Genomic DNA, 57,184 nt, shown 5'->3' with positions numbered 1-57,184 from the left:
TTCGATCTGGTAGATGCCCATGGCGATGTCCAGTTCTTCGGGCTGCACGTCGTGGGGTTCCACCGGATCGGCGTTGGCCGGCGAGCCGAGGAACATCCCGGCGTCGGGTTTCATGTAGAAGGATTCGTCGAGGCTGACCAGCATCGGCCAATGGTGGATGTCCACGCCTTCGGGGCCGGCGAAGATGAACGCGGCACGGCGTTTGGGTTGCAGGCCCAGGGGCTTGGCGCCAGCCAGTTCGCCGATCTTGTCGGCCCAGGCGCCGGCGGCGTTGATGATGATCGGCGCGCTGAAGGTCTGGCTGCCGGTCTGGACCTGCCATGTACCCAGGTCGTCGCGGCTCAGGCTGACGACTTCGCTGTCGGTATGCACTTCGCCCTGGTTGCGGCGGATACCGCGCAAATAGCCCTGGTGCAGGGCATCGGTGTCGATGTCGCTGGCGGTCGGGTCGTAGATGGCGCCGTGGACCTTTTCCCGGCGCAAGATCGGCACCAGCGCGCAGGCCTCGTCGACGCCGAGCAATTGCATCTCCGGCACCGTGGTTTTTGCGCTCTGGTATTGCCTGTTCAGTTCGTCCGGGTCACCGGTCAGGTCCACGGTCATTTCGCCCCGCGGGGTCAGCAGCGGGTGTTCGCAGAAACCGTTGGGCGGGTTGTCGAAAAAGTCCCGGCTGGCCAGGGTCAGCGCCCGCACTTGTGGGGTGCCGTAGGCCGCGGTGTACAGTGCCGCCGAACGGCCGGTGGAGTGATAGGCCGGATGGGATTCGCGTTCGAGCACGATCACGCGGCCGTGCTGCGACAGCCAGAAACCCGTGGAAGCACCGGCAATCCCGCCGCCGATGATGATGAAATCTGCCTGGCTCATGAACGTCTCCAGTGAAGTGCGATGCCGGAATTATGGTGATCCCCTGTAGGGGCCGAGGTGTCAGCGGGACAGGCGATAGATCGCATTGGCCAGCGCAATGTCTTCCAGGCCCAGGCCGATGGAGCGGAAAAACACATGGCGATCGTAATCGGGGCGCAGGACTTTTTCGCTGAGCAGGTCGGCCAGGTCGCCGACAATCGCGCCCTTGTCCCAGCCGTGCTGCTCTGCGGCGATCAGCATTTCACCGGCCGAGCCCGGGGTCGTCAGGCGATAGTCACAGAACACCTGCATGTCGTTGAGGCTTTGCGGCGGCACTTCATGGGCACGCGGTGCGTTGGTGCTGATGGAGGTGATCAGCGCCGGTTTGCGCAAGCTCGATGGATCGATCACCGGACCGGCGGACGAGGTGCAAAGCATGATCACGTCGGCGTCCTGAACGGCAGCTTCGCGACTGTCGACGATGTTCAGGCGTGGCTCGATGTTTTTCAGCCGGCTCACGGTTTCGGCGTCTTCGCTCAGGCTCGGCGAGTACAGGCTGATGCTCTGCCAGTCGCGCAGGCCTTTCACATAGTGCAGGTGCGCCTGGGCCACTTTGCCGCTGCCGATAATGGCCAGGCGATTGGCTGTGAGTGGCGCGAGGGCATCGACCGCCACGGCGGTGGTGGCCGCAGTGCGCGCGGTGGTCAGTTCGCCTGCATCGCACAGCAACAGCGGCTGGCCGGTCTGCATCGACATCAGCAGCGTCCACGCCGTCACCAGTGGCCCTTGTTCGCGCACGATGTATGGCGACGTCTTGATCCCGTACACGCCATCCTCGGCCAGCACGCCCAGGTAGTTGATGAAATCGCCGGCGCCCTGTGGAAACTCCACCAGTTGCTGCGCCGGTTGTACGGCCTGCCCGGCGGCCAGGTCGCGGAACAGTTTGCGCAGGATCTGCGGCACATCGACCTGCGTCAGTAGCTCGCGAGCCTGGGCTTGGGGGATCACTTGGGGCGTACTGGACATGGTCGGCTCCGGAGTTGGAAGTAAACTAATTTGTCTATTATGGACTTTTAGATATCTCTAGCAAGCTCCTGTTGAAAAAAGCCGGGCGAAAAAAAAGCGCAGTCCGTTGCCGGCTGCGCTTGTCTTTTCAGCGTCGCTTAATGCGGGCGCTTGCGTTCAACGGCCCGCAACAGATGCGTCGGTGGTGTTTCACAGCTGATCTTGCGCCCCAGCTTTTCCTCGATGGACGGTAGCTGGTAGGAGTCGTCTTCACCCGCAAAGCTGATGGACACGCCGTCGGCGCCAGCACGACCGGTACGACCGATGCGGTGCACGTAGTCGTCCGGCACTTCCGGCAAGGTGAAGTTGATCACGTGGCTGATGCCGTCGATGTGGATGCCGCGACCGGCCACGTCGGTGGCGACCAATACGCGGATCTTGCCTTCGCGGAAGCCTTCGAGGGTCTTGATGCGCTTGTGCTGCGGCACGTCGCCGGACAGTTGCGCGGCGTTGATGCCGTCACGCACCAGGCGTTCTTCGATGCGTCGCACTTCATCCTTGCGGTTGGCGAAGACGATGACACGCTCCCAACCATTGTCGTTGACCAGGTTGTAGAGCAGTTTGTACTTGTCGGCACCGGCCACCGCGTAGATGTGCTGCTCGACGTTTTCGTTGGCCACGTTCTGCGACTCGATCTCGACGATCGACGGGTCGGTGGTCCATTGCTTGGCCAGGTTCATCACGTCTTCGGTGAAGGTCGCGGAGAACAGCAGCGTCTGGCGCTCGGACTTCGGAGGCGTCTGGCGAATGATCTGGCGCACTTGCGGGATGAAGCCCATGTCGAGCATGCGGTCGGCTTCGTCGAGCACCATCACTTCGACCATGTCCAGATGCACGTCGCCGCGCTGGTTGAAGTCCAGCAGGCGGCCCGGTGTGGCCACGAGGATGTCGCAGTGGCGGGCTTCGAGGTGCTTGAGCTGCTTGTCGAAGTCCATGCCACCGACGAACGTCATGACGTTGAGGCCGGTGTACTTGGTCAGGTCGGCGGCGTCCTTGGCGATCTGCACCACCAGTTCGCGGGTTGGCGCGATGATCAGTGCCCGTGGCTCACCCATGTAGCGCTCTTTCGGCGGTGGGGTTTGCAGCAACTGGGTGATGATCGAGACCAGGAACGCAGCGGTTTTGCCGGTACCGGTCTGGGCACGGCCGATGGCGTCTTTGCCCGCGAGGGTGAAGCCCAGCACCTGGGCCTGGATCGGCGTGCAATACGGGAAGCCCAGGTCCTGGATGGCGTGCATCAGTTCCGGGGCGAGTTTGAAATCGTGGAAGCGGGTTTTGCCTTCCTGGGGTTCGACGACGAAGTCTTCGAGTTTCCATGGGATGACCGGCGCCTTGGGCTTGGGTTCGCGACGCGGTTTGGCGGGTTTCGGCGTTTCGCTGAGCGGCTGCTCCGGGGCTGTTATCGCCGCAGGCTGGGCAACTTTTGCGGTCTTTGGCTCATGCTTGGGTGCCGCGGCGGTGGCGGCTCGTTCAGACTGATTACCGTCGGTGCGGTGGCCGGGAGCGTGAGACGCAGGGCTGGGAACTGGCGCGAGTTGCTCAGTCTCGCTTTTACCGAACATTTTCTTGAGTGCTTTGAGCACGGTCATCTCATCAATTGATTAAGGAATGTACGCCGGCCAGTGTAATGCAAGAATCGGGCGCGGCGTAGTAGGATGGATCAAAGGGCACTTTTAAACAGGAATGCTTAACGCAACCGCTCGGCGAGCCAGACGCCGATGTCGCGAATTTCTTCGGGTAACACTTCGTGACCCATTGGGTATTCCTGCCATGTCACGGTGACACCACGCAGCTTCAAATGCTCGTAGGCGCTGCGCCCCATCGAGTTTTGCACCACGTCGTCGTACTGGCCGTGCATCGACAGCACCGGAATCCGCTGCTGGCTGGCGGACAGTTGCAGTTCGTCGCTGAAGGTCGGTGCATAAGTAGAAAGGGCAACTACGCCACCCAGTGGTCCCTGCCATTTCAGAAACGCGGTGTGGAAAACCACGGCGCCGCCCTGGGAAAAACCTGCCAGGAAGATCCGCGAGGCGTCTATTCCGCTGGCTCGCTGCACTTCGATCAATTCAATGACGCGATCTGCCGACACTTCCAGTTGCTCGCGGTTGATCGCGCGCGCCGGGCTCATGGCCAGGATGTCGTACCAGCTCGGCATCTCGTAGCCGCCGTTGATAGTGACAGGGCGGTGCGGTGCCTGCGGGAGAACGAAGCGGGTACTCAGCAAGGTTTCCTGCAGCGCTTCGGCCACCGGCAGGAAGTCGTAGCGATCGGCGCCCAGGCCGTGCAGCCATATAACGCAGGCGTCTGCGGTCTTTACGGGCTGAAGAATCAAGGGCTCGGTCATGTCTGCTCCAATGTTGTGCGTGCGCGCACATATAAGTGCGTGATCAAAGTGCGCGTCAGGTTGATCCGTTAAGAAAGTGTCGCAAGCGTACAAGTTTTGCTATTGACCTGCAGCTGAACCGCTTCGGTGAGCGGTGTGGTACGGGCTTTGCTATGGAGAAACGGTGCAACACATCTCGCGCCCGGCGGTAACACTATCAGTGTACTGCCGACTGTGGGATAGCAATGAATCCGGTGATGGATGTTCGCCAAGGGCCGCTACGGGGCTTCGCGAACGTGAAAGGGCTACAGCCCGTTCGGCCGACTGGTGAGAGTGAGTTTTCCATGACGTGGATTTTCTCCTACTAGACTCATAGCTAACGTCTTACGTCGGTTGATCCCAAAACAAGCCAACACGGGTCGACTACGCCTCAAAAGGGTGCGACAGGACTCACGCTCCGACACAACAAGAGCAAAACTGGAGGTTTGAATGAAGATGTTGAAATCCACCCTGGCTATCGTGACTGCAGCCGCGGTACTCGGTGTCAGCGGGTTTGCCCAGGCGGGCGCAACCCTGGATGCAGTGATGAAGAAAGGTTTCGTGCAGTGTGGCGTCAGCGATGGCCTGCCAGGCTTTTCGGTTCCGGATTCCACCGGCAAGATCGTGGGTATCGATGCTGACTACTGCCGTGCAGTAGCGGCTGCTGTCTTCGGCGACGCGACCAAGGTCAAGTTCAGCCAGTTGAACGCCAAGGAGCGCTTCACCGCGCTGCAATCCGGCGAAATCGACATTCTGTCGCGCAACACCACCATGACCAGCTCCCGTGACGCGGGCATGGGCCTGAAATTCCCGGGCTTCATTACCTACTACGACGGTATCGGCTTCCTGGTAAACAACAAGCTGGGCGTCAAGAGCGCCAAGGAACTGGACGGTGCAACCATCTGCATCCAGGCCGGTACCACCACCGAACTGAACGTTTCCGACTACTTCCGCGGCAACGGCCTGAAATACACCCCGATCACCTTCGACACCTCCGACGAAAGCGCCAAGTCGCTGGAATCCGGTCGTTGCGACGTACTGACCTCCGACAAATCCCAGCTGTTCGCCCAGCGCAGCAAGCTGGCTTCGCCGAAGGACTACGTGGTTCTGCCGGAAACCATTTCCAAGGAGCCTTTGGGCCCGGTCGTGCGTAATGGCGACGACGAGTGGCTGGCCATCGTGCGCTGGACTGGCTACGCCATGCTCAACGCTGAAGAAGCCGGCATCACTTCGAAGAACGTCGAAGCCGAAGCCAAGGGCACCAAGAACCCTGACGTTGCCCGTCTGCTGGGTACCGACGGTGAATACGGCAAAGACCTGAAAGTGAAGAAAGACTGGGTCGTGCAGATCATCAAGCAAGTCGGTAACTACGGCGAAGTGTTCGAGAAAAACCTCGGCAAGGGCACTCCGCTGGAAATCGACCGCGGGCTGAACGCTCTGTGGAACGCTGGCGGCATTCAATACGCACCACCAGTGCGCTGATGGTTCTATCACCCGGTGGGCCAACCACCGGGTGATGTTCTGTTCCATTATTTCCGGGGCACTTCATGCAAAATTCAATCGGCGCACCAAAGCAGAGGCTCAGCCTCAGCGATCCGAAAGTGCGTGCGTGGCTATTCCAGATCATCACCATTGTGGCGGTGGTCTCGATGGGCTGGTATCTGTTCGATAACACGCAGACCAACCTTCAGCACCGGGGCATTACCTCGGGCTTCAGTTTTCTGGAGCGCAGTGCCGGTTTCGGCATCGCTCAACACCTGATCGACTACACCGAATCGGACACCTATGCCCGAGTGTTTGTCATCGGCCTGCTCAACACGCTGCTGGTGACCTTCATCGGCGTCATCCTGGCGACGATCCTCGGGTTCATCGTCGGCGTGTCACGGCTGTCGAAGAACTGGATCATTGCCAAGCTGGCGACGGTGTACGTGGAGGTTTTCCGTAACATCCCGCCGCTGCTGCAGATCCTGTTCTGGTACTTCGCGGTGTTCCTGACCATGCCGGGGCCGCGCAACAGCCATAACTTCGGCGACACCTTCTTTGTCAGCGCCCGTGGCCTGAACATGCCGGCGGCGCTGATGGCGGACGGCTTCTGGCCGTTTGTGGCCAGCGTTGTAGTCGCCATCATCGCCATCGTGCTGATGAGCCGCTGGGCCACCAAGCGCTTTGAAGCCACCGGTGTGCCGTTCCACAAGTTCTGGATTGGCCTGGCGTTGTTCCTGGTGATCCCGACACTGGGCGCACTGATCTTCGGCGCGCCGCTGCACTGGGAAATGCCGAAGCTGCAGGGCTTCAACTTCGTCGGTGGCTGGGTGCTGATCCCGGAACTGCTGGCGCTGACGCTGGCCCTCACCGTGTACACCGCGGCGTTCATCGCCGAGATCGTACGTTCGGGCATCAAGTCGGTCAGCCACGGCCAGACCGAAGCGGCGCATTCCCTCGGCCTGCGCAACGGTCCGACCCTGCGCAAGGTGATCATCCCGCAAGCCCTGCGCGTGATCATCCCGCCGCTGACCAGCCAATACCTGAACCTGGCGAAGAACTCCTCGCTGGCGGCCGGCATCGGTTATCCGGAAATGGTCTCGCTGTTTGCCGGTACGGTGTTGAACCAGACCGGTCAGGCGATCGAGGTGATTGCCATCACCATGAGCGTGTACCTGGCGATCAGTATCAGCATTTCCCTGCTGATGAACTGGTACAACAAGCGCATTGCGCTGATCGAGCGGTAAGGAATAGCGCATGAGTACTCATACTTTCAAACCTGACATGCCTCCACCGGGCCGCAGCATCGGTGTGGTGGCGTGGATGCGCGCGAACATGTTCTCCAGCTGGCTCAACACCCTGCTGACCCTGTTTGCCTTCTACCTCATCTACCTGGTGGTGCCGCCGATCCTGCAGTGGGCCATCCTCGACGCCAACTGGGTCGGCACGACCCGCGCCGACTGCACCAAGGAAGGCGCCTGCTGGGTGTTCATCCAACAGCGTTTCGGCCAGTTCATGTATGGCTATTACCCGCCGGAACTGCGCTGGCGTGTGGACCTGACGGTGTGGCTGGCGATCGTCGGCGTGGCGCCGTTGTTCATCTCCCGCTTTCACCATAAAGCGGTGTACGGGCTGAGCTTCCTGGTGCTGTACCCGATCTTTGCCTACTTCCTGTTGCACGGTGGCATCTTCGGCCTGACCAACGTGGCGACCAGCCAGTGGGGCGGCCTGATGCTGACCCTGGTGATCGCCACCGTCGGCATCGCCGGTGCGCTGCCGCTGGGGATTGTCCTGGCTCTGGGCCGTCGTTCGAACATGCCGGCGATTCGCGTGGTCTGCGTGACCTTCATCGAGTTCTGGCGCGGCGTGCCGTTGATCACGGTGCTGTTCATGTCCTCGGTGATGCTGCCGTTGTTCCTGCCTGAAGGCATGAACTTCGACAAGCTGCTGCGGGCGCTGATCGGCGTGATCCTGTTCCAGTCGGCCTACGTGGCCGAGGTGGTGCGTGGCGGTCTGCAAGCGATTCCAAAAGGTCAGTACGAAGCAGCGGCGGCGATGGGCCTGGGTTACTGGCGCAGCATGGGTCTGGTGATTCTGCCGCAAGCCCTGAAGCTGGTGATCCCCGGCATCGTCAACACCTTCATTGCGCTGTTCAAGGACACGAGCCTGGTGATCATCATCGGCCTGTTCGACCTGCTCAACAGCGTCAAGCAAGCCGCCGCCGACCCGAAATGGCTGGGCATGGCCACCGAAGGCTATGTGTTCGCCGCCCTGGTGTTCTGGATTTTCTGTTTTGGTATGTCGCGCTATTCCATGCATCTGGAACGCAAGCTCGACACTGGCCACAAGCGCTAAGTCGCTACCTAATTTAGGAAGTTTTGTGATGAGCGAAGCAATCAAACAGCCTGTGAGCCCTGAAGGCATTATTCAGATGCAGGGCGTGAACAAGTGGTACGGTCAGTTTCACGTACTCAAGGACATCAATCTCAACGTCAAGCAGGGCGAGCGTATCGTCTTGTGCGGCCCGTCGGGTTCCGGCAAATCCACCACCATCCGCTGCCTCAACCGTCTGGAAGAGCACCAGCAGGGCCGTATCGTGGTCGATGGCGTGGAACTGACCAACGACCTCAAGCAGATCGAAGCGATCCGCCGCGAAGTCGGCATGGTGTTCCAGCACTTCAACCTGTTCCCGCACCTGACCATCCTGCAGAACTGCACCCTGGCGCCGATGTGGGTGCGCAAGATGCCTAAGCGCAAGGCCGAGGAAATTGCCATGCACTACCTGGAACGCGTACGCATTCCGGAGCAGGCGCATAAATTCCCGGGGCAACTGTCCGGCGGTCAGCAACAGCGTGTGGCCATTGCCCGCGCACTGTGCATGAAACCGAAAATCATGCTGTTCGACGAGCCGACCTCGGCACTCGACCCGGAGATGGTGAAAGAGGTACTGGACACCATGATCGGCCTGGCCGAAGACGGCATGACCATGCTCTGCGTGACCCACGAAATGGGCTTCGCCCGCACCGTGGCCAACCGCGTGATCTTCATGGACAAGGGCGAAATCGTCGAGCAGGCGGCGCCGAACGACTTCTTCGACAAGCCGCAGAATGAACGCACCAAGCTGTTCCTGAGCCAGATCCTGCATTGATCGAACCCAGGCACTGAAATAAACCCGGACCGAGTGCCGGGTTTATTTTTGCCTGGAATTCAAGCTTTTCTGTGGCGAGGGAGCTTGCTCCCGTTGGGCTGCGTAGCGGCCCTAAGGTCTTCAAGATCATGGACAATTGTGAGTGCTGCGCACTCAAGCGGGAGCAAGCTCCCTCGCCACAATTGTCTTATTCGTTGCGACTTTGTAGTTGCCCAGCGGAAAGATGCTGACTAACATGTCAGAAAATTCATCCTATGATTGGATGAAAGGGCGAATTCCATGTCAGACATCTCTCCATTAGTAAAACGATCCCTGGTTGATCAAGCCCTGGACCAACTGCGCTTGCGCATCAACCAAGGCGTTTGGGTCGTGGGCCAGCGTTTGCCTACCGAGCCTGAGTTGTCCGCCGAGCTGGGCATCAGCCGCAACACCGTGCGCGAAGCCATGCGGGTGTTGGCATTTTCCGGGTTGATCGAAATCCGTCAGGGTGACGGCAGTTACCTGCGGGCAGTGGTCGATCCGCTCGATACCTTGAAGGCGCTGTCCCGTTGCTCCCTTGAGCAGGCCCGGGAAACCCGGCACATCCTAGAAGTCGAGGCCATTGGCCTGGCGGCAGTGCGCCGTACCGACGAAGACCTGGTGGCATTGCGCGAGGCGCTGGGTGTCAGTGGCAGCCACTATCACGGCGATCTTGATACCTACATCGCCTGCGATCTGGTGTTTCACCGCCGTCTGGTGGACGCCGCGCACAACCCGACCCTCAGCGAGTTGTATCGCTATTTCTCCAGCATCGTCGGCGCGCAATTGCGCCAGACCCTGAACATCGTCCCGCGCCGCCAGGAAGTGTTCGACCTGCACATCGAGTTGCTCGATGCCGTCGAACAACGCGACCCGGAACGGGCCAAAGCCCTGTCGAGGCAGTTGATCAATGAACCTTGAAACCGAGAAGTCCATACACCGCAGTGATTTATCCACAGCCCTAAAACGCTCGGCAGAGCTGGAAGAGCTGCTGATCGACGCCGAGGCTGATGACGAACAGGTCCAGCAAGCCCACCCGGTTCTGCGCCGGCCGTGGCTGTTGCTGCTGGGCCTGATTCTGGTGGCGCTGAACCTGCGCCCGGCGCTGTCGAGCATGGCGCCGATGCTCAGCGAGGTGTCGAAGTCCCTTGGCTTGTCGGCGTCCGCGGCGGGATTGCTGACCACGTTGCCGGTGCTTTGCCTGGGTCTGTTTGCGCCGTTGGCACCCGTGCTGGCGCGGCGATTTGGTGCGGAGCGGGTGGTGCTGGGCATTCTTCTGACTCTGGCGGGCGGGATCATCCTGCGCAGTTCGCTCGGTGAAATCGGCCTGTTTGCCGGCAGCGTGCTGGCCGGTGCCAGCATTGGCGTGATCGGCGTGTTGCTGCCAGGCATCGTCAAGCGCGATTTCCCGAAACAGGCCGGGACCATGACCGGGGTCTACACCATGGCCCTGTGTCTGGGCGCGGCGATGGCGGCGGGTGCGACCGTGCCGCTGAGCGAGCATTTCGACAAGAGCTGGGCGATGGGCCTCGGCTTCTGGGTCATTCCGGCATTGGCGGCCGCGCTGTTCTGGTTGCCGCAAGTCGGCCAGAAACACGGTGCGCACAACGTTGCCTATCGCGTTCGGGGATTGCTGCGCGATCCGCTGGCCTGGCAAGTGACCTTGTACATGGGCTTGCAATCGTCTCTGGCCTACATCGTGTTCGGCTGGTTGCCGTCGATCCTGATCGGGCGCGGCCTGACCCCGACCCAGGCTGGGCTGGTGCTGTCGGGTTCTGTGATCGTGCAACTGGTCAGCTCCCTCGCCGCGCCATGGCTGGCGACGCGTGGCAAGGACCAGCGGCTGGCGATTGTGATCGTGATGGTGCTGACCCTCGGTGGCTTGTTCGGTTGCCTGTATGCACCGATCGAAGGCTTATGGGGCTGGGCGATCGTGCTGGGGTTGGGACAGGGCGCCACGTTCAGCTTGGCATTGACGCTGATCGTGCTGCGCTCGCGGGACTCCCACGTCGCGGCGAATCTGTCGAGCATGGCCCAGGGCTTCGGTTACACCCTGGCGTCCATGGGGCCGTTCGCGGTCGGTATCGTGCATGACTGGACCGGCGGCTGGACGGCCGTGGGCTGGATTTTTGGCGTCATTGGCCTCGGTGCGATCATCGCCGGGCTCGGTGCCGGGCGGGCGCTGTATGTGCAGGTCAGCAGTGAGAAAATTTAATCGCGATGCACGCCTATAAATAGAGAACCTCCAGGGTCGCCGAGCCATCGAGTGTTGCATCGTCACTCAAGTCCAGGGTTGAGGTGGCGGCAATGACCGTGACGAGAGTAACCCGACTGCTCAGGTTCAGAATCGCGACAGGACCCGCAGTGCTGCCCGCCACATCGGTGAAGCCCAGATAACTTTTGGCGCTGATCGGTATGGGGCTGGACCTGGATGTACTCCACGCCCGCCCATTGGTGGTGGAATCGGTTCGATACACTTGAGGCAGAGCGTCCACTACGGTGTTGGCGGGATCGAAGTGCAGTGAATACAGACCGATCCTGTTGCCGCTGCGGTCGAACTCCAGGCCATAGTAGATCCCACTGTCGACGATGGCCGAGCCTTCCCGGTTGTCCTGCATGAGCAATGCGAAACGGGCAGGTGTCGTGCAGCTGATGTTGAGGTCGAGGGATTCGTCACGCAGTTGCGTCCTTTTGTCGACGTTCAGGTCTTGCCGGGAGATTATTCCGTAGTCGACAACGCCGTTGTTGGAAAAAATCGGGGTGCAGGCGACCGGGGTGATGATGCCGTTGACAGTCAAATCAGCGGTAGACGCCGCCAGGGCGCAAGTCACCGTACTCATCAACAGCGCTGCGGTCAGGGTTAAAGGCATACGCTTCATCGGTAAATTCCTTTTTGAGAAGAAGGTATAGGTGCTGAACCGCTTGTTCATACAGGCAACGAACGGTTCAGCGTCTTGGTCCTTAGAGGTACTTCACTTCGAACGTCGCGGAGCCGTCAATGTCGAGGTCGCCGTTCAGCGTCAGCTGGTCAGCACGGATGATGTAGGTTTCGACCTTAAAGTCCACGGTGACAAGCTTTGCATCGATCGGTGTAGTACCGCCACTAGTGGCGGCAGCGGACAACCAGTATCCCGGTTTAGCAGCGTCTGTTGTCGCCCAAGTGACTCCGCTGTCGTTTGACTCGATAGGATAAACCGTGTCTGCATCTGCAGTGACTGTCTGAATTAGTGGGATAAAGTATCCCACCGGTTCTCCGTCGTTCAGGCCAAGGCCAAACCCGTCACCAATTCCTGAACCGCTTCTATTGTCGATTGCAATGATGGCGAAGCCGGTAGATCCATCGCAGTCCATGGTCAATGTAATATCATGATCGTCAAGCTTGGTGTTCTCGTCCTTTTTAAGCTCATGATACGAGATCGATCCCAAGTCAATGACACCTCCACTGGAGAGTGTCGGCGTGCAAGCGGCTGGCGTGATGACGCCGCTGACCGTCAGGTCAGTGCTCGGCCCTGCGAGAGCAAAAGGAGCGACGCTGATCAGTGCCGTTGTGGTGAGTGCTGCGAAGTACTTTTTCATAGATGAAACTTCCTTTCTGTTATTGACCTTGAATGGCCCAGGGCGCGTGATTGCACTTCGGGTTCAACAAGGCAGGGTGGGTGTTACGGGTAAAATATTTCAATCGTCCCTGAGCCATCGAGGTGAACGGCGGTGCTCATGTCCAGGCTCGCGGTGGGGGCGATGACGGCATCGACCGTAACCGTCGTTGTGAGGTTTTGGACCGAGGCCGGCCCTGCGGTACTGGCGGCGCTGTCGGTAAAACCCAGGTAGCTTTTCTGGGCGATCGGTATGGGGTTTGAACTGGAGGTACTCCAGGCCATGCCTTGGGTGGTGGAGTCGGTTCGATACACGCGGGCAAAGCTGTCCGCGCTGGCGTTGGCGGGATCGAGATTCAGTGAGTACAGGCCAATCCTGTTGCTGCGCTTATCCAGACCCAGTCCGTAGTAAATCCCGCTGTTGACCGTCGCCGTACCTGGGCGGTTGTCATGCATGACAAGGGCAAATTGCGTCGGTGCGTCGCAGCCAACCTGCAGGGTCAATTCCTTGGGTGGCAGTCGGGTACTTTTGTCGGGGTTCAGGTCGTTTATCGATAACCGACCGAAATCCACCAGGCCGCCATTGGACAGTTCCACCTTGCACGCGGCAGGGGCGAAACTGGCGCGCAGGGTTAGCTCCCTGGAGCGGCCCGTAGCGACCGCGTCGAACAGGCCGGTGGTTTCCCAGACAACGGTGTCACGTACCTGCAATGCTTTTGCCGGCGCCCAGGCTGTCAGTTCCAGTTGCGCCGACAGGCTTTGCCCTTGTACCGCCACCCCACCCCGAACCGGAACGATCGCCTGTTGCGGTCGCCAAAGCAGACTTGAAGCGGCTTCTTCGGGTACCTGGCCGACGGCGGAAATCTGGCCCAGGTCCACCGGTTGCCCATCGAGTACGGCGTCCCCCATGCGCACGGCATAGCTGCCGTGCTCGGTAAAGCGAAAGCGCTCGGCGGTCGCTGCCATGGCGCGGTAGAACAGGGTCATGTCGGTGGGTTGTGAGCAGTTCAGGTTCAGGCTCAGGCGGCGCTCGCCCAGTGGCTGTTCTGCGGGGGCATTGGCGCGTATTGCCCGATTCATCAAGCCGTAATCGAGTACCGGCTGACTCAAGGTGAGCTGGCATTCATCGGCGAGCGCCCAGGCCTGTGGCGTGAGTCCGCTCAACATCAGCGTGCCGAGTGTTAACAGCAAAGGGCGGGACAGTTTCATAGGGTCATCCTTAAAGAGCCCGACACTGGGCGGTGGCGGTCTCGTAATACACCTGGGCATTGGCCTTGGCGGGCAGCTCGAAACGCAGTTCGCAGCGTTCCAGCCCCGGTGCGGTTATCCACAGGTCGCGGGTGTCCAGGACGTTGGGCAGAAACACCAATCCCCCTTCTTGAGCGAGCGTGACGAACTCACCGTTTGCGGTGCTTACCGTCGCGCCACGGGGCAGGGGGGCACCGTTGTCGGTGGTGACTTTGAGCAAGGCACGACGGGTCAACGTGACACCGAACTCGACTTTGTCGACGGCTCCGCGCCCGGCGGAAACCACGGCCAGTCCGTTGTTGATATCGAGGTTGCGTGGCAGCGAGCGGGTGTCGACTTCTACCGGGCTGCGGCCATAGGCGCTCACGTGAGGAACCACGGCGTGACCTTGCCAATCGGTCCAGACCGGACCGCTGGGGGTCGAGACTTTGATGGCGCTCGTATCGCCTACCGAAAGCAGCGCGAAGGTGTCCCGTACGGGGTATGGCGATAACGTCAAGCCGTCGCCGTGCAGCACAGCGCCGCCACGCGCGCCAATCTGGTAGCTGGAGTGTTCGGCATCGGAGCGGGTGTAGCTCAAGTCCAATTGGCTGTAGCGCGGCAGCAGGGAAACCCCTGCTGAGGACTGCACTTGTTTGTCTCGGGTGTCGTGTTCAACGCCGACCCGGTAACTCAACTGGTCGTTGATCTGTTCGTTCAAGCCGACACCGCTGCGGTATTCGCCAGCGGAACTGCGTAACCAGGTGCGGGCTCGACGGCTTTCACCCAGTGGAATACTCAGGCTCAGGTAAACACTGTCGTCGCTACGTTGGGTGCCGCTGACTTGCCATAGCGCCGTGGCCGACAGCGACACGCCGCCGATCTGGGTGCCCCAGGACGCCAGGGCGCGGCTACTGTTTTGTCCGTCGAAAGTCGTTGAACGATTGAAGCCGCTGCTGAACGCGCCAAGCCCGGGGCGAGACCAGGCCAGCGACAGGCTCTGCTGATCGCGGTAACGCGTCTGGCTGCGCTCCGAGTGAGTATCGAACACTGCCTCCGACAGTTCGCGAAAGCCGAAGGTCCGGTGCGAAGTTCCGGCATTGATCGACCACTGCTCCCCCATGCGTTGCGAAACATTCAGGTCGGCCTGAAGCCCTCTGTTGGCCTGGTGGGTGCTGGTGTCGGTCGCTTGCAGGGTGGCCTGGATCTGTGTGTCGGGCCCTGGCAGCAGGCTCAGGCCTGCGCCCGCAGCACGGTAGTCGGCGGCGCCCGTAGCGCCGGTGCTGAGCAGGACATTCGGGTTGAGTGCTCCGCTCCAGCTGCCGCTGATTACCCAGGGGTCGCCGCTCTGTGCAGTGCCGAGACTGCGTACCTGGCCGGCGGCCAACGAAAAGCCGGGAGCCGGCAGGCCAACGCCGAGCATGGCGACGGGGACCGTGAAGCGTTGCTCGCTACCATCCGCTTCCTTGACGGTGACCTCGACATCGGAGCGACTGTCGAGCCGACGCACGTTACTAAGGGAAAACGGCCCGGCCGGCACCACTGTCGAGTGGATCAGCGAACCGTTCTGCCGGATTTCCACCTGAGCCTGGCTGTGAGCAATCCCTTCGATGGGATTGCTTTGGCCTTCGACCTGGAGCGCCTGCTCGGTCATGACCTGGACGCCGGTGATCTGCGCGCCGGCCAGTACCGGGTTGTAGAGATTGACCTGACCTGCTTGAAGCACCGTCTCATGGCTGGCAATGGTGCGCTGGGCGTAAGCCGCCAGGTGAGTGGTGCTGGACACATCGTTCTGCCAGGTCTGCACCTGACGACTGCGCACAATCCAGTCGCCGGCATTGAAACCGACTTCGGTATTGGCCGAGAGGTAGCGGTTCGATTGACTGCCGTATTGGCTGTGAAGGCTGTTGACGTCGTAGTTGAGTAACCCGGCGATACCGCCGGTTTGAAAAGCAGAGATATCGCGGACAGCCGGACGTATCGCCTGGGTGGGCACTATCAATGAAAGGCCGAGGTTGGCCGGGTCCTGTTCGATTCGGGCTTGCGGCCAGGTGGCGAGCGTATCGAAACAGCCTTTGTCGTTGGCTGGAGTTGGGGGGGCGGTCAGGTTTGCCGCATCGAGCAGGGCACGGTCAAAGCACAAGTCGCCTTCGCGGTTGAATGTGACGTCCACCCGGCCACTACGCATTCCATTGACCGTGAGGGTGATCGGATGTCGGCCAGGGGTGAAGTTCGGAGCGGCCAGCAGCAGGGTTGCGAGACTGGGGTCGATACCGCGTTGACTCAGCATTTTCTGGTCGAACGAAGTCAGCATCGAAGCATCATTGAGATCTTCGGCATAGGCGTTGGTCCCCATCACTACATTGCTTAGCAGCAACACCATGCCGGTACGAAGTCGCGACAGATGAGGGAGTTTGCGGATCGCCCGAATCGCAGGCATGGCTTCGCCATCACGGTATTTCAATACGGTGTTCATGAGGTTCACTTGGGTTATGTCTGGGTGCCGACTTGATCCGCTACGGCTTCCGTCACGCATGCAGCGAAAGCAAAACCGGCCGTCACGTTGAAATGTCGACGCCTGCCTTTCCCTGTACGGCGCTATCGGTGGCGTCAGTTCCAGGGGGCGAGCGGCGCCTCATAGGGCGGCACAGAAAAGCCATAGACGGTCGCTGGGAAAATTCGAACCTGGGTGGCAGCCTTTGCACGGACCGAAACGCTGATGTGGTCACCAGGCAGCACATAGGTTCGCGGTAGCAGTGCAGCGCTCCCGGAAGGCAGCAGTTGTACTTCCTGAGCCAGGCGAACGACATAAGGTGTTTCGTTGCGTACGGTCAGTTGACCATCCTGCAGCGACCATTTCAGATCGGTCCATGGTGTGCGGTTGCGCGCCAAGCCAGCGGGGTGAAGGATGATTGGCAGGTTCTGGCGCACCGTCACCCCCACACGGGCACGCCCGGCTTCCAGAGCGGATTTGTCTTGGGGGATGCCTTCAAAAATCACCCGTTTCAAACGCTGGGTGAGCAGGGGTTTTTCTGATTGCAGGATGAAGCGCACCAATTGTGACTTGGAGGCTTCAACGCGTGCCAATGGAGGGGTCACGAACACCAATGGCTCGGTGTCTTCGGGAATGTCTTCGATGGTGATATGTAGCAGCGCCAGGTTGGCGTCGGTATTGGTCACGGATACAGCGGTTTCCCCATTGGCTTCATTGACGATCACCACTGAGGTATCGGGCACCATGCCGTCGGCGTGAGCCTGCGCGGTCAATAGCAGAGCGCATGCACCGATGCCCGTATGGGTCAAGCGGCGCATCTGCTTCAAAAATATTGTCTTGATGTCTCTCATTGAAATTCCCGGATAAAAGACCGTTGGCATGGCTCGCAGTACAGGTAATGCAGGGATTCTGTGAGTAAGCGTGGATTGCGCAGGGTCATTGGCGTCTTGTTCATGTTTTCGATAGTCAGGCGAGAGTGAGCGCAGTTCTGTGCAGGTACGGCCGGACTGCTTGGTAGACCGCAATTTAGCGAGCAGGCGGAGCGGGAGGAATGCAACTAGTACGAAAAGAGAGGGGGGTATGTATGAAAGAGTGTTGCGGACTACGTAACGTTTTCTAACGAGGAATCCTTTGGTAATAGCCCTCCTGAGTAGTCTTCAGCGCGCTGCAATGTAGGAACCATCTATTTTAGCCCATTGAATACATTGAGGATGTGACGTTAGAGGTTTTTTCGGGGCGTTGTGGAGGGGGGAAGAACGGCGCTATTTTTCGCGCCATTGCGCCACAAGCAGGAGGTATCCCACAATGCGAGTCGTAATTGCTGACGACCATTCCGTCGTTCGAGTCGGACTACGCATACTCATCAACGCCAGCCGACGATGCGTGATCGTCGGCGAGGCCGACAGTGCCGACAGCCTGATGCATCTGCTTTCAAGCACGTCCTGCGACCTGCTGATCACTGACTTCTCCATGCCGGGAGGGCAGCAGGCCGATGGCTTGAAAATGTTGAGTACGATTCAACGCCTTTACCCGGCCTTGCCGATCATTCTGGTAACGATGTTTACCAGTGTGGCGACGGCAAGGGCTGCGTTGGCTCAAGGCGTGATGGCCATCGTCGCCAAAACCGCATCGGCGACTGAGCTGCCTCTTGCAATCAATGCGGTGCAGGAAGGGCGCCGTTACCTCAGCGAGTCCCTGCGCACACTGCTGGCCAACGCCCGCAATCAGCTGCACGAATCGCCACTGTCAGCCAAGGAGCACGAAGTGGTCCGAATGCTCGCCAGTGGCATGACCGTCAGCGAAATCGCCATTCATTTCAAACGCAGCGTGTCGACCATCAGTAAACAAAAGAACATGGCCATGCACCGGCTGGGTATTTCCACGGACGTTGATCTTTTTTCCTACGCCCGGGACAACGGAATGTCGTACTGAAATGAAGTGAATAATCATCGCGTTATTTTCGTCATGAATGCCGATAGTGTTCGATGCATTTGCAGATTATCGTGCAGGCAATCTTTCGAAGCCATTATGCAAATCCAGGGGAACCCGCAAATGAGTGAAGCCCATAGCGCCTTGATCACCCGTTTCTACCAGGCTTTCCAGCGCTTGGATGCCGAAGCCATGGCGGCCTGCTACACCGATGATGTGGTGTTCAGTGACCCTGCGTTCGGCGAGCTTCGCGGTCGCGATGCCGGTGACATGTGGCGCATGCTGACCACGCGGGCCAAGGACTTTTCCCTGACCTTCGATCATGTTCGCGCCGACGAGCGAACCGGTGGTGTTCATTGGGTCGCGACCTATCTGTTCAGTCAGACCGGCAACACCGTGGTCAACGATATCCAGGCGCGTTTCATCTTCCGTGATGGCAAGATTTGCGAACATCACGACAGTTTCGATCTATGGACCTGGTCGCGTCAGGCGTTGGGTTTCAAAGGCCTGTTGCTGGGCTGGACGCCGCTGGTGAGAAACGCCGTTCGCGCACAGGCATTGAAGGGCCTGAAGGCATTCCAGGCCAGTCGCTGATAAGATCGCGGCTTGTTTTCCTTCAAGCCCTGATCGTTACGTGACCACCCTCAGCGAAAGCCCTGTCGACGCCGACACCCCCGCGAGCAAAACCTGGTTCGTCTACCTTGTTCGTGCGGCCAACGGTTCGCTCTATTGCGGGATCAGCGATGATCCCGTGCGTCGCTTCGCCAAGCATCAAAGCGGCAAGGGCGCGCGATTCTTTCTTTCCAGCCCTGCCATGGCCCTGGTCTACACCGAACGCTGTCGCGATAAAGGCGATGCTTTACGTCAGGAACGGCTGATCAAAAAACTCAAAAAGAGCGCCAAGGAATGCCTGGTGGCGAGCGCCGTCTCTGGCTTATCACTCTGACTGATCAGTTCCCATCAGGCAGATCTGTAGGCTGCCAGGTGATTGCGCGCTAAGCTGCGGACTCCTGATCCTTGCGGCGGAGCCGAGCATGTCCGAGTTGATTCTGCATCATTACCCGACGTCCCCCTTTGCCGAGAAGGCCCGCCTGCTGCTGGGCTTCAAGGGCTTGTCCTGGCGTTCGGTGAAGATCTCGCCAGTGATGCCGAAACCGGATCTCACGGCGTTGACCGGTGGCTACCGCAAGACTCCGGTGTTGCAGGTCGGTGCCGATATCTATTGCGACACGGCATTGATTGCTCGGCGACTGGAACAGGAAAAAGCCTTGCCTGCGTTCTTCCCGGAAGGTCAGGAAATGATCACCGCGTCGTTTGCAGCCTGGGCCGACTCAGTGGTGTTCCAGCATGCGGTGAGCCTGGTGTTCCAGCCGGAATCGATAGCGGTGCGCTTTGGCAATTTGTCGCCGGAAGCGATCAAGGCGTTTCTGGCCGACCGTGCCGGTTTGTTCAGTGGAGGTAGCGCGACAAAACTGTCCACCGAACAGGCCAAACATCAGTGGCCAACGATCATGTCGCGCCTGGAGTTGCAGTTGCAGCGCGAAGAGGGTGATTTCCTGTTTGGTGAACCGTCGATTGCCGACTTTGCACTGGCCCATTGCCTCTGGTTCCTCAAAGCCACACCGGTCACGGCACCACTGGTGGAGGCTTACCTGGCGGTGGCCGCGTGGCATGCTCGGGTATTGGGCTTCGGTCATGGAGCGTCCAGCGAGATGAGTTCCGAGGAGGCTCTGGCAGTGGCACGCGCGTCCACGCCAGCGGCATTGCCGAATGAGCAGTTCGTTGATCCCAATGGATTCAAGGCGGGGCAACAGGTAGTGATCGCGGCCACGGATTACGGCGTTGATCCGGTGGCGGGGGAGTTGTTGTTTGCCGGCTGCGAAGAGCTGATTGTACGGCGAGAGGACGAGCGTGGCGGTGTGGTGCATGTGCACTTCCCGCGGTTTGGTTTCCGGATCGAAGCCTGCTGAAACCGACATGCACCTGTGGCGAGGGAGCTTGCTCCCGTCGGGTCGCGAAGCGGCCCCTGAAGAGGGACTGCTGCGCAGTCCAGCGGGAGCAAGCTCCCTCGCCACACGGATTGTTTGAACCCGATTAGTTAATTCAACGCCGCCAGAATCGCATCCGGGTCATACCCGCGAATCAGCGTCCCGTTCACATCGATAATTGGAATGCCGCCACCGCCCAGTGCCCGATAGTCCTCGCGCGCGACAGCATCCTTCTCGATATCGAATTCCTTGTACGGTATGCCTTCCTGATCGAGGAAGCGCCGGGTCAGCTTGCAGTAACCACACCATTCGGTGGCGTAGAGCACGACGTTGGCCTTGGCCTGCGTCTGCGCAGGCACCACTTGCGATGGGTTGAACACCCGCTCGATCTTGCCCCAGTTCTGATAGACCACGACCACCAGCAGGATCAGCAGGAATTTCTTCAGTACGCCACCGAGCATCAGTTTCGGCGCTTCAGTTGATCGGTGAGCGAAGTGGGCAGGCCCTTGATGATCAACGTGCCGGCTTCTTCGTCGTACTCGATCTTCGAGCCCAGCAGGTGTGCTTCGAAACTGATCGACAGGCCTTCGGCGCGGCCAGTGAATCGGCGGAACTGGTTCAGGGTGCGTTTGTCGGCCGGGATTTCCGGCGAGAGGCCGTAATCCTTGTTGCGGATGTGATCGTAGAAGGCTTTCGGGCGTTCTTCGTCGATCAGCCCCGACAACTCTTCCAGGCCCATCGGCTCACCGAGCTTGGCCTGGCTGCTGGCGTAATCCACCAGGGTCTTGGTCTTCTCGCGGGCGTCGTCTTCCGGCAGGTCTTCGCTTTCAACGAAATCACTGAAGGCTTTGAGCAGGGTGCGGGTTTCACCCGGACCGTCGACGCCTTCCTGACAGCCAATGAAGTCGCGGAAATACTCCGAAACCTTTTTGCCGTTCTTGCCTTTGATGAACGAAATGTACTGCTTGGATTGTTTGTTGTTCTGCCACTCGGAAACGTTGATCCGCGCGGCCAGGTGCAACTGGCCAAGATCGAGGTGGCGGGACGGGGTCACGTCCAGTTCGTCGGTCACGGCCACGCCTTCACTGTGGTGCAGCAGGGCGATGGCCAGGTAGTCGGTCATGCCTTGCTGATAGTGTGCGAATAGCACGTGGCCGCCAACCGACAGGTTCGATTCTTCCATCAGCTTTTGCAGATGCTCAACCGCCACGCGGCTGAACGCGGTGAAATCCTGGCCGCCATCGAGGTACTCCTTCAGCCAGCCGCTGAACGGGAACGCGCCGGATTCCGGATGGAACAGGCCCCAGGCTTTACCCTGTTTGGCGTTATAGCTTTCGTTGAGGTCGGCGAGCATGTTCTCGATGGCTGCAGACTCAGCCAGTTCAGAGTCACGAGCGTGGAGAACTGCGGGTGTGCCGTCGGGTTTTTTGTCGATCAGGTGGACGATGCAATGACGGATCGGCATGGGCTTCTCGGCTGAATGAAGAGAGGAGGGCGTGCTCCCCCGAAAAAGCGCCCAGTGTACCGCAACCACTGGTTTTGGCGCGGTGCGAAGGGCAATTGGCGGGCGACCGACGGTGCTTATGCAGTTTTTTACGGTTTTAGCGCAATAAAGCTGACCAAATGGGTAGCTAGAGGCGGATATTTCCACGTCTGTGTGCTAGCTTTGCCCGGTCTTGCGCGAAGTCACTGCGTTAAGCGTGCAGTCAGCATTTGTCAGGTCGAACCAAACCCTGATTTCGGTATCTATAACCCCGATCCCGAGGTTATTTGGCCGAGGGTGCCGGATCCAAAAGATCGGGCTCGATGGCTGACATTGCACTCTGCAATCCATATGAATTTGATAGGGAAGGAACACTAAATGGCTCTTACTAAAGACCAACTGATCGCCGACATCGCTGAAGCTATCGACGCGCCGAAAACCACCGCGCGTAACGCTCTGGACCAACTGGGCCAAATCGTTGCCGATCAGCTGGAAAACGGCGGCGAAATCACTCTGCCAGGTATCGGCAAACTGAAAGTGACCGAGCGCCCTGCCCGTACTGGCCGTAACCCTTCGACTGGCGCTGCCATCGAAATCGCTGCCAAGAAAGTGATCAAGCTGGTTGTGGCCAAAGGCCTGACCGACGCTGTTAACAAGTAAGACTTGTTAAGAAAAAACCGTGCACCGGAGCGATCCGGGCACGGTTTTTTTGTGGGCGTCGTAACGATTTACGCAATGTAAATTGTTGAAATAATCCCTTTGTTTGAAAGCAGTTGTTACCCGCGCATCTGACAGGAATAGCCGTTTGCGCTGAGTTGCATTTTTCTCTCTGTATAAAACGAACGTTCCTACAGAACTGATAGTTGAGTGTGCGCCTTGGGTCGGTAGTATCAATAAGGCGTAGCGCTTGGCTTTGCGTAAAAAGCCAAAACCAAATTTCAGTTGTTGGTTACAGGGACGTTTTTATGAAAGTTAAACAGTTGTTGATGTGCGTATCGTTTCTGGTGTCCGGTCAGGCTTTGGCAAATGTTACCGAGTACTGCCCAAGCCCATCTGACATCAAGGAGTTTGCACCAGGTTCCTATAAAGCCCCGACAGCAAGTGGAGAGGGGGAGTGGTACGGTGTTTCGCAAACCGGGCGTGGGCTGGTAGGCGAATTCGAAGTGGCGATATTCGCACCTCGCAAAGAGGCCGAAGCTGGCACTATCGTTGGTGAAATCCTGCGTTGTGGTTACATACTGCAAAATGGAGGTGATCTGGATATGAGGTATAAGCGAGAGGGAACTATGGTAAGTATTGATACCGAGGGGCCATGGTCAGAGTGGCTGACTCGGTATTACTGCGATAGTAAAGAGGCGCGTGCCTGTGAGTTCAAAGAGATTGTTCGTTCAGCAAAACGCTGAAACGAAGATGCATGAACTTTCCTGTTGTTGAAATTATATTGAAAGTTGTCAATCAGTTTGTGTTACAGATCTGAGCGTCACTGTTAACCGCTGAGGCTGGTTAAAAAGCCGTGTCCAGGAGTCATCCGGGCACGGCTTTTTTGTGCGTTTGACTTTTTACTCAGCTGTAGCCTTCGACCATCGTGCCTGGCGCCAGGCCTGTTGCTGCGCTTTGGTCTGGAAGGTCCAGGCGACGAAGCGGCTCTGCTTCTGCCCTTGGGACATTTCCACTACCTGACTTTCCAGGGCGCCGGCCCTTTTCAGGGCGGTTTGGATCGCCGGCAGGTTCGATGCCTTTGACACCAATGTACTGAACCACAGCACCTGCTGAGCTACCTGCACGCTTTCGCTGACCAATTGGGTCACGAAGCGTACTTCACCGCCTTCGCACCATAACTCGGCCGACTGGCCGCCAAAGTTCAAAACCGGCAACTTGCGTTTCGGATCTGCTTTGCCCAGGGCGCGCCATTTGCGCGTGCTGCCCCGCGTGGCCTCGTCCAGCGAGGCGTGGAACGGCGGGTTGCACATGGTCAGGTCGAACCGCTCTGCGCTCTCCAGCAGGCCTGTGAGGATCTGCTTGGGGTTGCTCTGCTGGCGTACCTGGATCGCTTTGTTCAGGCCATTGGATTGAACGATGGCCTTCGCTGCGGCGATGGCGGTTGCATCGATATCGGAACCGAGGAACTGCCAGCGATAGTCGCTGTAACCGATCAGCGGATACACGCAGTTGGCGCCCATGCCGATGTCCAGCACCTTCACGGCGGCGCCACGGGGGATCACGCCGTCATTGCCACTGGCCAGCAGGTCGGCGAGAAAGTGCACGTAATCGGCACGGCCTGGCACCGGTGGGCACAGGTAGTCGGCCGGAATGTCCCAGTGAGCGATGCCATAGAACGACTTGAGCAGCGCCCGGTTGAACACCCGCACGGCTTCCGGGCTGGCGAAGTCGATGCTTTCCTTGCCGTACGGATTGATGATCACGAACTTCTTCAGTTCCGGCGCGCTTTTGATCAGCGTCGGAAAGTCGTAGCGACCCTGATGGCGATTGCGCGGGTGCAGGTTGGCCTTTTCGCGGGGCTCCACGGCTTTGGCCGGAGTCGCGGGTGAAGGCTTTTTACGCGCAGGTTTCGGTGGACGAGGGGCGGTCATGGCGGCGGTCGATTCGGGTATGGCTAAAAGTGGCGGGCATTGTCCCACATCTGAGAGCCACACTAATCAAATGTGGGAGCGGGCTTGCTCGCGAAAGCGGACTTTCAGTCAATATTTATATCGAATGTTATGGCCTCTTCGCGAGCAAGTCGGATCGCCGCACCGCCGCTCCCACAGGGGATCTTCATTGGATGTAAGAAAGTGACAGGCATAAAAAAGGGAGGCCACTTGGGCCTCCCTTCTTCATTGCGATCTGCCGTTACAGGCTGGCAATCCGCGCATGCTGCTCGGCCAGCTTGCCCAGGGCCTGTTCGGCCTCGGCCAGTTTGGCGCGTTCTTTCTCGATGACTTCGGCTGGCGCCTTGTCAACGAAGCCGGCGTTGGACAGCTTGCCGCCGACGCGTTGCACTTCACCTTGCAGACGCTGGATTTCCTTGTCCAGACGCGCCAGTTCCGCACCTTTGTCGATCAAGCCGGCCATGGGCACCAGCACTTCCATCTCGCCGACCAGTGCGGTGGCGGACAGCGGTGCTTCTTCGCCAGCCGCCAGAACAGTGATCGATTCGAGGCGCGCCAGCTTCTTCAGCAGGGCTTCGTTCTCGGTCAGGCGACGCTGATCCTCGGCGCTGACGTTCTTCAGGAACAGCGGCAGCGGTTTGCCCGGGCCGATGTTCATTTCGCCACGGATGTTACGAGTGCCGAGCATCAGGCCCTTGAGCCATTCGATGTCATCTTCGGCGGCCTGATCGATGCGTGTTTCGTTGGCCACTGGCCAAGGTTGCAGCATGATCGTCTTGCCTTCGATGCCGGCCAGCGGCGCGATGCGCTGCCAGATTTCTTCGGTGATGAACGGCATGAACGGATGCGCCAGGCGCAACGCCACTTCCAGTACGCGCACCAGGGTGCGACGGGTACCGCGCTGGCGTTCGATCGGTGCGTTTTCGTCCCACAGCACTGGCTTGGACAGTTCCAGGTACCAGTCGCAATACTGGTTCCAGATGAACTCGTACAGGGCTTGTGCGGCCAGGTCGAAACGGAACTGGTCGAGCTGGCGGGTCACTTCGGCTTCGGTGCGTTGCAGCTGGGAGATGATCCAGCGGTCAGCCAGGGACAGCTCAAAGGCTTCGCCGTTCTGGCCGCAGTCTTCGCCCTTGTCCAGCACGTAGCGCGCCGCGTTCCAGATCTTGTTGCAGAAGTTGCGATAGCCTTCGACGCGGCCCATGTCGAACTTGATGTCGCGACCGGTGGACGCCAGCGAGCAGAAGGTGAAGCGCAGGGCGTCGGTGCCGTAGCTGGCGATGCCTTCGGCGAACTCGTCGCGGGTCTGCTTCTCGATCTTCTTCGCCAGTTTCGGCTGCATCATGCCGGAGGTGCGTTTCTGCACCAGGGCTTCGAGCTCGATGCCGTCGATGATGTCCAGCGGGTCCAGGACGTTGCCCTTGGACTTGGACATCTTCTGGCCCTGGCCATCACGTACCAGACCGTGAACGTACACGGTCTTGAACGGAACCTGCGGCGTGCCGTCTTCGTTTTTCACCAAATGCATGGTGAGCATGATCATCCGGGCAACCCAGAAGAAAATGATGTCGAAACCGGTCACCAGGACGTCGGTGGAGTGGAATTTCTTCAGGAATTCGGTTTTTTCCGGCCAGCCGAGGGTGGAGAACGTCCACAGGCCCGAGCTGAACCAGGTGTCGAGAACGTCGTTGTCCTGTTGCAGCGCAACGTCAGGGCCGAGGTTGTGCTTGGCGCGCACTTCGGCTTCGTCGCGACCGACGTAGACCTTGCCCGACTCGTCGTACCAGGCCGGAATCCGGTGGCCCCACCACAGCTGACGGCTGATGCACCAGTCCTGGATGTCGCGCATCCACGAGAAGTACATGTTTTCGTACTGTTTCGGCACGAACTGGATACGGCCGTCTTCAACGGCGGCAATCGCAGGCTCGGCCAATGGCTTGGTGGACACGTACCACTGGTCGGTCAGCCAAGGCTCGATGACGGTGCCGGAGCGGTCGCCTTTCGGCACTTTCAGGGCGTGATCGTCAACGCTGACCAACAGGCCGGCAGCGTCGAACGCGGCTACGATCTGCTTGCGCGCTTCGAAGCGGTCGAGACCGGCGTATTCGGCCGGGATCTTGCCGTCGATGGTTTCGTTCAGCGTGCCGTCGAGGTTGAACACCTGGCAAGCCGGCAGGACCGCTGCGTTCTTGTCGAAGATGTTCAGCAGTGGCAGGTTGTGACGCTTGCCGACTTCATAGTCGTTGAAGTCGTGGGCCGGGGTGATTTTCACGCAGCCGGTGCCGAATTCTGGGTCGCAGTAATCGTCGGCGATGATCGGGATGCGGCGGCCAACCAGTGGCAGCTCGACAAATTTTCCGATCAGGGCTTTGTAGCGTTCATCGTTCGGGTTCACCGCGACGGCGGAGTCGCCGAGCATGGTTTCCGGGCGAGTGGTCGCGACGATCAGGAAATCGTTGCCTTCAGCGGTCTTGGCGCCGTCGGCCAGCGGGTATTTCAGGTTCCACAGGAAACCTTTCTCGTCGTGGTTCTCCACTTCGAGATCGGAAATCGCCGTGTGCAGCTTGGTGTCCCAGTTGACCAGGCGCTTGCCGCGGTAGATCAGACCGTCTTCGTGCAGGCGGACGAAAGCCTCTTTAACGGCTTCCGAGAGACCGTCGTCCATGGTGAAGCGCTCGCGGCTCCAATCTACGGACGAACCGAGGCGACGGATCTGACGGCTGATGTTGCCACCGGACTCATCCTTCCACTCCCAGACTTTCTCGAGGAATTTCTCACGGCCCAGGTCATGGCGGCTCTGGCCCTTGGCTTCGAGCTGACGCTCTACCAGCATCTGCGTAGCGATACCAGCGTGGTCGGTACCCGGCTGCCACAGGGTGTTGCGACCCTGCATGCGGCGGAAACGGATCAGGGCGTCCATGATCGCGTTGTTGAAGCCGTGACCCATGTGCAGGCTGCCGGTGACGTTCGGCGGCGGGATCATGATGGTGTAGGACTCGCCCGCGCCTTGCGGGGCGAAGTAATTCTCTGACTCCCAGGTGTTGTACCAGGAAGTTTCAATGGCGTGCGGCTGGTAGGTCTTATCCATGCGCGGCGGGACCCTATTGGCATTTATTCAGGAAAAGCCGGGAAGTATAGCGGGGATGAGCCGAAGCGCGTAGAGCGAGGTGACAATGGGTGGGGGAAAAGTTGTGGGGGATCGGGATCTATTGAGTCAGTGAAGACCCCATCGTCGGAACGCCGCCCGGAGCCGGCTCGCTCCCACAGGGATATGTGTCGTACCAGCATTTTGTGAACGACACTCAACCTGTGGGAGCGAGCCTGCTCGCGATGACAATCTGTCAGACAACCTGATTCAGGTCGTTATGCCGCGTTTCCTTCAGGCACAGCACCGCAATCAAACTCAGCACCGCCGCCCCGGACACATAACCGCCGACGTAACTCAACCCGCCCATCGCCACCAGTTTCTGGGCGAAGAACGGCGCCGCGGAAGCGCCGACGATACCGCCCAGGTTGTAGGCAGCCGAGGCGCCGGTGTAGCGCACGTGGGTGGGGAACAGCTCCGGCAGCAGCGCACCCATCGGCGCAAATGTCACGCCCATCAGAAACAGTTCGATGCACAGGAACAGCGCCACACCCCAGGTCGAGCCTTGGGTCAGCAGGGGCTCCATGAGGAAGCCGGACAGGATCGCCAGCACACCGCCGATGATCAGCACCGGTTTGCGCCCGTAACGGTCGCTGGCCCAAGCCGACAGCGGGGTGGCGGCAGCCATGAACAGCACCGCGAAGCACAGCAGGCCGAGGAAGGTTTCGCGGCTGTAGCCGAGCGTTGCCACGCCGTAACTCAGGGAGAACACGGTGGAGATGTAAAACAGCGCGTAGCACACGACCATTGCGCCAGCTCCCAGCAATACGGGCGCCCAGTATTGGCCGAACAGCTCGAACAGCGGGATCTTCACTCGTTCCTGACGCGCTATGGCGTTGGCGAACACCGGGGTCTCATGCAGCTTGAGGCGCACGTACAGGCCGACCATCACCAGTGCGGCGCTGAGCAGGAACGGAATACGCCAGCCCCATGAACGGAACTGTTCATCATCCAGCACCACGGCCAGGGTCAGGAACAGGCCGTTGGCCGCCAGAAAGCCAATGGATGGACCCAATTGCGGGAACATGCCGAACCACGCGCGCTTGCCTTTCGGCGCATTCTCCGTGGCCAGCAATGCCGCGCCACCCCATTCACCGCCCAACCCAAGGCCTTGGCCGAAGCGCAGGACGCAAAGCAGGATCGGTGCCCAGGCGCCAATGCTGTCGTATCCCGGCAGCACGCCGATCAGCGTAGTGCACACGCCCATCAGCAGCAGCGAGGCGACCAGGGTCGACTTGCGGCCGATACGGTCGCCGAAGTGACCGAAAAGGGCCGAGCCCAAGGGGCGTGCAAGGAAGGCGATGCCGAACGTGAGAAACGCCGATAGCATCTGGGCGGTGCCGGATGTCTGCGGAAAGAACACCGGGCCGATTACCAGTGCGGCGGCGGTGGCATAGACGTAGAAGTCGTAGAACTCGATGGCGGTACCGATGAAGCTTGCGGTGGCCACGCGGGTGGCGGAGTTCGTCGGTTGCGCGGGTGTGGAGTCGCTGTAAGTCGTGCTGGTCGTCATGCGGTTATCCCTGACAGTCATGTGCTCCAGTGGAGCTAATTATTATGGTCGAGAACCCAGGGATGTGGGTGGAGGCACGGTCGCTGTTCAAGGTAGGAACAGTCGTCGGTTTGCTGCGGGCATTGCTGATGGTCGGGCCGGAAGCTGCGAAGTGCGGGGTAAGCACGGGGCCGGCGAGGCTTGGGTAAGCGCTTCGATTATAGGAAGGTGGCTAACGATCGAACAAGAGGGGGGAGCACTGGATTATTGTGGCGAGGGAGCTTGCTCCCGCTGGGCTGCGAAGCAGGCCTAATGGACAGACACCTCTATTATTCTGGTCCGGCTTGATGGCGGCCGCTGCGCGCCCGAGCGGGAGCAAGCTCCCTCGCCACAGAAAACTGCGCTGACCTTTAGATAACAACAGGCATCGAGCTGGTCTGCCAGATCAGAACCCGCGTGACACGGTTGTCCTCGGTCTCGAGAATCTCCAGGCGATACCGACCGATCTTCAGGCACACCGCGCTTTCGGGAATGGTTTCCAGTGCCTCGGTGACCAGACCGTTCAGGGTTTTCGGGCCATCGCTGGGCAGGTGCCAGCCGAGGCTCTTGTTCAGCTCACGAATGGACGCGGCACCGTCGATCACCAGGCGTCCGTCGGCTTGTGGATGAATGTGCGGATTGTCCAGGCTGTGCTGGCTTTCGAACTCGCCGACGATTTCTTCGAGAATGTCTTCCAGGGTGACGATGCCCAGCACTTCGCCGTATTCGTCGACCACCATGCCCAGGCGCCGCTGCTGCTTGTGGAAGTTGAGCAGTTGCAGCTGCAACGGGGTACTTTCCGGCACGAAGTACGGCTCGTGACTGGCCGCCAGCAACGCTTCCCTGGTCAGGCTCGCATCGGGCAGCAAGTGAAGGATGTGTCGGGTGTTGAGGACGGCTTCGACCTGGTTGATATCACTGTGGAACACCGGCAGGCGCGTGCGCTTGTTGTGGCGCAATTGTTCGATGATTTCTTCGATGGGGTCATCGAGATTGATGCCGTCCACGTCGCTGCGCGGTACCAGGATGTCATTGACGGTAATGTTGTCCAGCGCGTGGATGCCTGGCAGCGGGTGAGGGCGGCTTACGGTTTCGGAGGGCGCATGCCGCTCCGTCAGCATTTCGTCCTCACTTTGTTGCACCACTTTGGTTTTACGGGCGAATGGTCGCGTCAGCAACTGACTGATGCTATTGAGCAACCATGCCGCGGGGTAGATGATTTTCAGCGGCACCCGCAGCAGATTGTTGCCCTGGGCCAGGATCGCATCCGGATAGCGTGCGGCGAGGGCGCGTGGCAAGTAGTCGGAAAACACCAGCAAAATGGCGCCCGCCCCGAGGCAGGCGACCCACGGGCCGTTCTCGGCCCAGGTGAATATGGCCAGCAAGGTGCTGATGACCACCACGAGTGCACGGCAGAGGGTATTGCAAAAAATCAGGCTGGCCAGGGGGAAACTGAGTTTCGCCACCGGTTTGTCGCTGGAACGCGTTGCGGTGCGCTGGGCCAGCAAATGCTGATGCGCCGCTTCGATGGCGGTAAACAGCCCCGACCATAAAACCAGCAGGGTCACTACCGCGAGCATCGGCCCTATGGGCAAGTCGTCCATTAATGCCGCCCGTCAGATATGCAGGATGTATTCACGAACCAGTTTGCTGCCGAAATACGCCAGCATCAGCAGGCAAAAACCGGCCAGGGTCCAGCGAATGGCTTTGTGCCCGCGCCAGCCGAGGCGATTGCGTCCCCACAGCAGCACGCTGAAAACGATCCAGGCCAGGCAGGCCAGCAGGGTTTTGTGCACCAGGTGCTGGGCGAACAGGTTCTCGACGAACAGCCAGCCGGAAATCAGCGACAGCGACAGCAGCGTCCAGCCGGCCCAGAGGAAACCGAACAGCAGGCTTTCCATGGTTTGCAGCGGCGGGAAATTCTTGATCAGCCCGGAGGGGTGCTTGTGCTTGAGCTGGTGGTCTTGAACCAGCAGCAGCAAGGACTGGAACACCGCGATGGTGAACATGCCGTAGGCCAGAATCGAAAGCAGGATGTGGGCGAGGATGCCCGGCTCCTCATCGATGACCTGTACCGTGCCGGCGGGGGCAAAATGCGCCAGCAACACGGTCAAGGCCCCAAGCGGGAGCAGCAGGACCAGCAGGTTCTCTACCGGAATCCGCGAGCAGGCCAGCAGGGTCAGTGCGATGACCGCCACGGCAATCAGGCTGGCGGCGCTGAAGAAGTCCAGGGCCAAGCCGCCCGGGGTCAGCAGGTGGGTGAGCAGGCTGGCGCTGTGGGCCAATACGGCGAGCACGCCGAGCATGACCAGCAGGCGTTTGTTGGCCTTGGCGCCGGACGCCAGGCGAGTGCCCTGATAAATGGTCGCAGCGGCATACAAGCAGGCGGCGGCGAGGGTAGTAAGCAAGCTGGGTGACAAGGGGAGCATAAATCCTGTTAGGCAAGCCCGAAAGTCGCTGAGTTTGGCATAGAACCCCTGCCACACGAAAGACCGCGCAACCCGACAGCGAGGTGTCCGCCGGCCACAGTCTTCGCTATAATCCGCGACCTGCCCACGCCGCAGGCTCGCCGAGCACACGTTTAGTCCGGTCCGGGCCGCCATTATCCCGGTCTACACAGGGCCTGAAAGGATCGCGCAATGTTTGAAAACTTAACCGACCGTCTCTCGCAGACGCTGCGCCATGTCACCGGCAAGGCCAAGCTGACTGAAGACAACATCAAAGACACCCTGCGTGAAGTGCGCATGGCGTTGCTCGAAGCCGACGTCGCCCTGCCGGTGGTCAAGGACTTCGTCAATTCGGTCAAGGAACGCGCCGTAGGCACCGAGGTGTCGCGCAGCCTGACGCCGGGCCAGGCCTTCGTGAAGATCGTCCAGGCCGAACTCGAAAGCCTGATGGGCGCGGCCAACGAAGATTTGAACCTGAGCGCCGTGCCGCCAGCGGTCATCCTGATGGCCGGTTTGCAGGGCGCTGGTAAAACCACCACCGCCGGCAAGCTCGCGCGCTTCCTTAAAGAGCGCAAGAAGAAGTCGGTCATGGTCGTATCCGCCGACGTTTATCGTCCTGCGGCGATCAAGCAGCTGGAAATGCTCGCCGGTGAAGTCGGCGTTACCTTCTTCCCGTCCGACCTGAGTCAGAAGCCGGTCGAGATCGCGCAAGCGGCTATTAAGGAAGCGAAACTCAAATTTATCGACGTGGTCATCGTCGATACCGCCGGTCGCCTGCACATCGATGAAGAGATGATGGGCGAGATCAAGGCGCTGCACGCCGCGATCAATCCGGTCGAAACCCTGTTCGTGGTCGACGCCATGACCGGTCAGGACGCCGCCAACACGGCCAAGGCCTTCGGTGATGCATTGCCGCTGACCGGTGTGATCCTGACCAAGGTCGACGGCGATGCCCGTGGCGGTGCTGCGCTGTCGGTGCGCGCCATCACCGGCAAACCGATCAAGTTCATCGGCATGGGCGAGAAGAGCGAAGCGCTCGATCCGTTCCACCCTGAGCGTATCGCCTCGCGCATCCTCGGCATGGGCGACGTGCTCAGCCTGATCGAGCAGGCGGAAGCGACCCTCGACAAGGACAAGGCCGACAAACTGGCCAAGAAGCTGAAGAAGGGCAAGGGCTTCGACCTCGAAGACTTCCGCGATCAGCTGCAACAGATGAAGAACATGGGCGGCCTCGGCGGGCTCATGGACAAGCTGCCGAACATGGGTGGCGTGAACCTGGCGCAAATGGGCAACGCCCAGGGCGCGGCAGAAAAGCAATTCAAGCAGATGGAAGCCATCATCAACTCCATGACCCCGGCCGAGCGCCGCGACCCTGAGATGATCAGCGGTTCGCGCAAACGCCGGATCGCCATGGGTTCCGGCACCCAGGTGCAGGACATCGGCCGCTTGATCAAGCAGCACAAGCAGATGCAGAAGATGATGAAGAAATTCTCCGCGAAAGGCGGAATGGCCAAGATGATGCGCGGCATGGGCGGTATGTTGCCCGGCGGCGGCATGCCAAAGATGTAAAGAATCCGCGCCGGCCATCAGGTCGGCGCAGCCCCACACGGAAGTGGGATATACAGCAAACCCGCACTTGGCGGGAGCTGACCGGCCGTTTTCAACGACGGCTCTATAGCAAATCTGCATGGCGGCCGATAGACCGCCGGAAAAAGTCATTTGCAAAAGTCCGGATATTCCTTAGAATATGCGGCCTTTCGGGCACCCATGCCCGCTGTGCCTTTAGATTTGCAGCACCGACTACAGGAACGATGTTCACATGCTAACAATCCGTCTTGCCCTTGGCGGCTCCAAAAAGCGCCCGTTTTACCACTTGACCGTAACCGACAGCCGCAACCCGCGCGACGGTTCGCACAAGGAACAGGTTGGCTACTTCAACCCTGTTGCCCGTGGTCAGGAAGTTCGTCTGTCCGTGAACCAAGAGCGCGTAGCCTACTGGCTGAGCGTTGGTGCACAACCTTCTGAGCGCGTTGCTCAGTTGTTGAAGGAATCTGCTAAGGCTGCGGCCTGAGCAATATGAACGCGACGCCTGCCATTGCTGATGATTTGATCGTTATCGGCAAGATTTATTCTGTTCACGGCGTTCGCGGCGAAGTGAAGGTGTACTCCTTTACTGATCCGATTAAAAACCTGCTGGACTACAAAACCTGGACGCTCAAGCGTGACGGTAATGTAAAGCAGGTAGAGCTGGTCAGCGGACGCGGGAACGACAAGTTCCTGGTCGCAAAGCTCAAGGATCTCGATGATCGCGAAGAAGCTCGTCTTCTGGCCGGTTATGAGATCTGCGTGCCGCGCAACCTGTTCCCTGAACTCACCGACGGCGAGTACTACTGGTACCAGCTGGAAGGTCTCAAGGTCATCGACACCCTCGGACAACTGTTCGGGAAAATCGATCACCTGCTGGAGACCGGCTCGAACGATGTCATGGTGGTCAAGCCTTGCGCTGGCAGCCTGGATGATCGCGAACGCCTGTTGCCCTATACGGAGCAATGCGTGTTGGCCGTCGACCTGGCAGCGGGCGAGATGAAGGTGGATTGGGACGCGGATTTCTAAGCGTGGCTAACTTGCGCGTAGAAGTGATCAGTCTGTTTCCCGAGATGTTTTCCGCCATCAGCGAGTACGGCATCACCAGTCGGGCGGTGAAACAGGGGCTCTTGCAGCTCACCTGTTGGAATCCGCGAGACTACACGACGGATCGACATCACACTGTGGACGATCGCCCGTTTGGCGGTGGTCCGGGCATGGTGATGAAGATCAAGCCCCTGGAAGATGCTCTGGTTCAGGCCAAGGCAGCAGCCGGGGAGGCGGCGAAGGTAATTTACCTGTCCCCCCAAGGCCGTCAACTGACTCAGTCGGCGGTACGCGAGTTGGCGAATCTGGATGCATTGATCCTGATTGCCGGCCGCTATGAAGGCATTGACGAGCGTTTTATTGATGCTCATGTCGATGAAGAGTGGTCGATTGGCGACTATGTACTGTCTGGCGGCGAGCTGCCGGCGATGGTCCTGATCGATGCGGTTACACGACTGCTGCCTGGAGCTTTAGGGCATGCGGACTCCGCCGAGGAAGATTCCTTTACGGATGGTTTGCTGGATTGCCCGCACTACACCCGACCGGAGGTGTATGCGGATCAGCGTGTTCCCGACGTATTGCTAAGTGGCAATCACGCGCACATCCGGCGTTGGCGTTTACAGCAGTCCCTTGGTCGGACCTTTGAACGACGCGCTGATCTTCTGGAAAGCCGCTCGCTTTCTGGAGAAGAGAAGAAGCTGCTCGAGGAATACATCCGCGAGCGGGACGATAGTTAACAACGTATCGATGGTAGATCCGACGATTTACCTTAGGAGCACAGCATGACTAACAAAATCATCCTTGCACTCGAAGCAGAGCAGATGACCAAAGAGATCCCTACCTTTGCCCCGGGCGACACCATTGTCGTTCAGGTGAAAGTGAAGGAAGGCGACCGTTCGCGTCTGCAAGCGTTCGAAGGTGTTGTTATCGCCAAGCGTAACCGCGGCGTAAACAGTGCATTCACCGTTCGTAAAATCTCCAACGGTGTTGGCGTAGAGCGTACTTTCCAGACCTACTCCCCGCAAATCGACAGCATGGCTGTCAAGCGTCGCGGTGACGTACGTAAAGCCAAGCTGTACTACCTGCGTGACCTGTCGGGTAAAGCAGCTCGCATCAAGGAAAAACTGGCTTAAGTCCAGCTTCCGATGCAAAAAAAGCAGCCTGCGGGCTGCTTTTTTGTTGCCTGCGATTTAGTGCTCGCTTGGATTTACACTGTCTCGGGCTGGATCAACGCTAACAACGTCCATCCCGCCGAAGGCTTTAACGTGTTTTCCGGTGTCACCACGTGTACCCAACCGCTGTTGTCGCGCACGAACAGCAGGGTCGCACGCTCGCCATGCAGCGCGCGGTAGTCGTCCCAGCTGAAACCGTCTGTCAATGTCGTGCTGTACAGCTCTGAGCCCTGACTCAGCTGGCTGGCGAGCTTGGCGTAGGTCAGCGCTTCGCTGCCCAGTTGATTGCCGCGATGTTCCAGACTGGTGCGATGCTTGTCGGTGCGGCGGCTTTCCTGGCCGCTGGCCAGACCAAACATGCGTTGATGGCCCAGTTCATGACGAAAGCGCATCAGCGCCAGGGTGTTCATCTCGCCGGAGGGTGACAGCGCCAGCAAATGCCCGAGGCCGACCAGGTCCAGATGCGCATCGGCATGTTGCGACGCCGGGTTGCCAAAATAGGTCGACAAGCCTTCCATCCGCGCTGCACTAATGTTTTCCCAGCTCGAATCCGTCAGCAGTACGCGACTGCCCAGTTGTTGCAGTGCCTTGCCCAGCGTGCGCGCAGGCCCGTTGGCGCCGATGATCAGGAAACCGCTCGGTGCCGGTTCCGCCACCTTCAGCAGGCGTGCCAACGGTCGTGCCGTCGCGCTTTGCAGCACCACCGTGCCGATGATCACAGCAAAGGTGAGCGGCACGAGCAGCAACGCTCCCTGATGGCCGGCCGCGTGCAGGCGAATGGCGAAGATTGCCGACACCGCCGCTGCCACGATGCCCCTTGGGGCAATCCATGCCAGCAGCGCCCGTTCGCGCCAATTCAGGCTGGAGCCCGCCGTGCACAGCAGCACATTCAAAGGGCGGGCGATGAATTGAATGACCAGCAGCAAAATCAGCACCAGAGGCCCGAGGCCGATCATGGCGTTCAGGTCCAGCCGTGCCGCCAAAAGAATGAACAGGCCGGAGATCAGCAGCACGCTGAGGTTCTCCTTGAAGTGCAGGATATGCCGCACGTCCACGCCTTTCATGTTGGCCAGCCACATGCCCATCAAGGTCACGGCCAGCAACCCGGATTCGTTGGTGACTTCGTTGGAGGCAATGAAAATACCCAGGACTGCCGCGAGCGCTGCCAGGTTGTGCAGGTATTCCGGCAGCCACTGGCGACGAATCAGGGTGCCGAGCAACCAACCACCAAAAACACCGAACAGGCTGCCGCACAAAATCACGCCACCGAAGGTCAGCAGGCTTTCCTTGAGGCCGTTACCTTCAGCGTTGGCGATGATAAAGCTATAGACGACCACCGCCAGCAGGGCACCGATGGGATCGATGGCAATGCCTTCCCAGCGCAGGATATTGGCAATCGACGCTTTCGGGCGCACGACGCGCAGCATCGGTACGATCACGGTCGGCCCGGTCACCAGGGTCAGACTGCCGAACAGGATGGCCAGCATCCAGTCGAAATCCAGTAGCCAGTGAGTGGCGACAGCAATGACCACCCAAGTGGAGAGGGCGCCAATCGTGACCAGGCGGTGGACGACGCTGCCGATCTCTCGCCACTCGGACAAATGCAGGGTCAGGCTGCCTTCGAACAGGATCAGCGCCACCGCCAGGGACACCAGCGGCATCAGCAGTGGCCCGAACATCTCTTGCGGGTTGAGCAAGTGCAGCACGGGGCCGGCCAGGATGCCGGTCAACAGCAGGAAAAGGATTGCCGGCAGTTTCAAGCGCCAGGCCAGCCATTGACAGAGCAGTGCCGCCGCACCGATTCCGCCAAATGCCAATAAGATCTGCTGTTCGCTCATTGCGGCTCCCTGTTCCTTGAAATGGCGGCCTATGAAAGACTAGCGGCCGTTTCCATGTCCAATTTTAATTTTGCGCGCAGCCTCAAGGCTGCGTGATTCGAGTGCCCATGCCTGCCATCGATCACCCGCTGATAGATCAATTCCTCGATGCCTTGTGGCTGGAGAAAGGCCTTTCCGATAACACTCGCGGTGCCTATCGCAGTGACCTGGCGCTGTTCAACGGCTGGTTACAGGACAAAGGACTAGAGCTGGTCAATACCGGGCGCGAGTTGATACTCGACCACCTGGCCTGGCGCCTGGAGCAAAACTACAAGCCTCGTTCCACTGCGCGATTTCTTTCGGGTGTGCGTGGCTTCTATCGGTATCTGTTGCGGGAAAAGATGATCTCGGTCGATCCAACGTTACGGGTTGATATGCCGCAACTCGGCAGGCCGCTGCCAAAGTCCTTGTCTGAGGCGGATGTGGAAGCCTTGCTGAAGGCGCCGGACTTGAGCGAGGCCATCGGTCAGCGCGACCGGGCCATGCTTGAAGTGCTGTATGCCTGTGGCTTGCGGGTGACCGAGCTGATCAGCCTCACCCTGGAACAAGTCAATTTGCGTCAAGGCGTGTTGCGAGTGATGGGCAAGGGCAGCAAGGAGCGGTTGGTGCCGATGGGCGAGGAGGCGATTGTCTGGGTCGAGCGCTACATGCGTGATGCCCGCAGCGAACTGCTTGGCGGACGTCCCAGCGACGTGTTGTTCCCCAGTCAGCGTGGCGAGCAGATGACCCGCCAGACCTTTTGGCACCGGATCAAGCATCAGGCCAAGGTGGCCGGCATCGGCAAGTCGCTGTCGCCACACACGCTGCGCCATGCCTTCGCCACGCACCTGCTCAACCACGGCGCAGACCTGCGGGTGGTGCAGATGCTGCTGGGGCACAGCGATTTGTCGACGACACAGATCTACACCCATGTTGCCCGGGCGCGCTTGCAGGATCTGCATGCCAAACACCATCCCAGAGGCTAACGCAAAACCTGTGGGAGCGAGCCTGCTCGCGAAGAGGCCGGCATATCCAATATTAATGGCGCCTGATACACCGCATTCGCGAGCAGGCTCGCTCCCACAGGGGGGTTGTGTCGCCACAAATGTCTTGTGTCAGGTGCATTCGGCCATGCGGACCTTATGTGATAGGCTGGGCCGGTTTGCACGATGGGCGGTTATGACCCGGTGTTTCGGCACGGGCGTTCTGATCGTCCCATATGTTCGCCTTCAGGAGTTCTCATGCGTCTGACCCAGATTTTCGCCGCCGCAGCCATTGCGTTGGTCAGCACTTTTGCCGTCGCCGATGATGCGGCCGACAAAGCCATTCGTAAAAGCCTGGAAAACCTCCAGCTCGAAGTCCCGGTGGAAAGCATCACCGCCAGCCCGTTGCCAGGCCTGTACGAAGTCAAACTCAAAGGCAGCCGTGTGCTGTACGCCAGTGCCGACGGCCAGTACGTGGTTCAGGGCTACCTGTTCGATCTCAAGGACGGCAAGCCGGTCAACCTGACCGAGAAGACCGAGCGCCTGGGCATCTCCAAGCTGATCAACGACATCCCGGTTGCCGAAACCGTTGTCTACCCGGCCATTGGCGAAACCAAGTCGCACATCACCGTATTCACCGACACCACTTGCCCGTACTGCCACAAACTCCACGCCGAAGTGCCTGAGCTGAACAAGCGCGGCATCGAAGTGCGTTACGTCGCGTTCCCGCGCCAGGGCCTGGGTTCACAGGGTGACGAACAGCTGCAAGCGGTGTGGTGCTCGAAAGACAAGAAAGCGGCCATGGACAAAATGGTCGACGGCAAGGAAATCAAGGCCGCCAAGTGCGATAACCCGGTTTCCAAACAGTTCGCACTCGGTCAGTCGATCGGCGTGAACGGCACACCGGCCATCGTTTTGGCCGACGGTCAGGTCATTCCGGGCTACCAGCCTGCGCCACAAGTCGCCAAACTGGCGCTGGGCGCGAAGTAAATTCGCATCGTCACGGTCAGCCATTGACGATCATGGTCCGGTAGCGACATTCGCCGGGTCATCAATAGAGAACCGCGAGTATGCGGTTGTTTTCACGGCCGGCCTCGAGTCGGCCGTTTTATGGGGAGTTCACAGTGAAACCGGTCAAAGTAGGCATCTGTGGGTTAGGAACCGTCGGTGGCGGTACCTTCAACGTACTTCAGCGCAACGCCGAGGAAATTGCTCGTCGTGCCGGGCGTGGGATCGAAGTGGCACAAATTGCCATGCGCACGCCAAAGCCTCAGTTCCAAACGACCGGTATTGCGATTACCAACGATGTCTTCGAAGTGGCCACGAACCCTGAGATCGACATCGTTATAGAGCTGATGGGCGGCTACACCGTTGCCCTCGAGCTGGTACTCAAGGCCATCGAGAATGGCAAGCATGTGGTCACCGCGAACAAGGCGCTAATCGCCGTTCACGGTAATGAAATTTTCGCCAAGGCCCGCGAGAAGGGCGTGATCGTTGCGTTCGAAGCGGCGGTGGCCGGTGGCATCCCGGTGATCAAGGCGATCCGCGAAGGCCTGTCCGCCAACCGCATCAACTGGGTAGCCGGCATCATCAATGGCACCGGCAACTTCATCCTGACGGAAATGCGCGAGAAGGGTCGCACCTTCGAAGACGTATTGGCCGAAGCCCAGGCCCTGGGTTACGCCGAAGCCGATCCGACCTTCGACGTTGAGGGTATCGACGCCGCTCACAAGCTGACGATCCTGGCGTCCATCGCGTTCGGTATTCCGTTGCAGTTCGACAAGGCTTACACCGAAGGCATCACCAAGTTGACCACCGCCGACGTGAACTACGCCGAAGCGCTGGGTTACCGCATCAAACACCTGGGCGTGGCGCGCAGCACCGCGGCCGGTATCGAACTGCGCGTGCACCCGACGCTGATCCCGGCCGATCGCCTGATCGCCAACGTCAACGGCGTGATGAACGCGGTGATGGTCAACGGCGATGCTGCCGGTTCGACCCTGTTCTACGGCGCTGGCGCAGGCATGGAGCCGACCGCTTCGTCGGTGATCGCCGACTTGGTGGACGTGGTTCGCGCCATGACTTCCGACCCGGAAAACCGCGTGCCGCACCTGGCGTTCCAGCCGGACTCGCTGTCGGCTCACCCGATCCTGCCGATCGAAGCCTGTGAAAGCGCCTACTACCTGCGTATTCAGGCCAAGGACCATCCGGGCGTATTGGCTCAGGTCGCGAGCATCCTCTCGGAGCGCGGCATCAACATCGAGTCGATCATGCAGAAGGAAGCCGAGGAGCACGACGGCCTGGTGCCGATGATCCTGCTGACCCACCGCGTGCTGGAACAGCACATCAACGATGCCATCGCTGCTTTGGAAGCCTTGGCGGGTGTGGTCGGTCCGGTTGTACGGATCCGTGTCGAGCACCTTAACTGAAGCAGCGGCAAGCTTTTAGCTGCAAGCTGCAAGAAAAAGCATTAACACAGCGGCAGGCTTCATGACGCCAGTGGCAGGACGAAAGCGATTCGGCTTTTACTTGCAGCTTGTAGCTTGAAGCTTGCAGCTCCAAACCAAAGGTTTGCCCCTATGCGCTACATCAGTACCCGCGGCCAGGCACCGGCCCTGAATTTCGAAGACGTCTTGCTGGCAGGCCTTGCCACCGACGGCGGTCTGTACGTCCCGGAAAACCTGCCACGTTTCACCCAGGAAGAAATCGCTTCCTGGGCCGGCCTGCCGTATCACGAGCTGGCTTTTCGCGTTATGCGCCCGTTCGTTACCGGCAGCATCCCGGACGCCGATTTCAAAAAGATTCTTGAAGAAACCTACGGCGTGTTCGCCCACAGCGCCGTTGCGCCGCTGCGTCAGCTGAACGGCAACGAATGGGTGCTGGAGTTGTTCCACGGGCCGACCCTGGCGTTCAAGGACTTCGCCCTGCAATTGCTGGGTCGTTTGCTCGACTACGTGCTGGAAAAGCGCGGCGAGCGCGTGGTGATCGTCGGTGCCACCTCCGGTGACACCGGCTCGGCCGCCATCGAAGGCTGCAAACACTGCGAAAACGTCGACATCTTCATTCTGCATCCGCACAACCGTGTGTCCGAAGTGCAGCGTCGGCAGATGACCACCATTTTCGGTGAGAACATCCACAACATCGCCATCGAAGGCAACTTCGATGACTGCCAGGAAATGGTCAAGGCAAGCTTCGCCGACCAGGGTTTCCTCAAGGGCACTCGCCTGGTGGCGGTGAACTCGATCAACTGGGCGCGGATCATGGCTCAGATCGTCTACTACTTCCACGCGGCCCTGCAGTTGGGTGGCCCGGCGCGTTCGGTGTCGTTCTCGGTACCGACCGGCAACTTCGGCGACATCTTCGCCGGTTACCTGGCGCGCAACATGGGCCTGCCGATCAACCAGTTGATCGTCGCCACCAACCGCAACGACATCCTGCATCGCTTCATGAGCGGCAACCAATACGTTAAGGAAACCCTGCACGCCACGCTGTCGCCGTCCATGGACATCATGGTGTCGTCGAACTTCGAACGCCTGCTGTTCGACCTGCATGGTCGCAACGGCGCGGCAATCGCCGGGCTGATGGATTCGTTCAAGCAGGGCGGCGGTTTCAGCGTCGAGCAGGAGCGCTGGACCGAAGCCCGCAAGTTGTTCGACTCGCTGGCCGTGGATGACGCGCAAACCTGCGAAACCATCGCCGAAGTCTACGAGCAGACCGGTGAAGTGCTGGATCCGCACACCGCTATCGGTGTCAAAGCCGCGCGGGAATGCCGCCGTAGCCTGGACATTCCAATGGTGATCCTGGGCACCGCCCACCCGGTAAAATTCCCGGACGCCGTGGAAAAAGCCGGTGTAGGAAAAGCTCTCGAACTGCCTGTGCATCTTTCTGATTTGTTTGAACGAGACGAACGTTGCACCGTTTTGCCAAATGACCTGAAGGCCGTGCAGGCCTTTGTCAGTCAGCATGGTAACCGCGGCAAGCCGCTGTAACCGGTCAGCGCTGTTACATTTTGAAGCCCGTCTCCTGACGGGCTTTTTCATTTCTGCATGCACACTTGTCGTGTTATCGCCGCGAAAGGACAGGCGAGTGAATCACCAAGGACGTGGGAATGCTGTTTACAAGTGTGTTCAAATCAGTTGTGCGCTGGCTGTTTTTGCTCGGCATCCTGGGTGTTGCCCAATGGGGAGGGGCGAGCCCTGCATCGACTCAGGAGCGTGGGAAGTCTGTCGCACGTTCAATGGTCGTGCTGGATGACCAGGAGTTGCAATGGATGGCCGGCCATCCACGGGTCGTGGTCACGGCACTGGAATACCCGTTGTACCTGTTCAAGGATGAACATGGCCAATGGACGGGCTTGAACAGTGACCTGCTCAAGCGCATCAGCGACATGACAGGGTTGCAGTTCGTTTACGAACAGTCTTTTTCCACCGATCAGATGCTGGCCCATCTGGAAAGCGGCGCGGCGGATTTGAGTACGACCCTGTCGATGAATGACGAACGAAAGGTATTTCTCGACTTCAGCCATGCGTTCGGCGGTGCCGGATGGGTCTTTGTCGGGCAGGCTGGGGCGCCGCCGGTGCAGTCGCTGGAGGATCTGGCGAAGCGGGTACTGGTGCTGCCGACCCGGCATGCACTGGAAGCAGTGATCCGTCGAGATTATCCATCCATCGAATTGCGTTCGGTTAAAACCTACGCCGAAGCCCGTGCCTGGGTTGAAAGTGACGAAGCCTACGTCACCATCGAAAACGAAATCGGCGCCCAGCATTTTCCGTCGGGTCGGCTGCAGATCGGGGCTGTGGTGCCGGGCAAATGGGATGCGGATTATCTGACATTGCGCAAAGGTCAGCCGCAGTTGCTGAGTATCCTCAACAAGGCGCTTGAGGCGTTTCCTGCGCAGGAGTTGCGCGACCTTCGTCTGAAATGGTTCGGTGGCGCTACCGTGCCACAGCCGACTGGCCTCTGGCAGCGGATTGACCAGTGGGTTTGCTGGGGGGTGTTGGTGCTCAGCCTGTTCGGTCTGTTGTCCCTGCTCTGGAATCGGCGGTTGGCGGTGGTGGTCAGGCAACGGGTCGAGGCCCAAAGCAGTCTGCGCGATCAGCTCGCATTCCAGCATGCCCTGATGGATGCCATGCCTGACCCGATGTTTGTCCGTGATCTGCAGGGGCGCTTGATCATGTGCAACAAAAGTTATGAGGACGCCTTGTCGACGCGCTTTGACAGGATGCAGGGGCGGCAGTTGATCGAGGTCGATGTCATGCCCAGACAAACCGCGGAACTGCTGCATGCCGAGTTCCTGGCGCAATTGAGTACGCGCAGGACGCGCTTCTTCGAGCGTCAATTGATGTTTAAGGACGGTGTCAGGGATATCTACCAGTGGACAGTGCCGTTTTATACGGCCGATGGCCAGCTACGAGGATTGTTGGGGGGCTGGGCCGACATCGCCCGGCGTACCCGACAGACGTGATGGTTGGGTTTTTTCTCTGTCATGTTCGCCGTGCATGCTCTCTTGACTGGGTTGCAGGTTCGCCTGCTGTCAGTATCCAGAACTTTCTTCTCGGGCCAGCGGTCATCTGTTGTAGGCATGCCCCAGGTACGTTGTTTTCGGACTATTGAGTGGTGATCGGGATGGAAAGTATCAGTTTGTTGCTCGGTGAGGCGCTGAGCCCGTATCAGGTCACACTGACCCCGTCAGGCATTCGTGGCGAATGCCGGGTGACCCTGAAGAATGCTATCGGTGCGACGGTGGTCGAGCGCGAGTTCAATCAGGTCCAGTTGAAAGACAAACGCTTGCTGACGGATGTGGTCGACGGTTTGCATCGCGACGTGCTGATCGCTGAAGGACGCCTTGAGCCTTGTGTCATCGCGGCATTGCGTAATGCGGCGCAGGACAAGCTTCTGGCCAGCCGCAATTGAACGGATGTTTGTGGGAACCTTCCCGCGCCCAGGTCAGTCAGACCTTGTAACAGCAGGATCGAGCATTGTGCTCCGGTGCTTGTAGCTTGCTGCTACTGGTCTCCAAGCAGGCCACGTTTTACCCCGAGTCGTCTCCCCACTTCTCGGGGTTTCTTTTGCCCGGGATTTGTCAGGGCTGCGCCAGGTTGTCGAAAAACGCCTTGGTGTCTTTCAGGTAATCGCTTCGACTCTCCGGATCCAGCCAGGCAGCGTAGGCCTCGTCAAGGCGTTCGCGGGGAAGGGTGCGCAGCACCTGGTTGATCTCGACAATGGCCTGCCGGCCCTTTGGCGTGTCGGTGCAACCGATGTAACCGGACAGGTACTTGCCCGTGCCACGGATCGGATAGAACTGCAATTCATCCTCGGCGATGCCTTGCAGTGAGGCCTGGTAGCGAATTTCCGGGCGATAGCCCAACAGCAGGCGCAAGCGCCCCAAGCGCTGCATCTGCAGCAGGCTGCCCAAGGCGTCGTTGCCGTAATGAGCGGTCAGCGCGTCGGCTGGCGCTTGCTTGAGCAGCCCGTCGAGGTATTCGCCGTAATTGCGCTCGGCAATGATCCCCAGCTTTTCGCTGCCGCTGGCGAGCAGCTCTGCCAGGTCCACTTCGCCGTCCTTGATAAAGGGTGCCAGCACTTTCTGGTCAACGCGCCGCACGGCCAAGCCATTGCTCATGGCGCGGAAGACCGGGATGGAAAAGGCAATCCACTGTTCCCGTTCCTTGCTCCAGTTCAGCGCCGCGTCGCAGACGAGGGAAGGTTCGTGGAGCATTTGCAATCCACGGGCACGATTGACCCTCATCACGCTGTGCTGGTATTGCGGCATGCCGGCAATCAACAACAGAAGCAGTTGATCGATAACGCCCTGGCCCTTTTTCGGCCCGTCGAAGATCGTCAGCGGCGGCAGGTCGCGCTTGAGCCAGATCAGGGTTTCCTTGGTTTGCGCCAGGGCTGACGGGACCGGTTCAAGGAGCAGGAACAAGGTCGCCAACACGCACAGTAGCCACCCGCCGCGCGACGGGCAGTGACTAATGGCCCATGCAGGCCGGCGCCTCCGTTCAGATGGCTCCGTCTTTGCGCAATTGTGCGATCTGTGTCGCGTCATAGCCAAGTTCCTGGAGTACCTGTGCGTTGTGCTCACCCAGTTGTGGCCCGACCCATTCACATTCCCCGGGTGTCTCTGAGAGTTTCGGCACAATGCCCGGCATCTTGAAGTCTTTGCCGTCCGGCAGCTTGGCTTGCAGGAACATTTCCCGCGCCAGGTACTGAGGGTCATTGAACATGTCTTCGGCGCTGAAGATCCGGCTGGCCGGCACCTCGGCCTGATTGAGCTGTGCCAGCACCGTGTCCAGTGGCAACGAGTTGACCCAGCGATCGATGACGCCATAAATCTCGTCGCGTCGGGCATCGCGGCCATCGTTGCTGGCAAGCAGAGGGTCGTTGGCCAGGTCTTCCCGGCCAATGATCAGCATGAAGCGTTTGAAAATCGCGTCGCCATTGGCGCCGATCTGCACGTGCTTGCCATCGGCACTGGTGTGGATCGAGGACGGGGTGATGCCCGGCATGATGTTGCCCGTGCGTTCGCGGATGAAGCCGAACACGTCGAACTCCGGGACCATGCTTTCCATCATCGCGAAGATGGCTTCGTACAGCGCTACGTCCACCACTTGCCCCTGGCCGCCGTTGACTTCACGATGACGCAGGGCCATCAACGCGCCGATCACGCCCCAGAGCGCGGCAATCGAGTCGCCGATGGAAATGCCGGTGCGCACCGGTGGCCGGTCTTCGAAGCCGGTGATGTAGCGCAGGCCGCCCATGGATTCACCGACCGCGCCAAAGCCGGGCTGATCTTTCATCGGGCCGGTCTGGCCGAAACCCGACAGCCGCACCATCACCAGTTTCGGGTTCAAGGCGTGCAAGACGTCCCAGCCCAGGCCGAGTTTTTCCAGGACACCGGGACGAAAGTTTTCGATCAGAATGTCGGCTTCACCCAGCAGCTGTTTCAGGATCGCCTGACCGTCGGGGTGCTTGAGATTGAGAGTCAGGGACTTTTTGTTGCGGGCCTGGACGAACCACCACAACGAAGTGCCTTCATACAATTTGCGCCATTTGCGTAATGGATCACCGCCGTCCGGGGATTCGATCTTGATCACGTCGGCACCGAATTCAGCGCAAATGCGCGAGGCAAACGGGCCGGCAATCAAGGTACCCAATTCGATGACTTTCAGACCGGAAAGCGGTTTGGCGGTGAACGGCATGCTGGATCCTGTGGGGCAAAGGTTGGGCGAATAGAGCGTTTTAGCATAGCCGACTGTCCGACGCTCCAGCTTGATTGTGTTCAATTCGTGGATTGCCCGTCGCATCGGTTAGACTTGCCGCCTTTCCTCGTATCAAGAAGCCCGTTCATGGCCCAGCCGTCCACGACCTACAAGTTTGAACTGAACCTCACCGACCTCGACCGCAGCGTCTATGAGAGCGTGAAGCAGACCATCGCCCGTCACCCTTCGGAAACCGAAGAGCGTATGACCGTGCGCCTGCTGGCCTACGCCCTCTGGTACAACGAGCAGCTGTCTTTTGGCCGTGGTCTGTCAGAAGTGGATGAGCCGGCCTTGTGGGAAAAAAGCCTGGATGACCGCGTCCTGCACTGGATCGAAGTCGGCCAGCCGGATGCCGAGCGCCTGACCTGGTGCTCGCGTCGCACTGAACGCACCAGCCTGCTGGCCTATGGCAGCCTGCGCGTGTGGGAAGGCAAAGTGGTGCCGGCGGTGAAAAACCTGAAAAACGTCAACATTGCTGCCGTGCCTCAGGAAGTCCTGGAAACCCTGGCCAAGGACATGCCCCGCGTTATCAAGTGGGACGTGATGATCAGCGAAGGCACGATCTTCGTCACCGACGACCGTGGTCAGCACGAAGTCCAGTTGCAGTGGCTGGCCGGTGAGCGCGGCTGATTTTTCGCTGCTGCACCGCGTCACCCGGTTTTATCCTATGTATTGAAGAGAAGCATCTTTCACCCCATGCGCATCGAACCTCGCCTGCTGCCCGACACCCTGCCATTCCTCGGTGATATTCCGCCGCTGTTGACCCGCCTGTACGCGGCGCGGGGCGTGCAGTCCGAGGCGGAACTGGACAAGAGCCTGGCGCGGTTGATTCCGTTCCAGCAACTCAAGGGCATCGATGCCGCCGTGGATCTGCTGGTGACTGCGCTCGAACAGCGCCAGCGCATTCTGATCGTCGGCGACTTCGATGCCGACGGCGCGACGGCCAGCACCGTGGGCACGCTGGGTCTGCGTCTGTTGGGGGCGGCACATGTCGATTACCTGGTGCCCAACCGATTCGACTATGGCTACGGCCTGACTCCGGAAATCGTCGCGGTGGCGCTCGAGCGTCAACCGCATTTGCTGATCACCGTCGACAACGGCATCTCCAGCGTCGAAGGCGTGGCAGCGGCGAAAAAGGCCGGGCTCAAGGTGCTCGTCACCGACCACCACTTGCCCGGTGACGAGCTGCCGCTGGCCGATGCCATCGTCAATCCGAACCAGCCCGGTTGCGAGTTTCCGAGCAAGGCGCTGGCCGGTGTCGGGGTGATTTTCTATGTGCTGATGGCCCTGCGTGCGCGGTTGCGCGAGCTGGGCTGGTACTCAAGCAAGCCGCAGCCGAATATCGGCGAACTGCTCGATCTGGTGGCTCTGGGCAGCGTGGCCGACGTGGTGCCGCTGGATGCCAACAACCGGATTCTGGTGCACCAGGGCCTGGAACGGATTCGCGCCGGACGTGCCCGGCCGGGGATCAAGGCGATCCTCGAAGTGGCCAAGCGCGATCATGCGCGCATCACCTCTACCGATCTTGGCTTCATCGTCGGCCCGCGCCTGAACGCTGCAGGGCGCCTGGACGACATGAGCCTGGGCATCGAATGCCTGCTGACCGAAGACGCAGGTCTGGCCCGTGAAATGGCTGCTCAATTGGACGGCATGAACCAGGATCGCAAATCCATCGAGCAGGGCATGCAGCGCGAAGCGCTGGCGCAACTCAAGGATCTGCCGGTGGAGTCGATGCCGTTCGGCTTGTGCCTGTTCGATCCCGAGTGGCATCAAGGCGTCATCGGTATCCTCGCGTCACGGATGAAAGAGCGCTATTTCCGCCCGACCATCGCCTTTGCCGATGCCGGAGATGGCCTGCTCAAGGGCTCGGGGCGTTCGGTCCAGGGCTTTCACATCCGCGACGCCTTGAGTGTGGTGGCGGCGCAGCATCCGAATCTGATCACCAAATACGGTGGCCACGCGATGGCGGCCGGCCTGACGCTGCCGGAAGCGAATTTCCCCTTGTTCGCCGAAGCCTTCGACGCTGAAGTGCGCCGGCAACTGCGCGAAGAGGACCTGACTGGCCGCCTGTTGTCGGACGGCACCCTGGCGGTGGAGGAGTTCCACCTGGAGCTGGCCCGTGCCCTGCGGCATGCCGGTCCTTGGGGGCAACACTTCCCGGAACCCTTGTTTCATGGGGTGTTCCAGTTGGTCGAGCAGCGCGTCGTTGGCGAGCGCCACCTTAAAGTCGTGCTGAAAAGCGAGTGTGGTTCGGTGAAGCTCGACGGCATTGCCTTCGGGATCGACCGCGACATCTGGCCGAATCCGACCATCAAATGGGTGGAACTGGCCTACAAGCTCGACCTCAACGAGTTTCGTGGCAACGAGACGGTTCAACTGATGATTGCCCACATCGAACCGCGTTGACCCCTTCGCGAGCAGGCTCGCTCCCACAGGTTTTGCATGAACCCTGTAGGAGCTGGCTTGCCAGCGAAGGCGATTTGCCTGACACCGAATCTCTCTGAACCCTCCCTCATCCCCGGTTGTCGACTAGGCTCTAAGCACTGCTTGATTTTGGCCTTGTGACGTCTTGTCGAATTTTTTGCCCGCGGGGGCGGGTGTTGTACCTTTTTCCTGTCACTCGTCGACTATTCAAACAGAACCTGGAGCCTGCCCACTGATTCGAGAGGTGCCCCATGAGTCTGCTGCTTGAACCCTTTACCCTTCGCCAATTGACCCTGCCCAACCGCATCGCGGTATCGCCGATGTGCCAGTACTCCAGCGCCGATGGCCTGGCCAATGACTGGCACCTGGTCCACCTCGGCAGCCGCGCTGTCGGCGGGGCCGGGTTGGTGTTTACCGAAGCCACGGCGGTCACCGCCGACGGGCGTATCACGGCCGAGGACCTCGGTCTGTGGAATGACGAACAGATCGAACCCCTGCAACGCATCACCCGCTTTATCACCGCCCAGGGCGCCGTTGCCGGCATTCAGCTGGCCCATGCCGGGCGCAAGGCCAGCACTTACCGGCCGTGGCTCGGCAAGCATGGCAGCGTCAAACCCGATGAGGGCGGCTGGGTGCCGGTCGGACCTTCACCGATTGCATTCGATCCACAGCACACCCAACCCAGGCAACTCGATGACGGCGAGATCACCAAGGTGATCCAGGCCTTTGTCGATGCGGCAAAGCGCTCACTGACGGCCGGTTTCAAGGTGGTCGAAGTGCACGCGGCCCATGGTTACCTGCTGCATCAGTTCCTGTCGCCGTTGAGCAATCAGCGTCGCGATCAATATGGCGGTTCGTTCGAAAATCGCATTCGGCTGGTGCTGCAGGTCACCGAAGCGGTGCGTGCGGTGTGGCCTGAAGAGTTGCCGGTGTTTGTCCGGGTCTCGGCCACCGACTGGGTGGAAGACGGCTGGAACCCCGATGAAACCGTGGAGTTGGCGCGCCGCCTGAAAGACCTGGGGGTGGACCTGATCGACGTCTCGTCAGGCGGGACGGCGGTGAATGCGGAGATTCCCACAGGGCCCGGTTACCAGACCCGCTTCGCCGAACGTGTGCGCAAGGAGTCGGGCATGGCCACCGGCACCGTTGGCATGATCACCGAGCCGGCCCAGGCCGAGCACATCCTGCGCACCTGTCAGGCGGACATCATCTTCCTGGCCCGTGAGTTGTTGCGCGATCCGTATTGGGCGCTGCATGCAGATGACGATCTGGGTGGGCACAAGGCCGTATGGCCGGCGCAATATCAGCGGGCGACTCACCGTGAGCAGCCGATTCATGAATCGGATTTGCGCGACTGAAATCCATCGATAAACAAAAGCCCCTGAATCGTGAGATTCAGGGGCTTTTGTTTATGCGGCTGACCGATCAGGCGGCTTCGATCTTGCTGCGGTTCTGCTCGACCTGGTTCAGGTAGCCCTTGAGCTTTTCCTGCTCGGCTATCGTCGTGAACAAACCGAGCTTGCTGCGACGCCAGAGGATGTCGTGGGCGCTGGTTGCCCATTCTTCACTGCACAGATAGTCGACTTCGCGGGTGTAGAGACCGCCACCGATGTGCTCGCCCAGATCGCTGAGGTCCTGTACGCCTTCGAGCATGCGCCAGGTACGGCTGCCGTAGGTGGTGGCCCAGCGGCGAGCGATCTCGCTCGGTACCCAGTCGAATTTGTCGCGGATACGCGAGCTCAAGGCTTGCGGGGTGGTCATGTCTTCACCGCCCGGCAGCGTGGCGCTGGCGGTCCAGCTTGGCTTGATGTGCTTGAAGTACGGTGCCAGTTGCGCCAGCGCCGACTCGGCCAGTTTGCGATAGGTGGTGAGCTTGCCGCCGAACACCGACAGCAACGGAGCCTCTTCGCCAGTGCCAGACAGCGCCAGGGTGTAATCGCGGGTCACGGCCGACGGGTTATCGGATTCGTCGTTGCACAGCGGGCGCACACCGGAATAGCTGTGCAGGATGTCGTCGCGGCTGATTTGCTTTTTGAAATGGGCGTTGACCACGTTCAACAGGTAATCGGTTTCGCCGTCGGTGATCGCAACGGCTGCCGGATCGCCGGTGTACTCGCGGTCGGTGGTGCCGATCAGGGTGAAGTGATTCAGGTACGGAATGGTGAACACGATGCGCTGATCTTCATTTTGCAGGATGTGCGCGTGTTCGCCTTCGTACAGTTTCGGCACGATCAGGTGGCTGCCCTGGATCAGGCGGATGCCGTATGGCGATTCCATCTTCAAGTCATCGCGAATGAACTTGGCGACCCATGGCCCGGCCGCATTGACCAATGCCTTGGCGCGGATCGAAAACAGGCTGCCGTCGGCGCGTTCCAGGTGCAGGTGCCACAGGCCCTTGGTGCGACGCGCGCTGACGCAGCGGGTCTGGGTGTGAACGTGGGCGCCGTTTTCCCGGGCGGCCATGGCGTTCAACACCACCAGGCGCGCATCGTCGACCCAGCAATCGGAGTATTCGAAACCCTTGGTGATCTCGCTTTTGAGCGCGCTGTCGGGGCCGAACTTCAGGCTTTTCGAACCTTGCAGTTGTTCACGCTTGCCCAGGTTGTCATAGAGGAACAGACCGGCGCGGATCATCCACGCCGGGCGCAGGTGCGGGCGGTGTGGCAACACGAAACGCATTTGCTTGACGATGTGTGGAGCCTTGGTCAACAGCACTTCGCGTTCGGCCAGGGCTTCACGCACCAGGCGGAATTCGTAATGTTCGAGGTAGCGCAGGCCACCGTGTATCAGCTTGCTGCTGGCCGACGAGGTATGGCTGGCCAGGTCATCCTTTTCACAAAGGAACACCGAGAGACCGCGACCGGCGGCATCCGCTGCGATCCCCACGCCATTGATCCCGCCACCGATGACGGCGATATCGTAAACCTCGGCGAGAGGGGGCGTAGGCAAGGTGGAAGTGGGCATCGGCGCGGCCTCGGAATTCTTTGATGTTCTGTATTTGAATTCGAACATTAATGTTCATTTGCGAAAATACTAGCCCATAAAGACGCGCACAGCCAGTCAGCTTCGATTGAAAATACTCATCGAAGGGGCGTTAAAGGAAAATATACGAACATTTGAATGTATGTCGGGAGTGCTTTTTGTGGCGAGGGAGCTTGCTCCCGCTGGGCTGCGAAGCAGCCCTGAAACCCGTCAACCAGGTTCAGTCAGTTGTATTGAGCCAGTCGGGTTTGCGACGGCTTCGCCGTCGAACGGGAGCAAGCTCCCTCGCCACAGGGGAGCGTCGCTTTCGAGAGGTTAAACGACTTCCAGCCGAACCTTATGCTGGTTCAACAACTGCGCCAGCGCCGGGGAAGGTTGCTGATCGGTGACCAGGCAATCGACCAGGCTGATCGGCCCCAGGCGAATCATGGCGTTGCGCCCGAACTTGCTGGAGTCGGCCGCGAGGATCACTTGTCGGGCATTGGCGATGATCGCCTGGGATACCCGTACTTCCTGATAGTCGAAGTCCAGCAGGCTGCCGTCTTCATCGATGCCGCTGATGCCGACCAGCGCGAAATCGACCTTGAACTGGTTGATGAAGTCGACACTGGCCTGACCCACCACGCCACCATCGCGCCGCACATTACCGCCGGTCAGCAGGACATCGAAATCGTCCTTGGCGCTGAGCATGGAGGCGACGTGCAGGTTGTTGGTGATGATCTTCAGATGGTTGTGATTGAGCAGTGCCCGGGCAATGGATTCGGTGGTCGTGCCGATGTTGATGAACAACGAGGCATGGTCGGGAATCTGCGCGGCAATGGCTTCGCCGATACGCTGTTTCTCATCGCGCATCTGATCGGCACGCATGGCGTAGGCGGTGTTTTCAACGCTGGAGTCGTAAGCCGCGCCGCCGTGGTAGCGACGCAACAAATTGGCTTCCGCGAGCTGATTGATGTCGCGGCGAATGGTCTGCGGGGTAACTACGAACAGCGTGGCCATTTCCTCGATGCTGACATAGCCGCGTTCGCGGACCAGTTCGAGGATTTGCTGCTGACGGGGAGGCAGATTCATGGGGCGTCCTTTGGGCTGCCGTGCAAAATTTGCCCATGATGCCGCAGGAATCTGCTCCCGACCAGTTACATACAGATATGGGGACTGGAGTTCGCTTATTCAGCTTCGTCTTCAGCCGCCCAATTACGGGTGCGGCTGACCGCTTTTTTCCACCCTGCGTAGAGTTTTTCCTTCGCCGTTTCATCCAGCGTCGGCTCGAACTTGCGCTCGATCACTGCCTTGCCGCGCAACTCTTCCAGGCTGCCCCAGAAACCACAGGCCAGGCCTGCCAGGTAAGCCGCACCCAGTGCCGTGGTTTCGCGCATTTGCGGGCGCTCGACCTGCGTGCCGAGGATGTCGGCCTGGAACTGCATGAGGAAGTTGTTGGCCACCGCGCCGCCATCCACACGCAGGGCCTTGAGGCGTTCGCCGGAGTCCTGTTGCATGGCGTCGAGCACGTCGCGGGTCTGGTAGGCAATCGATTCCAGTGCGGCACGGATAATGTGATCCACGCGTACGCCGCGGGTCAGGCCGAACAATGCGCCACGGGCGTACGGGTCCCAGTAGGGAGCGCCAAGACCGGTGAAGGCCGGCACCAGGTACACGCCGTTGCTGTCCTTGACCTTGTTGGCGAAGTATTCGGTGTCGTGGGCGTCGTTGATGATCTTCAGTTCGTCACGCAGCCACTGCACGGTAGAACCACCGTTGAACACCGCGCCTTCCAGGGCGTAGGCCACTTCGCCACGTGGGCCGCAAGCGATGGTGGTGAGCATGCCGTGTTGGGATTTCACGGCTTTGTCGCCGGTGTTCATCAACAGGAAGCAGCCAGTGCCGTAGGTGTTTTTCGCCTGGCCTGGCTCGACGCACATCTGGCCGAACAGGGCGGCTTGCTGGTCACCGGCAATGCCGCCGATGGCGATGCCGCTTTTGGTACGGCCATAAATTTCCGAGGACGATTTAACTTCCGGAAGCATTTCGCGCGGAATATCCAGCACCTCCAGCATCTTCGCGTCCCACTCCAGGGTGTGGATGTTGAAGAGCATGGTGCGCGAAGCGTTGGTGTAGTCGGTGACATGCACCTTGCCGCCGGTAAATTTCCAGATCAGCCAGCTGTCGACGGTGCCGAACAACAGTTCGCCGTTGCGCGCGCGCTCGCGGCTGCCTTCGACGTTGTCGAGGATCCACTTGAGCTTGGTGCCCGAGAAGTACGGGTCGGTGACCAGGCCGGTGGTGTCGCTGATGTATTGCTCGTGGCCATCGCGCTTGAGTTGCTGGCAGATCTCGGTGCTGCGTCGGCACTGCCAGACGATCGCGTTGTAGATCGGGCGGCCGGTGTTCTTGTCCCAGACAACGGTGGTTTCGCGCTGGTTGGTGATACCGATGGCCGCCACTTGGTCGTGGTGCAGGCCGGCTTGTGCCAGGGCCTCGACCATCACGGCGCTTTGGGTGGCAAAAATTTCCATTGGGTCATGTTCAACCCAGCCGGCTTGCGGGTAATGCTGGGCAAACTCCCGTTGGGCGGTGCAGACCACGTTCGCGTCGCGGTCGAAAATGATCGCGCGGGAGCTGGTCGTACCCTGATCGAGGGCAATGATGTAGTTCTTATTCTGTGTGTCGGTCATGTCGATTGCCTTGGACGAAATAAGGGGGTGAGGTCTGGCGCGCGATCAAAGGGCAGGGGCACGCGCCAACGGTATCAAGAAGTTCTGGGTTTGCCGTCAATGGCAGCTGTTACATCCTTTGTAGCAGGTACGGCGCTGGGCAGATGGCGGGCAATCAACCCACGATAGGCTGCAGCACCGAGGCAGGCACCGACAATCGGTGCAAAAACAGGAATCAGGAAATACGGAATATCGCGTCCGCCGGTGAAGGAAATTTCACCCCAGCCAGCGAAGAAAGTCATCAGTTTAGGGCCGAAGTCCCGCGCAGGGTTCATGGCAAAACCGGTCAGCGGCCCCATCGAACTGCCGATCACAGCAATCAGCAGGCCGATCAGCAGCGGTGCCAGCGGGCCTTTGGGCAGGCCATTGTTGTCATCGGTCAGGGACATGATCACGCCCATCAGGATGGCTGTAATGATCACCTCGACCAGAAATGCCTGGGCGGTGGTCAGCACAGGATTCGGGAAGGTGGAGAACACGGAGGCCAACTCAAGGCTGGCTTGAGTGCCGCGAACCATGTGGTGCGTTTGTTCGAATTCGAAGAATAGATTGCTGTAGAGCGTGTAGACCAACAGCGCTCCACAGAAGGCCCCCGCCACTTGGGCGAGTACGTAGAAAGGCAATTTACGCTTTTCGAAGTCCGCGAAAATGCTCAGGGCAATACTGACGGCAGGGTTCAGATGAGCCCCGGAAACCCCGGCGGTAAGGTAGATCGCCATGCTGACGCCGACGCCCCAGATAACGCTGATTTCCCACAAGCCAAAACTGGCACCCGCGACCTTGAGCGCGGCAACACAACCTGTACCAAAAAAGATCAGCAGCGCTGTACCCAGAAACTCGGCCATGCATTGGCTCGAGAGCGACGGTTGTTGTAAAGCAGTTGTCATTGAAACCTCATTTTTTTGTTGTCTGGCGCTTTTTCCATCATGGTCGGAGCGCGGTTTTCGCCGAGGCAGGATCCCCATCCTGGTCGCGGTTTACTGCTGGGTGCAGCGGTAGGACGTTTCGTACAGTTTCAGAAACGAAAAAATATAGACAAGAAACGCTGCTGTCAAAGGTCGAAAGTGAACCATCGGTCACAAAAAAACTATTCGTTGCATGAATGAATGAGTCATTGCGCAATGGGATGGCCAGGCAATGGCGTTATGGATGCGCCGCCGTAGAGCCTTTTAACGATCAATGTCCTAGAATCGGGCGCAGTATTTTTCTTCTGCCGCCCAGTCTGGAGCTGTCATGACCCCCGCATTGGATTTGTTGAAAAAGGTTCGGGCCGAACATCGCGTACACAGTTACGAACATGATCCCAAGGCCGCCTCCTACGGATTGGAAGCGGCGGAAAAACTCGGGCTCGATCCAGCGCAGGTGTTCAAGACTTTGCTGGCGGCCAGCGAAAAGGGCGAGTTGCTGGTGGCCGTGGTGCCGGTTGTCGGCAGCCTGGACTTGAAAGGGCTGGCCCACGCCGCGGGCGTGAAAAAGGTCGAAATGGCCGACCCGGCGGCAGCGCAGCGCTCTACTGGCTATCTGTTGGGCGGGATCAGTCCGCTGGGGCAGAAAAAGCGGTTGCGTACCTTCATTGATAATTCGGCCCAGCCCTTCGCCAGCATTTTTGTCAGTGCGGGCCGACGTGGATTGGAAGTCGAACTGGCACCGGCCGTGCTGGCCGAACACACCCAGGCGAAGTTTGCCGATATCGGCCGTGCGTGAGCGTCCAAGTGAGCGTAGCGCTGTATGGTGAAAATCAGCCTGCTCTGTCACTGGCGCTGGCTCGGCCGGCGCTACATGCTCAGCGGTCTGACAAAGGGAGAAGGTTATGCAGCTTGAGTTTCATCAGGTCGACGCGTTCAGTAATCAGCCATTTAGCGGTAATCCGGCGATGGTCTATCGGCTCGATACATGGCTCGCCGATGAGTTGATGCAAAAGATTGCCGCCGAGCACAACCTCGCCGAAACGGCGTTTGTCGTGCGTGAAGGGCAGGGCTGGCACATACGCTGGTTTACGCCGACCACCGAGGTGCCATTGTGCGGTCACGCGACGCTGGCTAGCGCCTATGTGCTGTTCGAGATCTATAAAGAGCCTGTCGAGAGACTGGACTTCACCTGCAAGTCCGGCCCGTTGAGCGTGACGCGGGAGGGCGGAGGCCTGTGGCTGGACTTCCCGGCGATCACTGCGTCGCCGGTGAACGTGATCCCGGACATCGAGCGTGCACTGGGCGTGAAGGCTGTCGAGGTACTGGCTTCGAATGAGCTGTTCGTGGTGCTGGAGTCGGAGCAAGCCGTGCTCGACTGCAAGCCGGACATGGTGGCCCTGGCGAAACTGCCATGGTTGGGCGCCATCGTGACGGCGCGGGGCGAGCAGCACGATTTCGTTTCCCGCTACTTCGCCCCGGCAATCGGCATCAATGAAGACCCTGTGACCGGATCGACCCATTGCCTTCTGATTCCGTACTGGTCAAAGCGTTTGGGCAAGTCGAGCCTGACGGCTTTTCAGCGTTCGGCGCGGGGTGGGGAATTGTTCTGTCGACTGGAAGGCGATCGAGTGAAGATCGGCGGGAATGCGACGCTCGTGGCGAGTGGAACGCTGATGTTGGGCTGATCCAAAACCACTGTAGGAGCGAGCCTGCTCGCGATAGCGGTATCACATTCAACAGAGGTGTTGACTGATCCATCGCTATCGCGAGCAAGCTCGCTTGTATGCTAGGACTTGAAGGGAGGAGGAGGGACAAGGCTCGATTCTGACTGTTAGCGCAGTACAGATCCGTGGGAGATTTCGCCCCTCCTCCTTTCACCCAAGCGCCGA

51 protein-coding genes (1 of these 51 cut by a window edge) are annotated in these 57,184 nt (G+C 59.5%); 28 read left to right on the top strand and 23 right to left on the bottom strand.

Annotated features, from left to right (window positions below):
• From KGA85_RS08500 to KGA85_RS08485, 4 genes are all read right to left on the bottom strand, one after another.
• Positions 1 to 864, bottom strand: partial view of an NAD(P)/FAD-dependent oxidoreductase gene (locus tag KGA85_RS08500; protein WP_223459752.1) — the 5' portion only. It extends 264 nt beyond the left edge of the window; 864 of the gene's 1,128 nt are visible here — the first part of the coding sequence; its start codon is at positions 862 to 864; the stop codon falls past the left edge of the window.
• Between the two features lie 60 nt (positions 865 to 924).
• Positions 925 to 1,869, bottom strand: a complete 945-nt coding sequence (locus KGA85_RS08495) for an ornithine cyclodeaminase family protein (protein ID WP_223459750.1) — start codon at positions 1,867 to 1,869, stop codon at positions 925 to 927.
• Positions 1,870 to 2,006: 137 nt separating this feature from the next.
• Positions 2,007 to 3,497 carry an ATP-dependent RNA helicase RhlB gene (gene rhlB, locus KGA85_RS08490; RefSeq protein WP_223459748.1) on the bottom strand — a complete coding sequence of 497 codons (1,491 nt, stop codon included), beginning with the start codon at positions 3,495 to 3,497 and terminating at the stop codon, positions 2,007 to 2,009.
• A 98-nt stretch (positions 3,498 to 3,595) separates the two neighbouring features.
• Positions 3,596 to 4,252 (bottom strand): alpha/beta hydrolase, encoded by a 657-nt coding sequence (locus KGA85_RS08485; RefSeq protein ID WP_223459746.1) that lies wholly within the window; start codon positions 4,250 to 4,252, stop codon positions 3,596 to 3,598.
• A 468-nt stretch (positions 4,253 to 4,720) separates the two neighbouring features.
• On the opposite strand from KGA85_RS08485, the gene KGA85_RS08480 reads away from it, so the two are divergent.
• From KGA85_RS08480 to KGA85_RS08455, 6 genes are all read left to right on the top strand, one after another.
• Positions 4,721 to 5,752, top strand: coding sequence for an amino acid ABC transporter substrate-binding protein (locus KGA85_RS08480; protein ID WP_046041975.1), 1,032 nt, complete (start codon positions 4,721 to 4,723; stop codon positions 5,750 to 5,752).
• A 65-nt stretch (positions 5,753 to 5,817) separates the two neighbouring features.
• Positions 5,818 to 6,999 carry an amino acid ABC transporter permease gene (locus KGA85_RS08475; RefSeq protein ID WP_223543055.1) on the top strand — a complete coding sequence of 394 codons (1,182 nt, stop codon included), beginning with the start codon at positions 5,818 to 5,820 and terminating at the stop codon, positions 6,997 to 6,999.
• Positions 7,000 to 7,009: 10 nt separating this feature from the next.
• On the top strand, positions 7,010 to 8,107 hold the full coding sequence (locus KGA85_RS08470; RefSeq protein WP_223459742.1) for an amino acid ABC transporter permease: 1,098 nt from the start codon (positions 7,010 to 7,012) through the stop codon (positions 8,105 to 8,107).
• A gap of 28 nt (positions 8,108 to 8,135) precedes the next feature.
• Positions 8,136 to 8,900: an amino acid ABC transporter ATP-binding protein gene (locus KGA85_RS08465; RefSeq protein ID WP_223459741.1), complete on the top strand. Its 765-nt coding sequence runs from the start codon at positions 8,136 to 8,138 to the stop codon at positions 8,898 to 8,900.
• Positions 8,901 to 9,179: 279 nt separating this feature from the next.
• A complete protein-coding gene (locus KGA85_RS08460; RefSeq protein WP_223459739.1) occupies positions 9,180 to 9,839 on the top strand; it encodes a FadR/GntR family transcriptional regulator in 660 nt (219 codons plus the stop codon).
• Entirely contained in the window at positions 9,829 to 11,133 is a 1,305-nt protein-coding gene (locus tag KGA85_RS08455; protein ID WP_223459737.1) for a CynX/NimT family MFS transporter, read from the top strand. The genes KGA85_RS08460 and KGA85_RS08455 overlap by 11 nt, the downstream gene beginning before the upstream one ends.
• A 13-nt stretch (positions 11,134 to 11,146) precedes the next feature.
• Here the strand turns inward: KGA85_RS08455 and KGA85_RS08450 are convergent, their stop codons facing one another.
• The 5 genes from KGA85_RS08450 to KGA85_RS08430 form a co-directional block, all read right to left on the bottom strand.
• Positions 11,147 to 11,797, bottom strand: coding sequence for a DUF1120 domain-containing protein (locus KGA85_RS08450; protein ID WP_223459735.1), 651 nt, complete (start codon positions 11,795 to 11,797; stop codon positions 11,147 to 11,149).
• 82 nt (positions 11,798 to 11,879) lie between these two features.
• On the bottom strand, positions 11,880 to 12,494 hold the full coding sequence (locus tag KGA85_RS08445; RefSeq protein WP_223459734.1) for a DUF1120 domain-containing protein: 615 nt from the start codon (positions 12,492 to 12,494) through the stop codon (positions 11,880 to 11,882).
• Between the two features lie 83 nt (positions 12,495 to 12,577).
• Positions 12,578 to 13,720, bottom strand: a complete 1,143-nt coding sequence (locus KGA85_RS08440) for a DUF1120 domain-containing protein (RefSeq protein ID WP_223459732.1) — start codon at positions 13,718 to 13,720, stop codon at positions 12,578 to 12,580.
• Positions 13,721 to 13,730: 10 nt separating this feature from the next.
• Positions 13,731 to 16,214, bottom strand: coding sequence for a fimbria/pilus outer membrane usher protein (locus KGA85_RS08435; RefSeq protein WP_223459730.1), 2,484 nt, complete (start codon positions 16,212 to 16,214; stop codon positions 13,731 to 13,733).
• A gap of 134 nt (positions 16,215 to 16,348) precedes the next feature.
• On the bottom strand, positions 16,349 to 17,083 hold the full coding sequence (locus KGA85_RS08430; RefSeq protein ID WP_223459813.1) for a fimbria/pilus chaperone family protein: 735 nt from the start codon (positions 17,081 to 17,083) through the stop codon (positions 16,349 to 16,351).
• A 454-nt stretch (positions 17,084 to 17,537) separates the two neighbouring features.
• On the opposite strand from KGA85_RS08430, the gene KGA85_RS08425 reads away from it, so the two are divergent.
• The 4 genes from KGA85_RS08425 to KGA85_RS08410 all read left to right on the top strand — a co-directional run bounded on the left by KGA85_RS08425 (position 17,538) and on the right by KGA85_RS08410 (position 20,131).
• Positions 17,538 to 18,164: a response regulator transcription factor gene (locus tag KGA85_RS08425; protein ID WP_223459729.1), complete on the top strand. Its 627-nt coding sequence runs from the start codon at positions 17,538 to 17,540 to the stop codon at positions 18,162 to 18,164.
• Between the two features lie 120 nt (positions 18,165 to 18,284).
• The gene (locus tag KGA85_RS08420) at positions 18,285 to 18,755 is read left to right on the top strand and encodes a nuclear transport factor 2 family protein (protein WP_223459727.1); all 471 of its coding nucleotides are present in this window, start codon (positions 18,285 to 18,287) and stop codon (positions 18,753 to 18,755) included.
• A gap of 40 nt (positions 18,756 to 18,795) precedes the next feature.
• A complete protein-coding gene (locus KGA85_RS08415; RefSeq protein ID WP_223459725.1) occupies positions 18,796 to 19,107 on the top strand; it encodes a GIY-YIG nuclease family protein in 312 nt (103 codons plus the stop codon).
• A gap of 88 nt (positions 19,108 to 19,195) precedes the next feature.
• On the top strand, positions 19,196 to 20,131 hold the full coding sequence (locus KGA85_RS08410) for a glutathione S-transferase family protein (RefSeq protein WP_223532212.1): 936 nt from the start codon (positions 19,196 to 19,198) through the stop codon (positions 20,129 to 20,131).
• 128 nt (positions 20,132 to 20,259) lie between these two features.
• Here KGA85_RS08410 and KGA85_RS08405 read toward each other — a convergent pair whose 3' ends face one another.
• Positions 20,260 to 20,610, bottom strand: coding sequence for a glutaredoxin family protein (locus KGA85_RS08405; RefSeq protein ID WP_223459721.1), 351 nt, complete (start codon positions 20,608 to 20,610; stop codon positions 20,260 to 20,262).
• The gene (gene yejK / locus KGA85_RS08400; protein ID WP_057396732.1) at positions 20,610 to 21,614 is read right to left on the bottom strand and encodes a nucleoid-associated protein YejK; all 1,005 of its coding nucleotides are present in this window, start codon (positions 21,612 to 21,614) and stop codon (positions 20,610 to 20,612) included. The genes KGA85_RS08405 and yejK overlap by 1 nt, the downstream gene beginning before the upstream one ends.
• A gap of 396 nt (positions 21,615 to 22,010) precedes the next feature.
• On the opposite strand from yejK, the gene KGA85_RS08395 reads away from it, so the two are divergent.
• Positions 22,011 to 22,292: an HU family DNA-binding protein gene (locus KGA85_RS08395; RefSeq protein WP_007905514.1), complete on the top strand. Its 282-nt coding sequence runs from the start codon at positions 22,011 to 22,013 to the stop codon at positions 22,290 to 22,292.
• 305 nt (positions 22,293 to 22,597) lie between these two features.
• Entirely contained in the window at positions 22,598 to 23,035 is a 438-nt protein-coding gene (locus KGA85_RS08390) for a DUF3757 domain-containing protein (RefSeq protein ID WP_223459720.1), read from the top strand.
• Between the two features lie 156 nt (positions 23,036 to 23,191).
• Here KGA85_RS08390 and rlmF read toward each other — a convergent pair whose 3' ends face one another.
• The 5 genes from rlmF to KGA85_RS08365 all read right to left on the bottom strand — a co-directional run bounded on the left by rlmF (position 23,192) and on the right by KGA85_RS08365 (position 31,346).
• Positions 23,192 to 24,223, bottom strand: coding sequence for a 23S rRNA (adenine(1618)-N(6))-methyltransferase RlmF (rlmF, locus tag KGA85_RS08385; protein ID WP_223534389.1), 1,032 nt, complete (start codon positions 24,221 to 24,223; stop codon positions 23,192 to 23,194).
• Between the two features lie 259 nt (positions 24,224 to 24,482).
• Entirely contained in the window at positions 24,483 to 27,329 is a 2,847-nt protein-coding gene (locus KGA85_RS08380) for a valine--tRNA ligase (RefSeq protein WP_223543054.1), read from the bottom strand.
• A gap of 253 nt (positions 27,330 to 27,582) precedes the next feature.
• A complete protein-coding gene (locus KGA85_RS08375; protein WP_223532206.1) occupies positions 27,583 to 28,899 on the bottom strand; it encodes an MFS transporter in 1,317 nt (438 codons plus the stop codon).
• A 389-nt stretch (positions 28,900 to 29,288) separates the two neighbouring features.
• Positions 29,289 to 30,521, bottom strand: coding sequence for a transporter associated domain-containing protein (locus KGA85_RS08370; RefSeq protein WP_223543053.1), 1,233 nt, complete (start codon positions 30,519 to 30,521; stop codon positions 29,289 to 29,291).
• A gap of 12 nt (positions 30,522 to 30,533) precedes the next feature.
• Entirely contained in the window at positions 30,534 to 31,346 is an 813-nt protein-coding gene (locus KGA85_RS08365) for an inner membrane protein YpjD (RefSeq protein ID WP_223459712.1), read from the bottom strand.
• 210 nt (positions 31,347 to 31,556) lie between these two features.
• On the opposite strand from KGA85_RS08365, the gene ffh reads away from it, so the two are divergent.
• From ffh to rplS, 5 genes are all read left to right on the top strand, one after another.
• On the top strand, positions 31,557 to 32,933 hold the full coding sequence (gene ffh / locus KGA85_RS08360; RefSeq protein WP_056726162.1) for a signal recognition particle protein: 1,377 nt from the start codon (positions 31,557 to 31,559) through the stop codon (positions 32,931 to 32,933).
• 250 nt (positions 32,934 to 33,183) lie between these two features.
• The gene (rpsP, locus tag KGA85_RS08355; RefSeq protein ID WP_007972721.1) at positions 33,184 to 33,435 is read left to right on the top strand and encodes a 30S ribosomal protein S16; all 252 of its coding nucleotides are present in this window, start codon (positions 33,184 to 33,186) and stop codon (positions 33,433 to 33,435) included.
• 5 nt (positions 33,436 to 33,440) lie between these two features.
• Positions 33,441 to 33,977: a ribosome maturation factor RimM gene (gene rimM / locus KGA85_RS08350; protein ID WP_223459710.1), complete on the top strand. Its 537-nt coding sequence runs from the start codon at positions 33,441 to 33,443 to the stop codon at positions 33,975 to 33,977.
• 2 nt (positions 33,978 to 33,979) lie between these two features.
• Positions 33,980 to 34,732, top strand: coding sequence for a tRNA (guanosine(37)-N1)-methyltransferase TrmD (trmD, locus tag KGA85_RS08345; protein WP_007897583.1), 753 nt, complete (start codon positions 33,980 to 33,982; stop codon positions 34,730 to 34,732).
• 45 nt (positions 34,733 to 34,777) lie between these two features.
• Complete coding sequence (gene rplS / locus KGA85_RS08340) at positions 34,778 to 35,128, top strand: 50S ribosomal protein L19 (protein WP_003175895.1); 351 nt, start codon at positions 34,778 to 34,780, stop codon at positions 35,126 to 35,128.
• Between the two features lie 74 nt (positions 35,129 to 35,202).
• Here rplS and KGA85_RS08335 read toward each other — a convergent pair whose 3' ends face one another.
• Positions 35,203 to 37,005, bottom strand: a complete 1,803-nt coding sequence (locus tag KGA85_RS08335) for a cation:proton antiporter (RefSeq protein ID WP_223459707.1) — start codon at positions 37,003 to 37,005, stop codon at positions 35,203 to 35,205.
• Between the two features lie 107 nt (positions 37,006 to 37,112).
• Between KGA85_RS08335 and xerD the strand changes: the two genes are divergently transcribed.
• The 6 genes from xerD (at position 37,113) to KGA85_RS08305 (ending at position 43,919) form a co-directional block, all read left to right on the top strand.
• On the top strand, positions 37,113 to 38,009 hold the full coding sequence (gene xerD, locus KGA85_RS08330; protein WP_223459705.1) for a site-specific tyrosine recombinase XerD: 897 nt from the start codon (positions 37,113 to 37,115) through the stop codon (positions 38,007 to 38,009).
• Between the two features lie 255 nt (positions 38,010 to 38,264).
• On the top strand, positions 38,265 to 38,996 hold the full coding sequence (gene dsbC / locus KGA85_RS08325) for a bifunctional protein-disulfide isomerase/oxidoreductase DsbC (protein ID WP_223543052.1): 732 nt from the start codon (positions 38,265 to 38,267) through the stop codon (positions 38,994 to 38,996).
• A gap of 134 nt (positions 38,997 to 39,130) precedes the next feature.
• On the top strand, positions 39,131 to 40,435 hold the full coding sequence (locus KGA85_RS08320) for a homoserine dehydrogenase (protein ID WP_223459704.1): 1,305 nt from the start codon (positions 39,131 to 39,133) through the stop codon (positions 40,433 to 40,435).
• Between the two features lie 150 nt (positions 40,436 to 40,585).
• Entirely contained in the window at positions 40,586 to 41,995 is a 1,410-nt protein-coding gene (gene thrC / locus KGA85_RS08315; RefSeq protein ID WP_075945553.1) for a threonine synthase, read from the top strand.
• 119 nt (positions 41,996 to 42,114) lie between these two features.
• On the top strand, positions 42,115 to 43,470 hold the full coding sequence (locus KGA85_RS08310) for a transporter substrate-binding domain-containing protein (RefSeq protein WP_223459700.1): 1,356 nt from the start codon (positions 42,115 to 42,117) through the stop codon (positions 43,468 to 43,470).
• A 161-nt stretch (positions 43,471 to 43,631) separates the two neighbouring features.
• On the top strand, positions 43,632 to 43,919 hold the full coding sequence (locus KGA85_RS08305; protein ID WP_223459698.1) for a DUF3509 domain-containing protein: 288 nt from the start codon (positions 43,632 to 43,634) through the stop codon (positions 43,917 to 43,919).
• Between the two features lie 169 nt (positions 43,920 to 44,088).
• Here KGA85_RS08305 and KGA85_RS08300 read toward each other — a convergent pair whose 3' ends face one another.
• Both KGA85_RS08300 and KGA85_RS08295 read right to left on the bottom strand, forming a co-directional pair.
• Complete coding sequence (locus KGA85_RS08300; protein WP_223459696.1) at positions 44,089 to 45,057, bottom strand: TIGR02285 family protein; 969 nt, start codon at positions 45,055 to 45,057, stop codon at positions 44,089 to 44,091.
• Complete coding sequence (locus tag KGA85_RS08295; RefSeq protein ID WP_150759557.1) at positions 45,011 to 46,210, bottom strand: CaiB/BaiF CoA transferase family protein; 1,200 nt, start codon at positions 46,208 to 46,210, stop codon at positions 45,011 to 45,013. The genes KGA85_RS08300 and KGA85_RS08295 overlap by 47 nt, the downstream gene beginning before the upstream one ends.
• 147 nt (positions 46,211 to 46,357) lie before the next feature.
• On the opposite strand from KGA85_RS08295, the gene KGA85_RS08290 reads away from it, so the two are divergent.
• The 3 genes from KGA85_RS08290 (at position 46,358) to KGA85_RS08280 (ending at position 50,052) form a co-directional block, all read left to right on the top strand.
• Positions 46,358 to 46,900, top strand: coding sequence for a YaeQ family protein (locus KGA85_RS08290; RefSeq protein ID WP_007971297.1), 543 nt, complete (start codon positions 46,358 to 46,360; stop codon positions 46,898 to 46,900).
• A gap of 66 nt (positions 46,901 to 46,966) precedes the next feature.
• The gene (gene recJ / locus KGA85_RS08285) at positions 46,967 to 48,676 is read left to right on the top strand and encodes a single-stranded-DNA-specific exonuclease RecJ (RefSeq protein ID WP_223459694.1); all 1,710 of its coding nucleotides are present in this window, start codon (positions 46,967 to 46,969) and stop codon (positions 48,674 to 48,676) included.
• Positions 48,677 to 48,945: 269 nt separating this feature from the next.
• Complete coding sequence (locus KGA85_RS08280; RefSeq protein ID WP_223543051.1) at positions 48,946 to 50,052, top strand: NADH:flavin oxidoreductase/NADH oxidase; 1,107 nt, start codon at positions 48,946 to 48,948, stop codon at positions 50,050 to 50,052.
• Between the two features lie 67 nt (positions 50,053 to 50,119).
• Here KGA85_RS08280 and glpD read toward each other — a convergent pair whose 3' ends face one another.
• The 4 genes from glpD to KGA85_RS08260 form a co-directional block, all read right to left on the bottom strand.
• Entirely contained in the window at positions 50,120 to 51,658 is a 1,539-nt protein-coding gene (gene glpD, locus KGA85_RS08275) for a glycerol-3-phosphate dehydrogenase (RefSeq protein WP_223543050.1), read from the bottom strand.
• Positions 51,659 to 51,991: 333 nt separating this feature from the next.
• Positions 51,992 to 52,747, bottom strand: a complete 756-nt coding sequence (locus tag KGA85_RS08270) for a DeoR/GlpR family transcriptional regulator (RefSeq protein ID WP_046042004.1) — start codon at positions 52,745 to 52,747, stop codon at positions 51,992 to 51,994.
• 95 nt (positions 52,748 to 52,842) lie between these two features.
• Positions 52,843 to 54,348 carry a glycerol kinase GlpK gene (gene glpK / locus KGA85_RS08265; protein WP_046042005.1) on the bottom strand — a complete coding sequence of 502 codons (1,506 nt, stop codon included), beginning with the start codon at positions 54,346 to 54,348 and terminating at the stop codon, positions 52,843 to 52,845.
• A 74-nt stretch (positions 54,349 to 54,422) separates the two neighbouring features.
• Positions 54,423 to 55,274, bottom strand: a complete 852-nt coding sequence (locus KGA85_RS08260) for an MIP/aquaporin family protein (RefSeq protein ID WP_223459811.1) — start codon at positions 55,272 to 55,274, stop codon at positions 54,423 to 54,425.
• A 346-nt stretch (positions 55,275 to 55,620) separates the two neighbouring features.
• Here KGA85_RS08260 and ybaK point away from each other — a divergent pair, with 346 nt between their 5' ends.
• Together ybaK and KGA85_RS08250 are read left to right on the top strand one after the other, a co-directional pair.
• Complete coding sequence (ybaK, locus tag KGA85_RS08255) at positions 55,621 to 56,091, top strand: Cys-tRNA(Pro) deacylase (RefSeq protein ID WP_007971306.1); 471 nt, start codon at positions 55,621 to 55,623, stop codon at positions 56,089 to 56,091.
• Between the two features lie 106 nt (positions 56,092 to 56,197).
• Complete coding sequence (locus KGA85_RS08250) at positions 56,198 to 56,980, top strand: PhzF family phenazine biosynthesis protein (protein WP_223459686.1); 783 nt, start codon at positions 56,198 to 56,200, stop codon at positions 56,978 to 56,980.
• Positions 56,981 to 57,184: the final 204 nt, after the last annotated feature.

The organism is Pseudomonas sp. GL-B-12 (genome assembly GCF_019955895.1).
Classification (GTDB): domain Bacteria; phylum Pseudomonadota; class Gammaproteobacteria; order Pseudomonadales; family Pseudomonadaceae; genus Aquipseudomonas.
The sequence above is the reverse complement of the archived record's forward strand: the minus strand, read 5'-3'. Positions and strand labels throughout refer to the sequence as shown.

Coding starts and splice junctions, on each gene's coding strand:
- KGA85_RS08495 (WP_223459750.1), bottom strand. CDS start 1,869: ATGTCCAGTACGCCCCAAGTGATCCCCCAAGCCCAGGCTCGCGAGCTA.
- rhlB (WP_223459748.1), bottom strand. CDS start 3,497: ATGACCGTGCTCAAAGCACTCAAGAAAATGTTCGGTAAAAGCGAGACT.
- KGA85_RS08485 (WP_223459746.1), bottom strand. CDS start 4,252: ATGACCGAGCCCTTGATTCTTCAGCCCGTAAAGACCGCAGACGCCTGC.
- KGA85_RS08480 (WP_046041975.1), top strand. CDS start 4,721: ATGAAGATGTTGAAATCCACCCTGGCTATCGTGACTGCAGCCGCGGTA.
- KGA85_RS08475 (WP_223543055.1), top strand. CDS start 5,818: ATGCAAAATTCAATCGGCGCACCAAAGCAGAGGCTCAGCCTCAGCGAT.
- KGA85_RS08470 (WP_223459742.1), top strand. CDS start 7,010: ATGAGTACTCATACTTTCAAACCTGACATGCCTCCACCGGGCCGCAGC.
- KGA85_RS08465 (WP_223459741.1), top strand. CDS start 8,136: ATGAGCGAAGCAATCAAACAGCCTGTGAGCCCTGAAGGCATTATTCAG.
- KGA85_RS08460 (WP_223459739.1), top strand. CDS start 9,180: ATGTCAGACATCTCTCCATTAGTAAAACGATCCCTGGTTGATCAAGCC.
- KGA85_RS08455 (WP_223459737.1), top strand. CDS start 9,829: ATGAACCTTGAAACCGAGAAGTCCATACACCGCAGTGATTTATCCACA.
- KGA85_RS08450 (WP_223459735.1), bottom strand. CDS start 11,797: ATGAAGCGTATGCCTTTAACCCTGACCGCAGCGCTGTTGATGAGTACG.
- KGA85_RS08445 (WP_223459734.1), bottom strand. CDS start 12,494: ATGAAAAAGTACTTCGCAGCACTCACCACAACGGCACTGATCAGCGTC.
- KGA85_RS08440 (WP_223459732.1), bottom strand. CDS start 13,720: ATGAAACTGTCCCGCCCTTTGCTGTTAACACTCGGCACGCTGATGTTG.
- KGA85_RS08435 (WP_223459730.1), bottom strand. CDS start 16,214: ATGAACACCGTATTGAAATACCGTGATGGCGAAGCCATGCCTGCGATT.
- KGA85_RS08430 (WP_223459813.1), bottom strand. CDS start 17,083: ATGAGAGACATCAAGACAATATTTTTGAAGCAGATGCGCCGCTTGACC.
- KGA85_RS08425 (WP_223459729.1), top strand. CDS start 17,538: ATGCGAGTCGTAATTGCTGACGACCATTCCGTCGTTCGAGTCGGACTA.
- KGA85_RS08420 (WP_223459727.1), top strand. CDS start 18,285: ATGAGTGAAGCCCATAGCGCCTTGATCACCCGTTTCTACCAGGCTTTC.
- KGA85_RS08410 (WP_223532212.1), top strand. CDS start 19,196: ATGTCCGAGTTGATTCTGCATCATTACCCGACGTCCCCCTTTGCCGAG.
- KGA85_RS08405 (WP_223459721.1), bottom strand. CDS start 20,610: ATGCTCGGTGGCGTACTGAAGAAATTCCTGCTGATCCTGCTGGTGGTC.
- yejK (WP_057396732.1), bottom strand. CDS start 21,614: ATGCCGATCCGTCATTGCATCGTCCACCTGATCGACAAAAAACCCGAC.
- KGA85_RS08395 (WP_007905514.1), top strand. CDS start 22,011: ATGGCTCTTACTAAAGACCAACTGATCGCCGACATCGCTGAAGCTATC.
- KGA85_RS08390 (WP_223459720.1), top strand. CDS start 22,598: ATGAAAGTTAAACAGTTGTTGATGTGCGTATCGTTTCTGGTGTCCGGT.
- rlmF (WP_223534389.1), bottom strand. CDS start 24,223: ATGACCGCCCCTCGTCCACCGAAACCTGCGCGTAAAAAGCCTTCACCC.
- KGA85_RS08380 (WP_223543054.1), bottom strand. CDS start 27,329: ATGGATAAGACCTACCAGCCGCACGCCATTGAAACTTCCTGGTACAAC.
- KGA85_RS08375 (WP_223532206.1), bottom strand. CDS start 28,899: ATGACGACCAGCACGACTTACAGCGACTCCACACCCGCGCAACCGACG.
- KGA85_RS08370 (WP_223543053.1), bottom strand. CDS start 30,521: ATGGACGACTTGCCCATAGGGCCGATGCTCGCGGTAGTGACCCTGCTG.
- KGA85_RS08365 (WP_223459712.1), bottom strand. CDS start 31,346: ATGCTCCCCTTGTCACCCAGCTTGCTTACTACCCTCGCCGCCGCCTGC.
- ffh (WP_056726162.1), top strand. CDS start 31,557: ATGTTTGAAAACTTAACCGACCGTCTCTCGCAGACGCTGCGCCATGTC.
- rpsP (WP_007972721.1), top strand. CDS start 33,184: ATGCTAACAATCCGTCTTGCCCTTGGCGGCTCCAAAAAGCGCCCGTTT.
- rimM (WP_223459710.1), top strand. CDS start 33,441: ATGAACGCGACGCCTGCCATTGCTGATGATTTGATCGTTATCGGCAAG.
- rplS (WP_003175895.1), top strand. CDS start 34,778: ATGACTAACAAAATCATCCTTGCACTCGAAGCAGAGCAGATGACCAAA.
- KGA85_RS08335 (WP_223459707.1), bottom strand. CDS start 37,005: ATGAGCGAACAGCAGATCTTATTGGCATTTGGCGGAATCGGTGCGGCG.
- xerD (WP_223459705.1), top strand. CDS start 37,113: ATGCCTGCCATCGATCACCCGCTGATAGATCAATTCCTCGATGCCTTG.
- dsbC (WP_223543052.1), top strand. CDS start 38,265: ATGCGTCTGACCCAGATTTTCGCCGCCGCAGCCATTGCGTTGGTCAGC.
- thrC (WP_075945553.1), top strand. CDS start 40,586: ATGCGCTACATCAGTACCCGCGGCCAGGCACCGGCCCTGAATTTCGAA.
- KGA85_RS08310 (WP_223459700.1), top strand. CDS start 42,115: ATGCTGTTTACAAGTGTGTTCAAATCAGTTGTGCGCTGGCTGTTTTTG.
- KGA85_RS08305 (WP_223459698.1), top strand. CDS start 43,632: ATGGAAAGTATCAGTTTGTTGCTCGGTGAGGCGCTGAGCCCGTATCAG.
- KGA85_RS08300 (WP_223459696.1), bottom strand. CDS start 45,057: ATGACGCGACACAGATCGCACAATTGCGCAAAGACGGAGCCATCTGAA.
- KGA85_RS08295 (WP_150759557.1), bottom strand. CDS start 46,210: ATGCCGTTCACCGCCAAACCGCTTTCCGGTCTGAAAGTCATCGAATTG.
- KGA85_RS08290 (WP_007971297.1), top strand. CDS start 46,358: ATGGCCCAGCCGTCCACGACCTACAAGTTTGAACTGAACCTCACCGAC.
- recJ (WP_223459694.1), top strand. CDS start 46,967: ATGCGCATCGAACCTCGCCTGCTGCCCGACACCCTGCCATTCCTCGGT.
- KGA85_RS08280 (WP_223543051.1), top strand. CDS start 48,946: ATGAGTCTGCTGCTTGAACCCTTTACCCTTCGCCAATTGACCCTGCCC.
- glpD (WP_223543050.1), bottom strand. CDS start 51,658: ATGCCCACTTCCACCTTGCCTACGCCCCCTCTCGCCGAGGTTTACGAT.
- KGA85_RS08270 (WP_046042004.1), bottom strand. CDS start 52,747: ATGAATCTGCCTCCCCGTCAGCAGCAAATCCTCGAACTGGTCCGCGAA.
- glpK (WP_046042005.1), bottom strand. CDS start 54,348: ATGACCGACACACAGAATAAGAACTACATCATTGCCCTCGATCAGGGT.
- KGA85_RS08260 (WP_223459811.1), bottom strand. CDS start 55,274: ATGACAACTGCTTTACAACAACCGTCGCTCTCGAGCCAATGCATGGCC.
- ybaK (WP_007971306.1), top strand. CDS start 55,621: ATGACCCCCGCATTGGATTTGTTGAAAAAGGTTCGGGCCGAACATCGC.
- KGA85_RS08250 (WP_223459686.1), top strand. CDS start 56,198: ATGCAGCTTGAGTTTCATCAGGTCGACGCGTTCAGTAATCAGCCATTT.